Genomic DNA, 57671 nt, shown 5'->3' on the forward strand with positions numbered 1-57671 from the left:
AATCGCTATACTTCTCCCTGACCAACGTCACGGCGAACTCACGCACCGCTGGGTCAATCCAATTGTTGGATTGACGACCACGCGCCTTGTGCCGGATGGCACCAGGACCTCCAGTCTGAAAATCCTTCAGCAACCTATGGACCTGTCGCCGGCTCAATCCCAGCACGTTGGCTGCTGTCACGGCCGTCATCACGCCGCGTGTCACTTGGCTCAGTACTTCAATGCGGTTCAGTTCGCGCTCGCTCATGATCATCAATCCCACGGCCACACTCCAATCCTGCTTGATCAAGAGGGAAGTGTGACACTTCTACTTTGCAGATGTGAGACATTCTAACTTTGCGCGTACATCCGTTGGACGTATAATCAGAGTTATGTAATATAATTTGTCATGATTTTCATACCACGCTCTAAGGTACCGACCAAACCCAGCCTAATCCATGATCTTTTAAAATCCGGAATTGACATATTAGTTCTAGCATACAAGTATCCCAGTAGTGCTAGCCACTTGGCTTGCCTGCAACTGGGGGCGATGTTTTGTTGATAGATATGACCAACGCCGAAGATCAGCCAACTGCAGAGTTGACGATCCTTCAGCTGTTGGCTGGTACTGTCTTAGACGCCAACCAAAACATTACGTTTCAGATCTTTGATATTCTGCGCGATCTGATCGTCTCGGTCAGACTGCGCCCCGGACAACGGCTGTCGGAAAAGGAAATCGCGGCTGCGCTGTGCACTAGCAAAACGCCAGTGCGTGAAGCGATGATCCGGCTGGACGAGATAAAACTGGTGCGGATCGTGCCACAAAGCGGCACCTATGTGACCAAAATCTCGGTGAGCCGCTACAGAACTGCGTGCTTTATTCGACTACAGCTTGAACTTGGCGCAGTGCGCGGCGCGGCTTTGACGCCTGACCCACACCAATCCATAGCGGTTCTTGATGGCATTCTATCCCAGACGGCCAAAGCGATTGCGCAAGAAGACGACGCCGCATTTTGCACCCTTGATGACGCCTTTCACCGCCAATTATTCATCATGGCCGGCTTTAAAGACGCATGGTCGACCGCCCGGCGCACCCAATTTGACGTCAACCGGGTCCGCCACATCCGCCGTATGCAGCGGATCATCACAGGTCCAGCACAGTTAGCTGACCATCAGGCCATCGTAGATGCCATTCGCGCGCAGGATGGTGCCCGCGCCGAGGACGCCTTGCGGGCGCATATCGGCGACCTGGATCGCCAAATCAGCGCACTGGTCAGAGATGACAAGATGCGCGGCTTCATTGCCCTTGAGGACTCAATTTAAAGGCCGCGATTGGATGATCGCAATTCGGGCGGTTTCGCAGGCCTAAAACCAAATTTTGCAATTATTCTTTGGGAGGAGAAACAATGCAATTTAGAACAATGGCAACCGCCGCGCTGGCGACCTCGGCGCTGACAGCGATGGGCCCCGCTTGGGCTCAGGACAGCTTTCGGATCGTGGATGAACCGCTCGACCTGACCATCCACATGCACTGGGACCGCGCGCAAGGCTACCGCGAGGATTATCCGGTCGAGCTGAAAGCGCGCGAGCTGACGGGCATTAACCTGATCGATACCACGTCTGGCAAGAATACGACGGACACTGCCGAAGCGATGAACCTGTTGCTGGCCGAAGGCGACATGCCCGATATCGTCGGCAGCCAGTTGATCAAACAGCCGGTGAACGAATTCGGACCACAAGGGGCATTTGTGCCGCTGAACGATCTGATCGACGAATATGCCCCCAATATCACAGCCTTCTTTGACGCCCGGCCAGAGCTGCGTCAGGCGATTTAGGCCTATGACGGCAATATGTATTACATCCCCTATCTGCCTGACGGCAAATATGGTCGCGCCTATTTCGTGCGGCAGGACTGGCTGGATCAGCTGGGGCTGGACCAACCGGACGACGTGGACGCGCTGCACGACGTGCTGCTTGCGTTTCGCGATCAGGACCCCAATGGCAACGGCCTTAAGGACGAAATCCCGTTCTTTGTGCGCGATTGGGAGGAGGTCATTCGCCTTGTCACCCTGTGGGATGGCCGCTCTTCCGGGTCAGACACGCCACATGATTTTCTTGTCACCGATGCGGGCGAAATCGCGCATCCTTACGCGCAGGACACCTATCGTATCGGCCTATCGCATGTCGCCGACTGGTATGCTGAGGGACTCATCGACAACGAAGTGTTCACGCGCGGCGTCTCTGCGCGGGACTACCTTTTGTCAGAAAACCTTGGCGGGATGACCCACGACTGGTTCGCGTCGACCTCTGGCTACAATGCAGCCTTGATCGATAAAATCGAAGGCTTCGACTTCATCCCCTTTTTGCCGCCCGCGTCTGTCAGTGGCAAACGGATCGAGGAACACAGCCGTATACCGATCAAACCTGATGGCTGGGCCATCAGCCACACGAACCAGCACCCCATTGAGACGATCAAGTACTTCGACTTTTGGTTCACAGAAACCGGCCGCCTGCTGTCGAACTTTGGTGTCGAAGGCGAAACCTGGGACATGATTGATGGCGAGCCCGTCTTTAAGCCAGAGGTCCTGAACAGCGACCGCGCCGTCAACAGCCAACTGTGGGAAGTCGGAGCCCAGATCAAGAAGGGGTATTGGCAGGACTACCGCTATGAATGGCAATGGACGGCAGAGGCCGCCCGCAAAGGGATAGAGCTTTACGATTCTGAGGACCTATTGGTTGACCAATTCCTCGGCGTCGCTTTCAGCAAGGAAGAGCAGGAAGTCTATGATCGCTACTGGCCGTCCATTCAGACGTATATGTTGGAACGGCAGCAAGCTTGGGTGCTTGGGTCCGGCGATATCGATGCGGACTGGGATGATTACATCAGCACCCTGAATAAAATGGGCTATGACGACGTGATCGGCGTGATGAACGCCGCCTACACCCGCCAGTACGACTAATCGCAAAAGCAGTGCGGCTGTCATGGCCGCGCTGCGTCAACGATATCGCTAGAAAGGTAAGACACTTGAAGGTTCTCATTGCAGGAACCGGCTTTGCCGGCCAAGGACACGCCGATGCCTTTAGGGCTGCAGGCGCCGATGTCGTTGGCATCGTCGGACGCACGCCGCACGTCGTGCAGGATGTCGCGGCCAAAATGGGCATCCTCTTTGCTGGTTGCGATTGGCAAGAGGCGCTGGATGCCTGCAAGCCTGACATCGTATCCATCGCAACCCCCGGCGGCGCGCATTACGCGCCAATCAAACAAGCCATCGCCTTTGGCTGCCATGTTTTTTGCGACAAGCCGATGACGGATGACAGCGCCACGGCCATTGAACTGAACGCGCTTGCACAGGCCAAAGGCATCAAAACCGCCTATGCGGCTAGCTTTCGCTATGCGCCCAGCGTGCTGCACGCCAAACGGCTTGTCGCCGCCGGCGCCATTGGCGAGCCGACGGAAGTTGAGTGTATCTCTCACTTTAACCTAGAGCGCGAAATTCCCTTTGGCTGGTCACATCGCAAGAAAGACGGCGGCGGGCGGTTGAACAACAACTTCACCCATACGCTGTCGATTGTGGCCTCTGTGGTCGGCGAAAAGATCCTGAACATCATCGGCGAAGTGCGTGATGATCTGGGGCGCGCGCCCATCGTCGAAGGCGTGCATAACTTTGCCACCCGGCGCGATTTCATCCCAAAGGACCTGAACGATCCTGCGCTGAAATGGGGCATCAGCGATGTGGAATGGTCCTATACCGTGATGGCGCAACTCGAAAGCCCGCTGGCAGAAAAGCCCGTCTCGGTCCTGTTCAAGCACGGCGGTTTGGTGCCGCGCTTTCATGATGACCACATCGTATTCTACGGCACCAAAGGCGCGATCTATGTCAAGGGCCACTATGGCAGTGGCCAGTTGTCCCATTACGGCGACGATAAAACCTGGCGCGACCTGCCCCTGCCCGCTGACATCGCTGCCGCAGTTCCGGACGTCGCTGGCGAGACAGAGCAATGCTGGCACACGCTGGCACGTCTTTTCGTGCGCGATATTCGCGGCGAGGCAACAGAGCCCTACCCCACCTTCGCGGAAGGCAGCCAGTATCAGCAAATCATCGATCTGATCCGCAAGAACGACAATTGGACCGATGTGTCGGGCCTCGCCTGAAGCGCAGCAAAAAAGGTGTAAGCCATGAAAATTACTGATGCAAAAGTCTTCGTCGGCGGCCCCGGCAAGAATTACGTCACCCTGAAAATCATGACCGATCAGGGTGTCTATGGCCTTGGCGACGCGACGTTGAACAACCGCGAAACGCTGCCCGCCGCATATTTGCAGGACTATCTAATCCCGAATCTGATCGGCATGGACCCCCGCAACAGCGAGGATATCTGGCAGTTCTTTTATCGCGGCGCCTATTTCCGCCGCGGCCCCATCGCAATGGCGGCCTTTGGGGCCATCGACATCGCGCTATGGGACATAAAGGGCAAGCTTGCCAATATGCCGCTCTATCAGCTTTTTGGCGGCAAAAGCCGCGAGGGTGCGATGGTCTATGCCCATGCGACGGGCGCTGATCTAGAGGATCTGATGGACTCCATCGCCCATTATGTCTCGCTCGGATACAAGGCTGTGCGGGTGCAATGCGGCATTCCCGGCATGCCCACAGCCAGCTATGCCGTTCCTGAAACGAAGGGGCAAGGCAAACATTACGTCAGTGATTTCAGTGGCATACGGCCGAAGGTTGAAGTCTGGGACAGCGCCCGTTACATGCGCTACATGCCCGGCGCACTGATGGAAATCCGGGACAGGTTCGGCCCTGACCTGCACATCCTGCACGACGTGCACCACCGCCTGACCCCGCGCGAAGCCGCGCAATTTGCCAAAGCAGTAGAGCCAGCAAACCTGTTCTGGCTCGAAGATCCCACCCCCGCCGAGGATCAAAACGCGTTGAAGCTGCTGCGCCAGCATTCCACCGTGCCCATCGCCATAGGCGAGGTGTTCAACTCTGTTTACGATTGCAACCGCCTGATCGAACAAGAGCTGATCGACTATATCCGCATCGCGGTGACCTACGGAGGCGGCATCACACCGGTCAAACGCATCGTTGATCTTGCCGGACTCCATAACGTGCGCACCGGATTTCACGGCGCCCCCAGTCACTCGCCTTTATGCATGGCGGCGCAGGCGCATTTGAACGCCTGGGCCCCAAACTTTGGCATTCAGGAATATCTGGTCCTTGGGACGCCCGCCTGCGATGCCATGTTTCCATCGGACCACAAAATGGAAAACGGTATGGTCTACGTCAGTGACGCCCCCGGACTTGGCGTCGATTTCGACGAAACAGAGGCCGCGCGCTACAGCTACGCCCCCGGCAGCCACCCCATTGTACGGCTCGAAGATGGGACGATGTGGAACTACTGAACCGCAGGTGGCACCATCGGCCCACCTGCGGCGGATACCGCTATGTCAGCGCTGGCAGCTGCGCCCTTAAGTAGTCGAAATGCCGCGCCGCCGTGCCGCGATCCCGCCGAAGGCCAGATCATAGGCCGTGCGCCCGTAAAAGCGCGCCGTTTTGTTGTCGATCGGTACAATCGCCGGGTCCTTTAGGCAGGCCAGCGCCGTTGCATAGGGCGAATGGCAATGCATCACGACCCGCGCCTCTGGCAGGCGGCGGTGGATCGTGCCGTGGATGCACCAAGCCGACGCATCGGGCGCATTTGGCCCTGATGCTGCGGCCGCGAACCTGCCTTAATTGACCCGCGCACGATAGGTCGACCGCATTTCGCCCCGGTCGGTGTAACAGCCGCGCAGATAACGCGATCCGCTACCGGCCGAATAGGCGCTGCGGCCATGCACGATATGGTGGTTGTCAAAGACCATACATTCGCCCTCCTTCATCAGGAAACGCATCATATAGCGATCTTCTTGTGCCATTCGGCCAAAGCGGCAGAACGCGGGGTAGTAGGCGTCCAGCATGGTCTGATCCAGATCGAAAATATCCGCCATGTGCTGGCTGATGGTCAGGCCCGTCACGTCGCCTCGCGCGTCAAGCGCGATCACGTTCTGACGCGACCGCATATCGTAGGTGCCGTGTTCGCAATAGAACGGGATCGCGACCTCTGACAGCAGGCGGAAACCTTCGGGATCGCGCTCGCGAAAGGCATTCGCAACGGCAACGCCGTCGCTATCGATGCTTTGTCCGCCAGCGACGGAATTTGCGCGGCAATACAGAAACTGGACGCCGGGGCGTGCTCTTCGGCGCTGGATGTGACCACCTAGATTGACGCGCTGTCGGCGATCAAAAAGGCCATTCAGGACACCGGCGTCGCCGCGCTTTACATCACCCACGACCTAGCCACCGTCAAAGCCATCGCCGACTAAATCGCCGCCATGCACCGCGGCAAAGTCGTCCGATACGGCCCCAAATCACGGTCCTCGCGCCGCCCTTCGACGACTACACAGACCTCCTCCTCGCCTCTGTGCCCGCGGTGAAAGTCGGATGGCTCGAAAACGTCATCGCATCCCGCAAGATTGAGAGCGCGGGCAGGTAGCGGGGGACCAAAAGCCACCAATGGATACTGCCCCATTGGGCCAAATGCGGTTGCTTTACTGACATTTCGAACTGCCGCACCTTGGGCGCAATAGCGATCAGAGCCTCAGATAAGGATACATACCGGATGAAAATCGGCTTCATTGGTCTTGGTAACGTGGGCGGTAAACTTGCAGGCAGTTTGCTGCGCAACAAATTCGACCTGACCGTGCATGACCTGAACCCCGCCCTTGTCGCGACTTTTGTCGTCCGCGGGGCCCATGCGGCCACAAGCCCGCTGCAGATGATGCAGGACTGTGACGCGGTCATTACCTGCCTGCCTTCCCCCGCCGCCTCTGCCGCCGTGGTCGAGAAAATGTTGCCTGCCATCACCGCCGATAAAATCTGGATGGAGATGTCGACGACGGACGAAAGCGAGGTCAAACGCCTGGCCGCTTTGGTCAAGGCGGCGGGCGGCGCGGCGATGGAATGCCCGGTGTCGGGTGGTTGCCACCGGGCGGATACGGGCAATATTTCAATCTTTGCGGGCTGTGACCGCGCCACGTTTGAACGGATGCTGCCAACGTTGACGACGCTGGGCCGCCGCGTGCTGCACACCGGCGATATCGGCACCGCGTCGATCCTGAAGGTCATGACGAACTATCTAGCGACCGCCAATCTGCTGACCTGCTGCGAGGCGCTGGTCACGATGAAGGCCGCCGGTCTGGATATGAATACGACCTATGAGGCGATGAAGATTTCCTCTGGCACGTCTTTTGTGCACGAGACTGAAAGCCAGTTGATCCTGAACGGGTCGCGCGATGTGTCGTTCACCATGGACCTTGTGAAAAAGGATATAGGCCTGTTCCAGAAGATCGCCGATCAAGCTGGCGTGCCGTTGGAAATCAGCCCGCTCCTGGTCGAAATCTTTAACGACGGCATCGCTCGTTTCGGTGAACGAGAGTTGTCGCCCAACATCATCCGCCGTCTGGAAGAGGCGACCGGTCTCGATATCCGCGCCCCCGGTTTCCCAGCAGAGCTGACCGATGATGAGCCCGAAGAACAAGGCTATGAGGTCATCCCGACCGGCCTGACCGCCCCGGCGGGTGCGGCAAAGCCTGTTCCGGCTGAATAGACCGGACATCTGAAACGGATAAGGGCCGCCAGCATATCGCTGGCGGCCCTTTTCATGCGCTAAGCATAACGTCAGAGCGCGAAGGGCGGGCGCACTTTGATTTCCAGATAATCGTCTAGCCCGAATTTTCCGCCTTCGCGGCCATTGCCGGACTGTTTGAACCCGCCAAACGGGGAGCCATAGCCAGAGGCGCGGCCATTGATGTGGATGCCGCCTGCCCGCAGGCGCCGCGCGACGCGCAGTGCGCGCGCTTCGTTGCCCGTCCACAGGTATGCATCAAGGCCGTACTCTGTGTCATTGGCTAAGGCGATCGCCTCTTCCTCGGTAGCGAAGGGCGCAATAATCAGGACAGGGCCAAAGATTTCCTTGCGCCAAACCGTCATGTCGGGCGTCACGTCACAGAACACGGTTGGCCGTGCGAACCAACCGGTCTGAAGCGCTGGCGGCAGGTTGTCCGGGCGACCAAGGCCGCCTGCCAAAAGGCGCGAGCCTTCATTGATGCCGGTCCCGATCATCTCTTGCACGCGTTCATACTGGATCTGGTCGAACAACGGGCCGATGTGATCGCCCTTTAGCGCCGGATCGCCGACGGCTTGCGCATCTGCGGCCGCACGGGCGATGGACAGCGCCCGATCATAGACGCTGCGTTCAACCAGCATCTTGGTCGGTGCGTTGCAGGACTGGCCGGTGTTATAAAAACATTCCGCCACACCGCCCGCGACGGCAGCCGCGACATCGGCGTCGGCAAAGATCACGTTGGGGGATTTGCCGCCCAGTTCCAGCGTCACGCGCTTGATCGTTGCTGCCGCATCCACCGACACCGCGCTGCCTGCGCGGGTCGATCCGGTAAAGGACATCATCGCCACATCCGGATGCCGCGACAGCGCTGCCCCAACCGAAGGGCCATCGCCGTAAACCAGATTGAACACACCTGCAGGGTAGCCCGCTTCGTGGATCAGTTCGGCATAGATCTGGGCGGACAACGGCGTGTGTTCGGACGGCTTCAGCACACAGGTCGACCCTGTCGCAAGCGCCGGAATGACCTTCAGCGCGATCTGGTTGATGGGCCAGTTCCACGGCGTGATCAGGCCGCAAACGCCGATTGGCTCGCGGCTGACGATATCGCCATTGGGCAGGATTTCTTCTTCGTCATGCGCCTCGAGTGCGGCAATGAAAGCCTCCAGATGGCCAAGGCCCGCATCGGCCTGCGCGTCGCGCGACATGGTGGCAGGGGCACCCATTTCCATCGTGATCGCCGCCGCCAGATCGCCCAGGCGTGCGGGCGTCAGCTCTGCCAGCTTGCGCAGCAGGGCAAGGCGTTCGTCCTTTGTGGTCAGGGAAAACGTCTCGAACGCTGTCTTGGCGGCAGCGACGGCGCGGTCCACGTCAACGGCATTCCCAAGCGATACCGTGCCGACCCGCGCATTGGTGGACGGCGTCAGGATCGGTATGGTTTTGGGCGCGTCGGGGGCAACCCATGCGCCATTGATATAGAATTTATCAAGCGTAATCATTGTATTCCTCCACGAGGGGTCACATGAAACTGATCCATCGTCAGATGCAGTTCGGTATCGGTATAGGGCATGTTTGCAATCGCGGCGTCGTCCAGTTCCAACCCCAGACCCGGCGCTTTGGACGGGATGACATAGCCGTTGTCCCATTCAATCGTGCCTTTGACCGCGCTCATGTAAGGCCCGTCAAAGGTGCCGATGCTTTCGAGGATCAAGAAGTTCGGCGAACAGGTGGCGATCTGGATATTGGCGGCGGCGACGATGGGGCCGCAGTACAGGTGCGGCGCGATCTGGACCTGCCGGGTTTCGGCCATACCAGCGATTTTCTTCGCCTCTAGCAGGCCGCCGACGCGGCCAAGGTTCATTTGCAGGATCGACGCCGCCCCGGTTTCCAGCAGGCGGGCGAATTCGTATTTGGTGCACAATCGCTCGCCCGCCGCCACGGGGATCGAGGTAAAGGCCGCGACACTGGCCATGTCGGCGGGGCTGTCGGGGGGCACGGGTTCTTCGAACCACAGCGGATCGAAAGGTTCCAGCGCACGGGCCATCCGCTTGGCCCCCGACACGGTGAACTGACCATGCGTGCCAAGCAGCAGATCGGCGCGATCGCCAACCGCGGCGCGGATTTCGCGGCAGAACGCGACGCTTAGGCTGATATCCTCCAGCCGGGGTTGGTGGCCGTCAAAAATCGTATAGGGCCCTGCGGGGTCGAATTTCAGGGCAGTAAAGCCCTGATTGACCATATCCAGCGCCACCTGCGCTGCGATATGGGGGTCGTTGTAAGCGTTGGGCAAGGATGGGTCAGGATAGACGTCGCCGCTGGTGGGATAGATATAGGAATAGCTGCGCAGCTTGTCGTGCACGCGCCCGCCCAGCAGTTCATAGACCGGCTTATCCGCCGCCTTGCCGACGATATCCCAGCAGGCCAACTCGAGCCCGCTGAACACGCCCATCACGCTGACATCAGGGCGCTGGGTGAACCCGGCGCTATAGGCCTTGCGAAACAGCAGTTCGATGTGATGGGGATCGGCCCCTTCAAATTGCCGCGCGAACATATCCTGCGCCATCGCGCAGCAAACCTGCGGCCCAAAAGTCGCGTTGTAAATTTCGCCCACGCCAGTGATGCCGCAAGCCGTCGTCAGGCGCAAAAAGATGAAATAGCGCCCGCCATGACGCGGCGGCGGATTTCCAACGATAAACGTCTCTAACTTTTCGAGGCGCATGTGCCCCTCCTTTTGAATGGCAGCAGGTTATCCTGCATCTTGTAAAATCAGATTAGCCGCACGCATGGCGAGCATCATCGTTGGCGCATTGGTATTACCCGACGTGATGTTCGGAAAGGCCGAGGCATCGGCAACCCGCAATCCCGCCACGCCGTGCACCTGCAGGCGCGCATTCAGCACGGAGTCCGCCGCGCTTTGCCCCATCCGGCAGGTACAGGTGGGATGATACACCGTGCCTGCGCGGTTGCGAAATTCGGCCAGCAGCGCGTCGTCGTCCATGGTGTCGAACCCCTCAAGCTTGGACGCGGCCGTCACCGCTTGTAACGCCGGGGTGCGCGACAAGGCGCGAATGATCCGGCTGGCGCGGACGGCGGCGTCGCAGTCTTCGTTCGTGGATAGCGAATTGGCCTGTATTGTTGGCGCATCGCGGTAGTCGGCAGAGTTAATCTGCACCGATCCCCGGCTGGTCGGACGGCATTGCTGCGCCGACAAAAGGTAGCCCGGATCGCGGTCCACAATCACCTTTCCTGCGGGGGTTACCTCGTAAGACGCGGGGTTGCAGAACAGCTGGATGTCAGGCGCGTCAAGGTCCGCGTCCGACCGCACAAAGCCGCCGACTTGATTGACCGGCACCGCAAGCGGTCCGCGCCGCGTCATCACATACCGCGCCCCGGCAGCCATACGCCCAAGGGGGTGGCCAAGGATGTTATTCAGCGTCTTTTGCAAGGCGCGGAACTGGTAGGACACAGCCAGATGGTCCTGCAATCCCTGCCCCACCTGCGGCAGGTCGTGGCGCACTGTGATCCCTTGCGATTGCAGCAGCGCCGCTGGCCCGATGCCGGACAGTTGCAAAAGCTGCGGCGAATTGATGGCGCCCGCGCTTAGGATCACCTCTTTGCGGGCAACCACACGGTGCGTTTGGCCGCCGCGCGTATAACTCAGGCCGTCGACGCGGGTGCCAGAGAATTCCAGCTGCGTGACATGGGCGCGCGAAATAAGCGTCACATTGGGCCGCTTTAGCGCGGGGCGCAGAAACGCATCGGCCGCCGACCAGCGCATCCCGCGTTTCACATTACTGCGGTAGAAACCGACGCCGTCAGCGCCCGGGGCGTTTATGTCATCAATATTGGCAAACCCTGCCTGCTGCGCAGCCGTCAAGAAGTTGCGCGAAAACGGGTTCATCTGATCGCTCAGGTTCTGCACCCAGACTGGTCCACCCTGCCCCGGTGCATCCGACTGCGTTTCCATCCCATCATAGATGCCGCGCACAGCGTCCCAGCCCCAGCCCTGCGCGCCCGCAGCGGCCCAATCGTCGAAATCCCGCGCCTGTCCGCGCACATAGGCCATCGCGTTGATAGAGCTTGATCCGCCAATCACCTTGCCGCGCGGCCAATAGCTTTTGCGCCCGTTCAAGGCCGTGTCGGCGTCGGTGTGATAACCCCAGTTCAGCGCGGGCTTTGCGTAGTTGACGGCATAGCCGACGGGGATCTTGATCCAGAACTGGCGGTCGCTGCCGCCCGCCTCTAGCACCAGCACACGGTGCTTGCCGCTTGCGGACAGCCGGTCCGCCAGCACACAGCCTGCAGAGCCTGCGCCGACGATCACGAAATCGAACTCTTTGGCGGTCACGCCAGCCTGCCTCTTGACGGTTGAATACGTAGCACAAAGCATTCGCGCCCTCTTTGCACAAGCAACGGCTATGACCGCTAAGCCCCCATAAATTTTAGGCTTATCGCGTTGCATGATTGGCGTAAGCTGCCCAAACAGTGCGGGACAGAACATGGACACAATATGCGCAGGTTGCCTCACGTCACATGGCTCCGCTCGTTCGAGGCGGCAGCGCGACACAGCTCTTTCAGCTCTGCCGCAGAAGAGCTGAACCTGACGCCCGCCGCTGTCAGCCAACAGATCCGGCTGCTGGAACAACATCTGGACATCCAGCTATTCCGCCGCCTTGCGAAAGGGGTGGAACTGACGGACCTTGGGCTTGCCTATGCGGTTCCGGTGCGCAAATCCTTTCAGGAAATGCAGGCGGCCACCGATGGTCTGTTTCGCGACCAACAGAAATCCGTCATTCGCCTGCGCTGCTCTATTTCCTTTGCCGCGCTGATCGTCGCCCCCCGACTGCGCGATTTCTGCGCCCTGCATCCGCAGATCGAGGTTGAGCTTTCGACGACAGTTTGGGCTGACCGGATGAACGGCGCACATATCGATCTGGATATCCGCTACGGCGAAGGCGGCTGGACAGAGCGTCACATCCACCCAATGCCCGTCGATAGCGCCGTCATCGTCTGCCATCCGGACTACGCGGCGACCTTGGGCCAGACCCCAATCGAGGCGGTGCTCGCCAAGGCCGCAATTGTGCAGATTGGCGGCTCGGAAACCGACTGGGACCGCCTTTTCCAAATTTGCGGCTTTCATGGCCCGCGGCCCGCGCATTGGATCAGGGCGGATTCATCTTTGATCGCCTTGCAAATCCTGTCGGCGGGCCACGGCTGCGCCATCATCAGCAAAAGCTTTGCCCGCCGGCATTTAGAGGATGGGCGCCTTGTCGCGCCATTTGACCTGGAAATTCCGATGGGGGCGAACTTCAAATTGGTCGAACACGACGACGCGGCCGGACGCGCCGATGTGAAGACGCTTGTCGACTGGTTGCTGCGCCAGACGTTGTAAATCCGTACCTGTGCAAGGCCGCAAAGATGCTACCGGAACGCAGCAGAAAATGCCCGGATGCGCGCCGCATTGACGCCGCGAGCCGAAAGTCCGTGTCGTTCTGGGCCGCCTAAGCCCATCGCCTGCCATCCGCGATATCCGGGTAGGGTTGCGTTTGCTGCGCCGCCGTTTCGCGGCCGCTGTAGAGCAAGCTGTTTTGGGCAACGGGTCGGTCTGTTCGTGCGGTGATGGCCACACTGCCCTGCAAAGACGTCATCGGCAACGGGCCTGACTCTCACATTACTCTGGCACAACGACGCTTACGGTCGATGAAATGGGGATGTCGTCCACAGACCATTCGCTGTGATTATTGGCGTTCAACGTGACTTTGACTTGGCTTTCACCCGGCAAGAGTGCCGAAGCCGGCGGATTAAACCAATCGCTGTAAATCCGGGCGTATTTCACGTCGTTAATATAGATATGCGCATGACCTTCGTTGTCCTGCGGGTCGCGATTGATATTCGCGGGTGTGAACTGGAAATTACGCGTCAAGATTTGAACATTGTACCCACCCATAGGATCAGGAAAGACCAGATAGGTTACGGTTGGCACCGGCGCATCCTGCGACACAGCCAACGGCGGGTGCTGATGCATCGCCGCCATTTCTGCCTGTGACATCGTCATGTCAGCAGATGCTGTGACCGCAGCCGTGTCCTGCATCACCACACCTTCCGGCATGGTGATGTGCACGGTTTGCAAGATGACGGTCAGGACCACGCCAATGGCCCCGCCAATCACAATATATGCGATCTTTTCCAAGACCTAAGTCCCTTACTGACCTGGGCCAGGCATAGCGATGCGCAAAGCGTCACTGTCGATCCCAAGCGATTGGGCAGCAGCGTCAAAATCTGGCGGCATGGTGTCGCCAAGTGCGTCGCGCAGCGCCGCCTCTTCAACGCCAAGCTCTTCTGCGATGGCAGCAAAATCAGGGCCGCCGCCGCCCATGTTGGCGGCCACTTCGACTTCGCCGTGGTAGCAATCGATCATATAAGGCGCTTCATCGGCCGTCAGGTGGTAGTGATAAATACCGTCCGGGAATTCGGGCGTGACATCTACGTGGCCACTGCAGGCGTCCAGATCGTCGTTTGTGATGATAGCGCCCCCTTGCCCGTGGTTTCCGTAGACTGGGAAGCCGTCTTCGAGCACGCCGATCATCACCGAATGCTCATCCGCCTCATCAAGGGTGTCGGTGATACACACCGGAATGCCGTGATAATGATAGTCGGTGCCGCTGACCAAAGTGTGTCCGTTGCATTCATCCAAGAAGGCGACGTGGTCATGAATAACCTGATCGTCTTGGGCCACGACGGTACGTTCAAAGTTCTCGTAATCATTGAAGATTTGCGCGCCGGTAATCGCAACGCCGATGCGGCCAAGGGACGTTTCGGTCACCTCTTCTGTATACGCGGGCAAGGTCGTGATGGTCGTATCAACCGGCGTTTCTTTGAAATAGGTCGCCGACTCTTCAACGTTGAAAAATTCGGTTGGTTTGTCGGCAAAGGGTTGGTCGCTGGGGTCGGTCGGGATCAGATACTTTTCCGCAAAACCATGGCTGGGCATGCCGTTCGATTCAAAGCGAAAGGTGTTTGCATCCGCGTCGATGGTGATCGTGACGTTGTCGCTCCAATGCGCGGCCTGAACTGCTGCGGACGTATCGACAAGGCCAACGGCGGTCGTCGTGTCTTGCGCGTCCGCTGTGTCGGGCATTGTGACATTCAACGCAACGGCGGCTATGATCACGCTAAAGGCTGCGGTGGTATACAGGGTCTTATTTTTCATGTTTCAACCTTTGTTTTGCGGTTCATCGATTGCGGTGCCGCACACACGCCCACCAAAGCCGCGACGGATTGCAGTGGTCAGCTCGGCCAAGATCGCTGCAATCTGTGCACGGATGTGTTTCAAGCGTCAGCCGCTACACCCTTCAGATATCAATTGACCTATTCGCTGATCGTTAAACGGCATAGGAGGGTGTTGTCCTGCTTCAGGTTTTCGCCCCAAACCAGCTTTGCGCTGTCGTCCCACGTGACTTCGTCATAGCCGTCCTTCGGGCCGACGTCGGCGGCGGAATGGACGATTGCGGCGGGCCAATCGCTGTCATCAAAATCCGGTGCGGTCCAGTCTGCGGGAATGTCAGTAGCAACAAATTCGCAGGCCCCTTCTCCAGCAACAGGGTTCGCTTCATCGGCGCAAGACGGCTCTGCCGGCGCGAAGTGCACGACAAGGCACTTCATATCCGCGTCAGTCACGGCAAGCGTTTCGCCCGACACCGCGTCCTTGAACTGGGCAATCATGCCGCCGTCGCCCATTTGCTGGCGATCTGTGCCGATATATTCCAGACCAGTATCGTTTTCCTTAAAGTCCTTTGCCTCAATCGCGATCACTGCTGGCAAATCGACCGAGAAGGTCGCCGTTTCTTTGTTGAAAGACCGCTCTGTCGTGATCGGCACAGAGTCTTCAAGGACCACCTCGCCGTTGGCAGACATAGAGAACCAATTGTCGACCCAGACGTCGGCGGTGATGTCGCGGGTTTCGGCCTGAGCGGCGCAGGCTGTCAGGGCTGCTACTGTCGCGAATATAAAGCGCATAATGTGTCCAATCGTGTCAAAGGTATCGTGATTTAGTTCAGGAAAGTGATGGAGTCGCCGGCAAGGACATGACCCTTCAGCGCGGCCATAACATCAGTCCAACCGGTGCCGATATCGTCTTGTTCCGGCAGATCAGCCAGCGGCGCATCCAGGGCATAGACCCAGATCGTGTATTCATGCGTACCCGCACCAGATGGCGAACAGGGCGGCGTATAGCCGGTCGCGCGCAGGTCCTTATCGCTGCCCTCTACCCCCAACGACTCCGGATTGCCCCGCGCCACGCCGTCGGCACCTGCGGGAATATTCCAGACCAGCCAATAGTGGCTCGGCTCGTTTACACCGGGATAGGCACCATTCGGATAATGCTGCATGACGATGGCATAGGCCTGCGTATCTGCAGGCGCGTTTTCCCATGACAGCGGCGGCGATACACCGTCCCCGCCGCTGCGCGTGCAGCGCAGATCATCAGGCAAGGCCGCGCCGTCCACAAGCGCGGAACTGGATAAGGTGAACCTCGGCCCCTGTGGCGCAGTTGCCTCTGTGCCGGACTTTGGCGGCGGCGTTTGCTGCGCGGCGGCTGGCAATGCGGCCGTGCAGCACAGCAATGCGATGGCGAGTGCGGGAAAGCGGGTCATTCGCGGCACAGTTCCTGCGCGAACAATGCGCCGCCGTTCGTGACGGTGCGGGTCTCAAAATTGTAGCAATTCTCAGTCTCGGACGGCGCGTATTTGATGTAATAGTCGCCGCCCTGATAACTGTAGGTCATGGTCCGGGTGCCGTCGTGGTCCTGCACGAACACCAGATCGTCGACCCCGCCGCGCGGTGGCTGACCCGCCTCTGGCCCACGGCCGCCTTCTGCTGCGCCCAAGGGACGCACACGCGGCAGGGCGTCGATGTCGGGCACTTCGCCCATCAGGCACTGGATGATGTAGGGCGCGCCTTCGGACGTGTGGTAGCGATAGCCAAAGACATCGTCGGCCTGCCCGTTGCACACATCCAGAACACCTGCCGCGATAACGGTGCCGTCGGGATTGGTATCTGCGTAGATCGGAAATCCGTCAAATGCCCAGCCGATGATCGCATCCGGGCCCTTGTTCGCCATCTGGTCAATCATGCAGGTCGGTGCGGCATGATAGTGGTAATCGTCGCCGCGCCCCGCATGACCGCCGCAGGCATCAAGCTGACCCGTCGCGACGGTGTCCAGATTGGCTTGATAAGTCGCCAGATCCGCTTGCGACATCTCTCCTCCAGCCGTGTAGTCATAGATCGGCACGCCGTTCACCGCGACACCAAGGGCGGCATCGCGGGTATGCGGTTCTGTCCCGCTCACGGGCGCCAATGTGATGGGTGAGGCATAATTCACTGCAGGCACTGGCACCTGTTCGTTCGTGCCGATGATACCGGTCATCATCTCGTGGTCGGGATAGGTATCGCCTGCGATCAAAGCTTGATTGTCGGTGCAGGTCACCGTGACCACATCGTCAAAGCCCGCCTCGGCGACCGACTCCGTCACCGCCTCGCAGTGAAAGGAGTCTTCATGCGCTTGCCCTGTGGTGGCGTAAAGGCAGGCAAGCACGGCTAAGCCGGGCGGAAGAAGCAGATGACGCATGGGGATGCCTTTTATAGAATGACTGACGGTATGCGGGGTTATACGCGGCTGCTGAATTCTTCCGTCGGTTATTGAGCTATAAAAAATGACGGGGAGGGGTGCGCTTGACTGTTTTGGGCCGTTTGAGTTCCAAAAAATGCAGCCGGGGTGACCCTTTGCGAGCACCCGAAGGCCACACTTATCGCTCGACGGGAAAACGCCTGATCAAGCCTACCTCAATCAGCAGGTTCCAGACGCGGCAGCGGCGGAATCAAGGTGGAAAATCACCCAAAAAGCGCCCGGAAACGGTTCACAAACCGAACCACCCTTATCCTAGGCACACAGGTGACCCCAGAGCACTAAAACGTAAAGCGAGTGCGGCCCGGCATCGGTTTTGCAATAGGTCCACTGGTTTTAAGTGGAATACCGATTGGGTCCGCTATTTTCAGGACAGTAAACCAAAAAGTTGTTTTATCGCCGACGACACTGTCGAAACCTATCTGGCCACCGGACAGCTCGACAATTTGCTTTGAGATGACCAAGCCCAAACCTGTGCCGCCCCGTGACCGCGTATCCGCCTCTTTCGCCTGTGAGAACGGCGAGAAGATATGATCCCGGAAGGAAAGCGGGACGCCCTCTCCTTGGTTGGTTACACAGACCTTGAGGAACTCACCGTGTTCTTCAGTATGAATTTTCACTTCGGTATTGGGATATGCAAATTTCGCAGCATTGGTGAGCAGGTTTGTCATGACTTGCTGAAACCTTCTGGGATCCATTTTCCCATACAGAGGCCTGTCATTTTCATATGATTTGAACGCAACATTGAAGTTGTCGGCGGTGTTTGTATTTGCCAGCACAGCATCTTCAATCTGCGCCACTACGTCGTGGCACCCGATTGAAAGCTCCATCTGGTTTACCGAGAATTTTTCAAAGTCTAGTATGTCATTGATCAGCACATAAAGTCGGTCACCGTTTTGATGCGCGATCGACAGCAGGCGCCGAACCTTTTCGGACAGGTTTTCGCTCTTCATCGCCATGAGCAACCGAAGAGAGCCAAGCACGGATGTCAGGGGCGTCCTGAGTTCGTGACTGATTGTCGCGACAAACTCGCCTTTCATGGCGGCAAGGCGACGTTGCTCCGTCATGTCCATCACTTGGCAAAGGATATGATTGGGTTTGCCAGCGGCATCGCGGACTAAACTGACAGTCACCTGGGCCCACATCGTAGAGCCATCCCGGCGAATATAGCGCCGATCTTCAACATAATTGTCGATTTCGCCCGCAGATAATCTGGTGAATTGTTCAGAGGCCATCTGGATACTATCCGGGTGCGTAATATTTTCAGCTGGCCGGCTGATAAGCTCGTCTTCGGTATACCCAAGAGACTCGCACAATGCTTTGTTTACACGCCACCAATTGCCGTCGATCCCGAAGATAACATGCCCGATCGGAGAGTTTTCAAATGCGGAACGGAACTGCTCGTTGCTGCTACGCAAAGAGATTTCCATATTTTTGCGCTCAGTCACATCCCTCATAGAGCCAACGATTGACGTAACTCTGCCAGAGCTGTCTTTGCTGATACCCGCGACGTTTACTTGCACCCAAAGCCATCTCGCACCATCTTTTGAAAGCAGCCGATATTCGCTTGATGCCTTTTCCTGCTCTCCATCCACACAAATCCGGATCGCTTCCTCTGCGACAAATAAATCGTCCGGATGGACGCGAGAGCGCCACTCTTCCAAGGTGTCGACAGGAACGCCTTTTGGAAGTTCTAAGATCTTGCGCCACATGCCCGAAACAACAACGCGGTCTTCGATCGGGAAATACTCAAACACGCCAATCCGGGCTGAGTTTATCGCAATGTTTGCTCGCTTAAGATCTGCGCTAGAAGCCTTTTCTGCCCTCAGCACTTCCGTCAGGTTTCGTAGGATCATTGCATGCTGCAATCCGTCTTCATCTGACCAGGACGTCAAATGTATGGACAGGGGTACCTCGTCACCGGACTTCTTTCTTCCCATCATCAACTGAATGTTCGCATCAATCTCGGGCGGATGGATGTAGCTATGAAGCGCAGCAACGGATTGAACATCCAGAACGTCTGAAACCGTCTGACCGATCAAGGTTTCATCGTAGCCAAATAGTTTGTCTGCTGCCGCATTGCTATGTGAAATTCTGCCATCCGCAGCGACTGTCATCACTGGCACCCTGATGTGCCTGAACGCTTTTAGGACTGGCTCGTTGGACATTAAATTTGCTTTCACTTCAAACGCTGCTGCGTCCGCACTTACTCGCTACAGTTTTTGTCAAATAGAAGGCAGCCTAAATTCTGATTGATGTGATCCAACGGCACAACTTTCGATAGGCTATCACATGGCCCCTTCGGTTCGCCGCAAAGAAGGCTAGGTTTCGGTTAAGGCGCAATACTGACGTTGAACGTCACTGACCCACTGGCACCAGGCGGATAAGTTCCACTGCATTCCCAGCGCAAGTCGCCTGCATAGCCGGGGCTGGCTGCACCCGATATCGCGTTGACGCATGTCACCCCGTCGCCGATGTCGATTGGGCTGGGGACAGCCGTCGCAAGTACGGTATACGGCGGTGTCGCATCGTAGACGATGATGTCTGACGAGGGCAAAGTGCCGGTATTTTCCAGATAGATCCGGTATTCCAACACGTCTCCTACCCCGCCCCCGTTGGCGACACCTTCGGGGGTGCCTTGGGTGACATTGCGCACGGTCTTGGACAGCTTCAGCGCGCCTTGCGACGATTCCACCGTCACAAGGTCGGTGTTGCGATCCTCTTCGACGAGGCCAGTGCCGCCGTAGGTCGTATCCGCAACAATATCAACGCTATAGGATGCTCCTGGACCGGCGGCGGCAGAGGCTGAAACCCGCGCAACAAGGCAAAGCGTTGTCCCTGCCGAGATGGCGATCGGACCGATGATGGGCGTATCAGCCGTGCCGTCACAACCGTTATCTATAAACAACCCCGTGGCAAAGGCATCGGGGGTCGCGCTGGTCTGTGCATCAAGCGTAAAGAGCACGCTGCCGGTCGCATCTGCGATATATTCATGGCGAAGCGACACCACTTGACCGGGGCGGATTGCGGCCTGTTGGTCAAGGTTCAGCCGTGCCGCGACGATCAGGCCAAAGTTCAAATCGGCGTAGGACGTGCCTGCCGCGGGCGTGAAGGTGAACGCCCCGTCGCGCGGGTCGGCGTTCACGATAGCGGGCAGGCCGAGTGCGCTTTCCGATACGGTGCGCAGCAAGGCGTCAGGCACCACAGACACCGTGACGGTATTCGTGTAGCCATCAGGCAGGGTCAGGCTCCAGCTGCCGTCTGCCGCCACGGCGGGTGTGCCGATCACGGCGCCTGCGCTGTCTAGCACCTGAACCACGGCGCGGTCCGTGCCGACCTCTGTGCCGCCTTGGACGCCGTCAAAGGCTGTGGCCCCTGCCCCGTTGTCCAAAAACACCAGACCCGAGAGGGTTGCGCCGGTGCCGATGAACGCGACAGTGACGCTTGCCTCGTCATCGTCAGCCAAACCGTCCGATAGATCGTCAACCAAAGCGCCGACCGACGGGTCACTGTCGGGGTCGGACAACGAACTGGCGACGATTTCTGCGGTATTGGTATGCGCGCCGCTGTCCAACATGGTGACGCGAATTGTAAGCACATGGTTACTGCCAGACGGCACATCGCCAAGCGTCCAGATTCCCGTACCCGTATCATAGGTATCCCCCTGCCCCGCCGCATCGTCAGAGACATAGGCGAAACCCTTGGGCAGCAAATCACGCACCCGCACGTCGGCCGCAGTGCCCGGCCCATCATTGGACACGGTCAGGATGAAATCGATCGCCTCGCCCGCTGTCGCTTGGGTGATTGGCACGCCATCTGACGCGCGCAGCGCGCTTTTGGTCAGCGACAGGTCGGCGGCCGTCGGTGCCGTGACAAAGCCAAAGTCTTGATCAGCCGTGTCGGCCCCCGTGGTGACGGATACGCCAGTTAGCGGATTGACCGTTGATAGGGTTAGGGCAGCGGGGATGTCGGGATCTGCGGTATCCACCTCGATCCGGTAGGTCAGCGTCGCGTTGACGGTGCCAAAGACATAGCTGCCGTCAGCAATCGTTTCCGCCGCGGATACCAGCGTATCGTCGGCGGGATCAGACGGCGTCCCATTGTCGTCATATAAGTTGATAGTGATGCCCGCGGGCAGCCCGGTATCGCCAGCGTTAAGCGTGCTGGACCCGTCAGAATCCTGATAAAGTGTGCCAGAGATCGACCCGCTTTGGAAAACCGTCGACACGAACGGCCCCGGTGCGCGGCAGGATGCACCATCGTTGCCCTGATACGTCAGATTGCTGACGGTGCCCTGCACTTCGATGAAGTCGTATGTCGCGGGGCGATTGCCGTCAGACCCGACCTCGATCGCAAAGACTTGGCGGGACTGGTTATCAAAGGCGTACATGAAACCGCTGCCATCGAACCAGACCGAGTCAATATCGATCGAGAAGTATCCGGCAGCCAGCGGGACGTTGGCAATCAGATCAATGGTAATAGGTCCCGGCACGCCATTGTTCGGATCAAAGGCATAAAGATTGCGCGCGGGGTCAAAGAAATAGATCAGGCCGTCACGCGGATTATAGGCCATATCACGGCCATAGGGCGATCCTGCCGCAGCCGTCAAAACGCCCACCGCCACTGGATTTGTCGGATCGCTGATATCCAGCAGTTGATAGCGGCTGACATCGCTACCCGACATATAGATCATGATGCCGTTTGGCAGGATGTCTGAATTGGTGTCCGGCGTTTCAATGGTCAACCCAGACACATCAGCCACTTCTTGCACAGCGCCAGCCGCGTTGATCCGCATCAACGTCCGAGGGCTTTGGCGCACACCGTAGATATAGCCGTCCAGTTCATTATAGCCCCAACCGGTCACGAGGTAGTTGCCGGTATAATTTGGCGGCAAAGCGGTCTGGCTTAGCGTATAAAGGCCGCCGCTTTCGCTGACTGTCAGCTGGCTGAGTGAAGGCAAGTTAAATGCTGTCTCCGTTGCAACCATGAAAAACGTCGATGAACAGGTCAGCGGCGCCCCCGGATTGGACAGGGTCACAAGGTAATCCTCGACCTCGCCGTCTAGGTTTATTCCGGCGAAAGGATCGGCCGCACCGCCGCTGGTAGTAGACCAACGCAAGCGCGCATAGGTGGCACCGTTACCGATATCTGCAGGCACAGGAATATTCAGCACAATCTGATTGTTAAAGGTGCCGTCAGTGTCGCCTGTCCCGCCATCACGGTAATCAATCGCCACATGCTCATCAGCCTCGAACGCGCCGTTCTGATCATAGTCGATCCAAAGCTGCAGGTTCGTGATGCCGGGCACCAGCACTGGCAGCCCCAAATCGAATTGCGCACTCAGGGTCTCGTGGGTTCGCACTGTCAGCGGTACTGTCGTGCCTGCAACAATCTGCGGAAACGTCGTCGCGTCTTCGTCGTCGATGCCGTCGATATCATCGCCATCGGCGTTGGCAGAAAACTTTGTCGAGGTTTCAGTGTCCGGCTCTGCCGTACCAAGATAGATCAGCGGCACGACGACATGACGCGGATCGCCATAGCTGCCGGGCGCGTCGCCACGGTCAACCAAATCCGCAGCCGCGATGATGAAGGAGTAATCCTCAACCTCTCCGTCCAGCGTCGGGTCTGATATGCCTAGCCCAGCCTGCGATGCCCAGCGAAAGCGGCCAAAGGTCCGCGATGTGGTCGCATCATCCGGCACTGTGACGTTTATCTGGATTTGTCCGTCTCCAGCAGTCACATCATCGCCAGTTCCGTCATCGCGCAGGTCCGTCGCAAACCGTTCGACAGCCGTATTTTCAAACAACCCGTTGCCGTTGAAATCTATCCACGCCTGAAGGTATCCGTTGCCAGCGACACCTACGGTCAAGGTGACAATTGAACCTTGCGTTAATAGCGGCAGCGTCACGCCGTCCTCGTCGTCACTGCCCGTCAGGTCGTCGCCAGTGGCCGATAGGTCCGACTGGGTAAAGGCCTCTGCATCGGGTGCCGTTGTTCCCAAATAAACTGTGGGGGCTGCGACGATCGCATGCTTGGGCGCCAAATAGGTGATGGGCGCATCGCCAAAATCAAAACCAAGCGCGTAAAGCAGTGTTAGCGTGTCCGGGTTAGACTGAAGGCGGTTGGGAAACGTCTGACCTATGGGGCCAATGCCTGCAGTGGCCGTCGCCGTTAGCCCGCCATTCAAAATATCAGCAGCCGTCACGGTGTATGCGGCTGTACAGGTAAATGTGCCGCCTGCAGGCACCTCTGTTGTGATTGCGGGACAGGTTACCGTGCCGACTGAGTCGTCCTGGATTACGATATCCTGCCCGACATTGAACGGCAGGGTGCCGTCGTTGGTGACGGTATAGGTGTAGTTGATCGTCGCCCCTAGCGCGACCAAATCGCCCGGGTTCGTCGTTTTGACCAAGGAAATGCTTTGACCGACCGCAAATTCAGTGTCTGCCAAAACACTCAAGCCCCGTGGGGCGGGATCGTAAGGACCCACGTTTCGGACGTTTCCAATGGATTCGTCATAATAAAAGACTGCCCACGACGTGGCGTCAGGAAAAACAGACCGTAACGTGCCCGTGTCATCATTGTTAGAGGTTGGTGAAACGGGGGGACCGTCTAGATAAATACACTGCGCTTGGTTAGCCCCGATGGGGCCCGTTGCCCCAGCGCCCGGTCCGGGCCCGATAATAAACGTCGGGGTCGCAGAAACGGCCGACAGGGCCGGATTACCATTGCTACCGAAAGCGGTGATAAAATCGCAGCGGTCATTGGGGGCATTGTTATCGCTGGCATCAAGGTCCGTGGTATCAATCTTTAGGCCGTCAACCGGAAGGGCCACACTGTTGGACGAAAAGCTAAGTTGGACCGCCGCCCATGAATCGCCGACCCGGCCCGAATTGGGCGGCGCATCAACGAGAAACGTCAGCGCCTCGATCCCGCCGCCGAAAATCGCGACATCATCAGGCGACACGATGCCGCCCCCCGCCACAAAGTTGCCCACGACGTCGATCCTTGTATCGACTTCAAAACCATACTGGTCTTTCAAGGTGAAGCTTAGCGGCGCGGTCGATCCCGCAGGCCAATCGATCTGCGCCCAATCAAGTGTGAAGTCGCCTGCGTAAAGCTTGGGCGTTGCCAGCATCGCGATTGCAACAACACTGCTGAATGATGCACGCATAAACCGGGTTGCGACGGACTTGGGCACTTCATTCACCTATTACTTAGACACGTGGTCAGCCGTTTGGGATGCGGTGGTGACGACCGGACCCAAACACTTCAATGCGCCAGCCCTAAGCGTCCCCCGACAATAAACGATCCCGTCCACTGTCGCAGGCTGCGCCGCGTCAAGCAAAAGCGAAGAGAGGCAGAAACATCGCCGTCTTGGATAGGGTGCTATGCTTTCGAATAGCGCGAGGCTGATCGGTGCATGGCGGATCGCGGCGCAAGCAATGTTTTTCGGCGGTGGCGCTGCCGCGTGAACCGGATGACGAATTGGTGCCAACAAATCAAAACGTCAGGCGATCTGCGTCAGGGAACAGCCTTCACCCGCCGAATACGGCCTTGTCTTCATCGCTCACGAAAGCGGATGCTTAAAAATTAGGCTTAATGCCTAGCATTGGTCAAACGCGCCGGTTTTCAAAGCGACTGCGGCAAAAATGAATTGACTCGGCGTAGGGTCATGATGAACCAATAGGTAATTGGTTCACATTTGCCGCAAGGACGCCTCTTCTGTCTCAGCATCTTCCCCTTTTGTCGCTGCGCGACTTCAGCCTGAAATTCAAAGGGCAGTCGGCCTGCGTTGTCGAAAATGTTGACCTGACCGTCGCAGAAGGAGAGATCCTGTGCATCGTCGGCGAGTCCGGTTGCGGCAAGAGCGTGACCGCGATGGCGCTGATGGGACTGCTGCCGCAAGACGCCGCCAAAATTCCCAGCGGCACTATGGTTTTCAACGGTAAAACGATAGATATGACGTGTGAACGTATTCCCGCGACCATGCGCGGCGGGGACGTGGCGATGATCTTTCAAGAGCCGATGACCTCGCTCAATCCCGCTTTTCGGATCGGCGATCAGATCGCCGAAGCGGTGCAGCAGCACAAGGGGTGCACCCGTGCGCAGGGACGCGCCCGTGCGCTGGAAATGTTGATCCGGGTGGGACTCCCCTCTCCTGAACAGCGGCTGGATCAATATCCGCACCAATTGTCAGGTGGTCAGCGCCAACGCGTTATGATTGCCATGGCCCTTGCCAATGACCCCAAGCTTTTGATCGCAGACGAGCCGACAACCGCGCTTGATGTCACGATCCAAGCGCAAATTTTGGAACTGATCCGCGATTTGCAGCGCGACACGGGCATGGGCACGATCATGATTACCCATGACCTTGGTGTCGTCGCTGAAATCGCCGACACGGTCGCTGTTATGTATGGCGGTCAAGTGGTCGAGCGCGGCCCAATGGCCGAAGTGTTTGAGGATCCCCAGCACCCCTACACCATCGGCCTTATGGACTCGGTCCCGCGGTTATCGGGCCCCCGCGCCCGGCTCACGACGATCGAAGGTACAGTGCCGTCGATTGATACGATGCCGCAAGGTTGCCGGTTCCGGACACGCTGCCCCTTTGCGGCCCCGCTCTGCAATGCGCGTCCCGCGCTTGCAAACGTCAGCGAAACCCACGCGGTGGCATGCCATTTCGCCCCCTTGGAACAGAACCTGAAGGTGGCGCAATGACACCGATCCTAGAAGCACAGAACGTCAAAAAGCATTTCCCGACCGGCGGCGGTTTGTTTCAGAAAAAGGGCCTCGTTAAGGCTGTCGATGGCGTGTCGCTGTCCATCACCCCGGGCGAAACCTTTGCCATTGTTGGCGAATCTGGCTGCGGTAAATCTACGCTTGCCCGTCTTTTGATGCGTCTGCTGGACCCGACCAGCGGCGACGTGGTGTTTGACGGCAAGCAGGTCACAGCGGCCAAGGGCGTTGCACTGTCCGCCCTGCGCCGGGACATGCAGTTCATTTTTCAAGACCCGTTTTCGTCCCTGAACCCGCGCATGACAGTCGGAAAACTGGTGGGCGAACCGCTAGAGGTGCACGCACCAGAACTGTCCAAAATTGACCGCCGCGCCAAGGTTGCAGATCTGTTGGCAAAGGTCGGTTTGCGGCCAGAGCACGCGGACCGCTACGCGCATGAGTTTTCTGGCGGCCAGCGCCAGCGTATCGGGATCGCCCGCGCGCTTGCCTCTGGTCCGCGGCTGATTATCGGCGACGAACCCGTCAGTGCGCTGGATGTGTCGGTGCAGGCGCAGGTGGTGAATCTGCTGGGCGATCTCGGCCGTGATTTGGGGCTGACACTTGTGCTGATCGCGCATGATCTGGCTGTAATCCGGCACATGTCGGACCGCGTGGCCGTCATGTACTTGGGTAAAATCGTTGAACAGGGCACAACGGACGATGTGTTCGAACAGCCGCGCCATCCCTACACCCGCGCTTTGCTGGACGCTATCCCAGACCTAGACGACCAATCTGGCGCCTCGCGCGCCCGGATCGAGGGCGAGATGCCCTCCCCCTCTGCCCCGCCGCCGGGCTGCGCGTTTCATACCCGCTGCCCCCACGCGACGGCACTGTGCCGCGAAGCTGTCCCGCAACCAGTGGAGACCCCCAACGGCCACATGACCGCCTGTCACCATTGGCAGGATATTCCCGCCGCGCCCCGGCAAACGACACCCCGCAGCAAAAGCCCCGCCACCTTGGCGCGGCTCGCGCTTTACCGCCAAGCGACGCGGGGGGGCGCAGATCATCCCCGTCGCATCCCAAACCCCTGACAGAGAGGCCACCACATGAAAAATCTGACCCTCACGACAGCGGCCCTTGCCCTGATGGCAAGCGGCGCAATGGCACAGGATTTGCGCATCGCGTTGCAGTCCGACGCTGACATTCTGGACCCGGACCAGTCGCGGACCTTTGTGGGCCGCATCATCTATACCGCCCTATGCGACAAGCTGGTCGACATTACGCCTGATCTGGAAATCATTCCCCAGCTTGCGACCGCATGGACCGTGGCAGAGGATGGCATGTCCATCGACATGACCGTGCGCGAGGATGTCGTTTTCCACGACGGCACCGCGTTCAACGCGCAGGCTGTCGCTGACAACATCACCCGGTCGCAGACCATGGACGGCAGCATGCGCAAGTCAGAGCTTGCCTCGATCGCATCCGTTGACGTGACAGGCGACTACACGTTGACGCTGAACCTGACCGGGCCCGATGCCACCGTGATCGCCCAACTGGCTGACCGCGCTGGCATGATGGTATCACCGACGGCCGCCGCCGCGATGGGCGACGATTTCGGCCTCGCGCCAGTCTGCTCTGGTCCGTTCGCATTTGAAGAGCGGGTCGCGCAGGACAAGATCGTGCTGAAGAAGTTCGCAGACTATTGGAATGCGGACAAAATCCACTTTGACAGCGTCACATACCTGCCAATCCCCGACACGACAGTGCGACTGGCCAACCTGCAATCTGGTGATATTCACATCCTAGAACGTCTGGCCCCCACCGACTTGGCGCAGGTCAATGCGGATGACAGCATCAACGTTCTGTCCGCCGTATCGATGGGCTATCAGGGCATCACTTTTAACGTGGGCAATGGCGAACAAGCCGACAATCCATTTGGCACCGATCCGCGTCTGCGGCAGGCATTCAGCTATGCTATTGACCGCGACGCCATCAATCAGGTCGTGTTCGAGGGCGCTTTTGCCGCTGGCAACCAGCCGTTCCCGCCAACATCGCCTTGGTATGATGCGGATTATCCCGTTGAAGGCCGCGATGTCGAAAAGGCCAAAGCACTGCTGGCAGAGGCAGGCTATCCCGACGGCATCGACCTTGTCGTGCAGGTGCCGAACACGACCATCCCCCTGCAACTGATGCAGGTAATCCAGTCGATGACCGCCGAAGCGGGCATCAACATCGAGATCGTGTCCAAAGAGTTCGCCACGCTGCTGTCTGACCAGACCGCAGGCGACTATCAGGCAAGCCAGATCGGCTGGTCTGGCCGCGTCGATCCAGATGGCAACATCCACCAGTTCGTCACGACGGATGGCGGCATCAATGATGCGGGCTATTCCAACGCCACCGTCGACGATGCACTGAATGCGGCGCGCACACAGGCCGACGTTGCATCACGCAAGGCGCAGTATGACGCAGCCCGTGACGTGCTGATCAATGATGCGCCGCTGGTGTACCTCTACCACGAAAGCTGGATCACAGCGCTTGACGCCAATATCGAAGGCTACACCGCCTATCCCGACGGCATGATCCGCCTAGAAGGTGTGACCCTGTCCGAATAATCCCGGTCCGCCCCCAGCCCAACCGGGCCGGGGGCGGCCACCCTTAACCGCATTTCACCCATGCAAGGGGCAGCCCATGCTCTCGTTCTTCCTGCGCCGACTTGTCATCGCGATCCCGACGATCATTTTGATCTCGGTCTTCGTCTTTGGCTTGCAGAAAATCCTACCCGGCGATCCGCTGCTTGTCCTTGCAGGCGAGGAACGCGATCCTGCTGTGCTGGAATTCCTGCGCGAAAAATATCGCCTGAATGATCCTATTCCGGTGCAGTATATGACCTGGGCAGGTAACGCGCTTGGCGGCGATCTGGGCACATCTTTTCGCACCAATCAGCCAGTGACGGAACTGATCGGGCAAAAGCTGCCTGTCACGATCCAACTGGCTTTGATGTCGCTGATCTTTGCCGTGTTCATTGGCATTCCCGCAGGCATCATGTCCGCCTATCGCAAGGGAACGGTCACCGATTATATTGCCAACATCGTCGCGCTGTCCGGTCTGTCGATCCCGAACTTCTGGCTGGGGATCATGCTGATCCTTCTGGTGTCCGTGAAATGGCAACTGTTGCCCGCGTCCGGATATGTGCCGCCTAGTGAAGATTTCTGGTTGTCGATCAAGACCATGCTGATGCCTGCCTTCGTGCTGGGCACCGCGCTGGCCGCAACCTTGATGCGGCACACAAGGTCGGCGATGCTGGGCGTGTTGACCTCTGACTATGTGCGCACCGCCCGCGCCAAGGGATTGTCCGAACGCAAGGTCGTGCTGAAGCATGCCTTTCGCAATGCGCTGACGCCGATCGTCACCCTGACCGCGCTGCTGTTCGGTGAATTGATCGCAGGCGCCGTCCTGACAGAGCAGATCTTTACCATCCCCGGCTTTGGCAAGCTGGTCGTCGATGCCGTCTTTAACCGCGATTACGCTGTGGTGCAGGGCATCGTTCTGGTCACTGCCGTTGGGTTCATAGTCATGAACCTGCTCGCCGATATGGCCTATTTTCTTCTTAACCCCCGGCTAAGGAGCAACTGATGGCTGCCGCTGACACAAACGTTGCCAAGACGGCACCGGCAATGGACCTTGCCCCGTCTGAAAACCGCGTCTGGAAGAAATTTCGCAGCCATAAATCAGCGATGCTGGGCGGTTTCCTTGTGCTGTTCTTCATCACCCTTGCGCTGCTGGCCCCCGTACTGCCGATCCCCGATCCAGCGGCGACGGATTGGGGCGCGATCCGCAAAGCGCCATCCGCTGCGCATTGGATGGGCACGGACGATCTGGGCCGGGACGTGCTGTCGCGGATGATCTGGGGGGCGCAGGCATCCTTGCTGGCGGGTGTCATTTCTGTCGCAATTGCGATGGCTGTTGGCGTGCCTTTGGGGATCGTCGCGGGCTACTTCGGCGGTTGGCCCGACGCGATCATTTCGCGCTGCACCGAAGCGCTGCTCGCCGCGCCTTTCCTGATCCTTGCCATCGCGCTGGCCGCCTTCCTTGGGCCGTCACTTAGCAATGCGATGATCGCGATCGGCATCTCGGCCACGCCGCTCTTCATCCGGCTGACGCGCGGCCAAGTGCTGAACGTCAAGGTCGAGGATTACGTCGACTCCGCCCGTGCCATTGGCCTGCCGACGCGGCTGATCTTGTCGCGCTACATTCTGCCTAACGTGCTGCCCCCGATCCTTGTGCAGGCAACGCTGACCATCGCCACTGCGATCATCGCCGAAGCCTCGCTATCTTTCCTTGGTCTTGGCCAGCAACCGCCCGCGCCCTCTTGGGGCTCGATGCTGAACACGGCTAAGAACTTCTTGAACCAAGCGCCTTGGATGGCGCTTTGGCCCGGCATCTCGATCTTTCTTGTGGTGCTTGGCTTTAACCTTTTGGGCGACGGTCTGCGCGACGCCCTTGACCCTCGCGAACACTAAAGGGACGACCCCATGACCTTCACCACCCGCCCGGAAATCCGCGGCACCTTCGGCGTTGCAACTTCGACCCATTGGATCGCCTCTGCCGTTGGCATGTCGATCTTGGAACGCGGCGGCAATGCCTTTGACGCCGCTGTCGCCACCGCCATCACGCTGCAAGTGGTAGAGCCGCATTTGAACGGCCCCGCCGGCGATATGCCTGCGATCTTTCAAAAAGCAGGCGAGGATGTGCAGGTCGTCTGCGCACAAGCCCCTGCCCCCGCAGGTGCCACGTTGGAACACTACCGGGCGCAGAACCTAACGCTTATCCCCGGCTCTGGCTTGCTGGCGACTGTAATCCCCGGCGCCTTTGACGGCTGGATGCTGATGCTGCGCGATCACGGCACCATGAGCCTGCGCGACGTGCTGACACCTGCGATTGACTATGCCCGCGACGGTCATCCCATCTTGCCCCGCGTTGCCAACACCATCGCTGGGCTGGCCGACTATTTTGCTGAACATTGGCCCACCAGCGCCGCGGTCTGGACGCCGAACGGCAAAGCCCCCGCGGCGAACGCCTTGTTCAAAAACCCCGATCTTGCAGACACTTACGACCGCCTTGTGACCGAAGGTGAAGCCGCAGGCGATGACCGTATCGCCCAGATCGATGCCGCCCGCCGCGCGTGGTCGGAAGGTTTTGTCGCCGACGCAATCGACGCCTATATCCAGACCGCCAACGTCATGGATGTCTCAAACGAAAAGCACATGGGTGTGCTGACCAAAGCTGACATGGCAGGCTGGTCTGCCACCTACGAGCCGTCGCTGTCCTATGGCTACCACGGCTGGACCGTCCACAAGACCGGCCCGTGGTCGCAAGGTCCGGTGCTGTTGCAGGCCCTCGCGATCCTCAAGCATTTCGACCTTGCCGCAATGGACCCAATGGGCGCCGAATTCACCCACACGGTGATCGAGGCGATGAAGCTCGCCTATGCCGACCGCGAAGCCTATTATGGCGATCCGCTGCACAGCGAGATCCCGATGGAATACCTGCTGTCGGACACCTACAACGCAGAGCGCGCAAAGATGATCAGCGCACAGGCCAGCACCGAACAACGCCCAGGCCGCGTGCCGGGGTTCGAACATCAGGCCGATGCTTATATCGCCCGTGCCGCGCATGATTTCGGTGCCGCCGACGCCGCCCCGCAAGAGCCAACGATGGCGCATCTGACCGAAAAGCGCGGCGACACCGTGCATCTGGATATCATTGACCGCTGGGGCAATATGGTGGCGGCAACGCCGTCGGGCGGGTGGCTGCAGTCGAACCCCGTCGTGCCCGGCCTTGGCTTTCCGCTGAATTCCCGCGCGCAGATGTTCTGGCTCGAGGACGGCTTGCCCACAACGCTGGCCCCCGGCCGGCGCCCGCGCACAACGCTGACGCCGTCGCTTGCAACACACGAGGACGGCCGCCGCATGGTCTTTGGCACGCCGGGCGGTGACCAGCAGGACCAGTGGCAATTGGTATGGTTCTTGCGCTTTGTGCATTGGGACATGGAACTGCAGGCCTGCATGGACGCGCCATTGTTTCATTCCATGCACTTCCAAGGCAGCTTTTACCCCCGCGAAGCCAAACCCGGAGAGATGATGCTAGAGCCCGCCTTTGGCGAAGACACCATTGCCGATCTGCGGGCCCGTGGTCACATCGTGCACGTGGCAGAACCGTGGTCCGTTGGCCGCCTGACAGCCGCCTTGCGCGACCCGGATGGCATCATGCGCGCCGCCGCCACGCCGCGGTTGATGCAAGCCTATGCGGTGGGGCGCTAAGCCATGACATGGAGCCTGATCGCGCGTGACGGGGATGATATCGGCCTGATTGTCGCGTCAAAGTTCTTTGCCTGCGGCGCCGTTGTTCCCTACGTGGGTGCCCGCACCGCCGTCGCATCGCAGGCCTTTTGCAACCCCATCTGGGGCACAGAAGGACGCACCCGGTTAGAGACGCAAAGCGCTGAAAGTGTGATGGCTGATCTCGTGTCACGCGACGCAGGTCAAGGCATTCGCCAAGCGCATATGATCGACGCGCAGGGTAATTTTGCAGCCCACACGGGCGGCGATTGCACCGATTGGGCGGGGCATCTAATCCGCGACGACCACTCCGTCGCGGGGAATATGTTGGCGGGGCCAGAGGTGATCCACGCCACCTCTGCTGCCTTTGCCGCATCCACCGGCCCCTTTGCGCAGCGCTTGATTTCCGCCATGCAAGCAGGAGAGGCCGCAGGCGGCGACAAACGCGGGCGGCAAGCGGCAGGGCTGACGATTCACAAAGGCGAGGACCATGCTTGGCTGTCGCTGCGCGCTGACGATCACGCCGATCCGCTGGGTGAACTTGACCGTCTGTGGCGGGTTGCGCAGGAACGCTATGTGCCCTTTACCCTTGGCATGCCGACGGCCGTAGCCTTTTCCGGCAACCCCACGCGCGAACATATCGATGCAGCCATTGCGCAAGCCGAGGCGCAGCGCGTAGAATCCGGCCAGCCGAGTTCTTCTTTTGCCGTGGATACATGACCCAGCCACTTAAACAGCGCGTAATGACCCTGATCGAGGCTGAGCTGCCCGCCGATGGGCGCCTGCCCACCGAACGCGCGCTTGCCGAACGCTTTGACACCTCTCGCCGGTTGATCCGGCAGGTGCTGGACGAGTTGGAAATCGAAGGGCTTGTCTGGCGCAAACAAGGCTCTGGCACCTTTGCGGGTCATCCGCAGGATCCGACCGGCGACCTGGCTGCCCGCATCGCAGGCGAGAGCGACCCCATTCAGGTCATGGAAGCGCGGCTTTGCATCGAGCCAGAGCTGGCCGCGCTGTGTGCCACGCGGATGACGGACGCGGAAATTCTGCGATTGCGGACCCTTGCCACGCGGCAAGTCGCCGCCGATGCGCAAACGATAGAGCTGTGGGACGGCGCGCTGCACCGGCTGATTGCGCAATGCGCCCGCAACAGACCCCTGCTGACGGCCTTTTCCCTGCTGGACCGTATCCGGTCCAATCCCGATTGGGTTCAAGTCCGCGCCAAGGCCCGCAGCCGGTCGTCGATTGCTGTGCCGCAAAGCGAACACGAGGTGCTGATCGCCGCCATCGCCGCACGCAACCCCGCTGCCGCCCGCCAAGCGATGCACGATCACCTGTCCGCCCGCTTTGACGCGTTGATGGTTGAATTCACTACGCCCGTCACCGATGTCGCGGAATAGGGCGGGCCGCATTTAAACGTTCAGCAGCGCGATTTCAAAACGCGCACCGCGTCGTCGAACGTGCCCACATTTTCTGCCGCGCGTGCGGTCAAATGGGCCCCTTCCAGCAAGGCAAGCGTAGCGCAAGCTTCTGATCCCGGGTCCGATACATATTTGATGGTGCTGTCCTTTTGCCCTGCAGAAAAAACAGCTGTAAGGCGCGCAAGCATCATGGCGCGGAATGCCTTGATCTGTTCAATCGCAGCATCAGGCAGGCTTGCGCGGCTGCCCGTCAAAGCCACGCAAAGGCACAGCGTCTTGCCGCCCTGCAACGCATCACGGTATAGCGCGATCAATGCCAGCAGGCGTGCGCCTCCGGTCTGATGACGGGCCGTGATCTGGTCGCACGCAGCGCCAAGGTCCGTTCCGTAGCGGTCCATCATCGCGGCGCACAGGTCGGCTTTGGTTGCGAAATGATAATGGACAGAGGCTTTTCGGATCCCGACGCTGTCTGCCAAATCTGCATAGCTGAACCCGTCAAAGCCGCGCGCGCGGGCGGCGTATTCTGCGGCATCCAGCAGGGCCGTTCTTGTATCAACCGTCATGCGCCATCACGCCTTTGCTGCTTTGATCCGGTCAAAGGCCTGCTCTGCCGCCTCGAGCGCACCTTCAAGGTATCCGCCAAACTGAGCGGCGACTTCGGTTCCGCCAAAGATCAAGCGGCCGTCCCAAAGCCCGTCCAATGCGGCGGGCAAGCCATAGGTTGGATGCGCGTAAAGTGGCTTTTGGTCAGCTGCCGCGGCGGTAAAGGGATCAAAGGCCCAATCCTTGATATATCGCTGGGTCGGCTGCCCGGCCTGCGGCCCAAACAGGCGCGTCAATTGCTGCAGCACCGCAGACCACAAGTGATCTTGGTCTTGCCGCGCTTGCGGCGGGATGCCCAGAAAACCAAACAGCGCATAGGGGCCGCCCTGCGCTGGCGATGCATCGTGAACTTCTGCCAGCGGCCCGCGCTGGCTCATCGCGTCGCCCGACAGGCCCGCTTCGCGCCAAAACGGGCGGTCATAGGTCACAACGACCTTGGCCTGTCCAGCCATCCACGTCGCAATCCCATCCATCGCGGTATGGGCGGACGCGGGCAAGTCAGGGGCGTAGGTGATGCTGCCCGCGATGCGCGGCGGCAGGGCCAGCACGACCCGCTTGGCGTCAATTTGCTGGCCCGATTGCGTCGTTGCCGTGATGCCGCCTGCACTTTGCGCCAGCGCCGCGATCTGCGTCGACAGCATCACGCGCGTTGCGGGCAAGCGGGCCAATAGCCCATCTGTCAGGGCCGCCATTCCGCCCTGCACCCGAAACGAGCCTTGCATCGACGCAAACCCCTTGCCGCGTTGCACATGCCCGCTGGCGTCCTCGAAGCTGAGTTCGCCTGCATAATGCTGCTCTGTGTCCTTTAGCCCCAAGGAGGCCATTAGCGCAGCAATGCGCGGCTGGCCGGGCCAGAACCACGTTGGGCCCAGATCGAAAGCGCCAGCCCCGAACTGTTCTGTCAGGATCCGCCCACCCGTGCGGCTACGCGCCTCAACCAGCAGAAAGTCATGGCCGACAGCGTTCAGCCGCGCCGCAAGCGCAAGACCGGACAGGCCCGCACCGATGATCAGCGTTTGCGTTTGCATTACTTCGTTTGCAGCCGTGGCAGCGGACTCCATCGATCAAACCACCGGCGGCTTGGCAAAAGGCAGATGGCCGGTCTTCATCCAAATCTGCGCGCCGTCCGGCCCTGCCACAACCGACAACGGATCGCCCTCTGGCAGGCGCAGCCAATCGTGGCGCTGTAATACGTCGCCGCCAATGCTGAGTGATCCGCCGATCACCAAAGCCTCTATCCCGCCGGGGGCCTGCGACGTCATGTGTGCGCCAGCCTCTAGCTGGCTGTAGGTTACGGCCTCTCGGGTATCCTCGTGCAGCACCGTTGTTGCGACCCCGCCAACCGGTTCCGGCAGCGTATCGGCCATCGTTTTGCGAAACTGGATCCGGTCCTGCGGGTCGAACTGCCACAGCTTGACGAAGATGGTGCAGCCGTCCTGCGATCCCGGCGTGTGCCGGCTGGTCGGCGGATTGCGCACATAGGTGCCCGCCGGATAATCGCCATGTTCATCCTGAAACACGCCATCCAAAACGATAAACTCTTCGCCGCCGGTGTGGGTGTGCGCTGAAAAGCTGCTGCCGGGCGCGTAGCGCACGATACTGGTAGCACGGGCGACTTCGCCGCCAATCCGGTCTAGCATACGCCGATCAACACCCTTCATCGGCGAGGCCTGCCAATCAATATCATCACTGTGCATCAGGACGCGGGCTGAAAAATCAGAGTTGAGGGTCATCGGAGCTCTTCTTTTTTTAGGATATCTACCGCGGCGCCCTGTGGAGGCAACGCTTTGAGGTCTACCTGCCTACCTACCGAAAGGTAGGCAGATTGAAAAGCCCCAAAAAGCCCGTCTCGCCCCGCTCACGCTTTCAAAGGGCGCGAGAGGATGGGCGGCGATCTGCGGCGGTGGCCCGCAGAAAATTTTCGACGGCAGTCAAAAGACATAGCAATAATGAATATTAATTCAGGCCAAAGTTCGACATTACATCAATTTAAAATGCTAAATCCGACCCTAAGGTTCGACGAAAATCAGACGCCAACTGTGATGCTGCGCATTCCTTTACAGCAGTGCGGTTGCAGTGCTTGGGACAAGCGCCACGACGAGCAAAACAAGCAACATGACCCCAATGAAAGGCAACGTCGCGGCGAAGATCTGCTCGACCGTCACGTTGGGATCGTCCAGCGTATTATGCACCGTAAAGACCGAGATCCCAAAAGGCGGCGTCAGCAAACCAATTTCCACCGCAAGGACGGTTATGATGCCAAAGTGGCTTAGGTCGATACCAAGTCCCTGCGCGATAGGGGCCGCAATCGGCACCATAATCAGCAGGATTGAGGTGCTATCAAGGATCATCCCCATAAGCAGGATAATGACGGAATAGAACATCAAAAACCCCAGCGGCGAAAAACCCCCAGCCCGCACCAGATCGGCGATGGCATTGGGCAGGCCCGCGATGGATAGCATCCGCGAATAATAGCTGGCCGCGATCAGCAGCACGAGGATTGCGACCGATATCGCCCCCGTCTGCTTCATCACCTGCCACATCTTGCCGCCCCCCAGACTGCGGCGCCACAGCGCGATGATCAGCGCGCCGAACGCCCCGATCCCGCCCGCTTCTGTCGGGGTAAAGAACCCGGAATAAAGGCCGCCGAGCACCAAGAACACCAACAGGATAATCGGGATCAGCTTGCCCAGCATCGTCGCGGCTGACATCTTGGGGCCGCTACGGTCCAATCGCTTGACGCGGGCCGCTTGGGGATCGGTGTAGACAAAGCCGGGGAAAAGCACGGAAATGCCCATCAACATGGCGACAAATCCGATGGCCAGCAGCATGCCGGGGATCAGGCCCGCGATAAACATGCCGCCAATCGACACCTCGGCCAGCACGCCATAGATGATCAAAAGCAGGCTCGGCGGGATCAACATACCCAGCACCGAACTGCCTGCGACGGTCCCTGCGGCAAAGGCCGGGCGATAGCCGTGGCGCGTCATTTCCGGCACCGCGACGCGGGTGAACACCGCGGCAGAGGCGATGGAGACGCCCGTGACAGCGGCAAAAATCGTGTTGGCGGCGACGGTCGCGACGCCAAGACCGCACAAGACGCGGCGCAATAGCTCTTCTGCCACCTCGAAGGTATCGCGCCCGACGTTGGACACACTGACCAGCAGCCCCATCAGCACAAACAGCGGGATCGTCGCGAACAGGTAATCCGCGATGCCGCTGTAGGCCGTCAGTTCCATCATGCGAAACGCAAGGTCGATATTGCCCCGGATAATCCAGATGCCCAAAAAACCCACGGCAAACAGGGCATAAGCGATCTGAAGTCCAAGCAACACGAGGCCGACCAGGAGTGCGATCAGCACAAATCCGATTGCTAGGGTCGTCATAATGCAGCCTCGGTGTTGCGGCGCAGGGTCATCGTCGCGCGGTAAAGGCAGGCCAGCAGTGCCGCTGTGCAGCCGATCACGGTGATGACGCGAAACGGAAAGGTCGGGATGGTAAACACACCTTGCACGCCAAAGAACTCGGCGGTGGTCCATGCCTTGATCATGTTTGGCCATGACGCCCACAGGATCAGGGCAAATACCAATGCGCCCATAAGGGCAAACAGCGCATTCAAGAGCTGCGCGCTGGCAGGGCTGGCGCGCTCTATCCTGCGGATCAGGAAATCGGCGCGGGTCAGACGGCCCTGCATCACGGCGGCAGAGATTTGCAAAAAGACGATGGCAACGACCGACCGACCCGCAATTTCAGCCACCCCGGTAATGGGAGCGTTCAGGAAATTGCGCCCGATCACATCCAGCACGATCATCACCATCATGAGGCCGATCCAGACCGTGCCGATAGCCGACAACAGGTTCGCGGTACTGCCTAGAACGGCACCCACGGGGGCAGTCGCAAAGGCAGGAACGGCCCCCGTGTCTGCTGTCATCTCGATATCATCCGCCATGGCTGCCCCGCTGTGTGTGATTGGGCCGCCCGATTGCGCGGGGGCGACCCATATTTGCTTTGGCTCGTTTTGTGCTGGCGCCAGTCTTAGCGGCCAGCGTCCCAGTCGCGGCCGGGTGTCACGCCGTTTTCGCGCAGCGCGTCGAAATAGGCGGACAGAACGGTTTTTCCGTCCTCGCCGGTCTGTTCCAACCACGGTGCGACGATGTCAGGCAGACCTTCGGTCCACTTGGCTTTTTCCTCGGCCGACAGCTCGTGCACGGTCAGGCCAGCGGCCTGCATTTCCGTCATCGCCTTTTCGGCCAGCATGCTGACGTAGTCGCCATGCGCGGTCGACGTGACGGACGCAGCGGCGGTAAATGCCTCTTGGACCGGGGCAGGCAAACCGTCAAAGAAGTCCTTATTCGCTGCAATTGCGCCAAAATACATAGACCCGATGCCGACGCGGGTTAGCTCTGGCGCGACCTCGTAAACACGCGTGGGCAGGATGCCGGATGCGAAGGACAATGTCCCCTCGGTCACGCCGGTTTGGATGTTGGTGTAATAGGTCGTCAGCGCGCCATCGACGGGCGTGGCCCCGGTGCCTTGCAGCCAGTTGGCCGAGGTGCCCGGCGCGTTCAGCTTGCGGTTTTGCAGGTCTTCCATCGTGTTGACCGGAAAGTTGGCATAGATGTCATAGCTGTCGGTGATCAGCGACGATAGCGGCACCATGTTCTGTGCGGTCCAGCTATCATGCAACGCTGGCAGATTGGCAGACAGATCGTCAAAAATCTTGATCAGCAGCTTGTGGTCTTCTGTCGCGAAGGGCGTGAAATAGGTCACGTTCTGCAGCGGCATCGCCGCGCCTTCCCAGACTGTGCCGACCATGCCCACGTCCACGATGCCGTCACTGACTGCGGCGCGGGTGTCGGTGAATTTATACAGCGTGCCGCCATAGGCCTCGTTCCAATCGACCTTGTATTCGCCCTTTTCTGCAAGGATGCGGTCAACCTCTGGCTGGAATGCGTTCTTCATCGCATAGACCCAGATGTTCGCCTCTGGATGGCTGGACCCGATGTTGACGGTGACGCTTTCCTGCGCAAAGGCCGTTCCGGCCAGCAGCGTCAGCGCCGTGGTGGTGAAGAGTGTCCTGATCGTCATGGTATTCCTCCCTTGTGGGCCGATTGGCCCGGTTTAGTCCTGTAGCTTTCCAAGTCCCCGCAGCACCCGTTCCGGTGTGAACGGCATCGCCGTCACCTCCCCCCCGAACGGCCGCAACGCGTCGTTGATCGCGTTCATAACAGCCGCCGCTGCGCCAGCTGTGCCGGCCTCTCCTGCGCCTTTTGCACCCAGCTCGCTTTCAAGCGTGGGCGTTTCGACGTGGGCGATGATCATGTCGGGCATCTCGCCCGCCATGGGGACAAGGTAATCCGCCATAGAGCCGTTCAGCAGCTGGCCTTCGGCGTCGTAATGCAATTCCTCGAACAGGGCAGCGCCCAACCCCTGCACGATGCCGCCGCGAATTTGTTCATCAACCAGCTGTGGGTTGATGACACGGCCGCAATCCTCGACGCACCAATGCTTGAGCAGTTTGACGTGGCCCGTGTCGGTGTCCACCTCGACATAAGACGCCTGCACGCCGTTGGTGAAGGCAAAAGGATAGTCAGCGGGCGTATAATGCCGGGTCTGAACCAGCTCTCTTGGCAGTCCCTTGGGCAACGTGTCGCCGCGGAAATAGACGATACGGCCCAGTTCAGACAGCGGCATGCGGTCTGCGCCGTCCGACATATTCACTACCGCGCCATCACGAATATCCAGCGTATCGGGCGGGCATTGCAGCATCGCGCCTGCGACCTCTAGGATCGCATTTCGCAGCGCCTTGGCTGCTTGCAAAGCCGCCTCTCCGCCGATGCCCGCGCCGCGTGACGCCCATGTGCCACCGCCGTAAGGTGTGGATTGCGTGTCACCCGTGACAATACGGACCTGCGTTGGCAGCACGCCGACGCCTTCGGCGACGATCTGGGACAGCATCGCCTCGGTCCCCTGCCCTTGTTCGGTGACGGACGATGCTGCGACGATGCTGCCGTCGGGATCCATGCGCACAGTGCAGCCGTCCTGCGCCGAAATGCGGGCGCCGCCAATGCCGTACATCATGGGCGAGGGGTTGGTGAGTTCGATAAAGCTGGCGATGCCGATGCCGCGCACGACCCCGCGCGCCTTTGCCGCGGCCTGATCGGCGCGCAGGGCGTCGTAGTCCATCAGGTCCACCAGTTTGGTCAGGCTGGCATGATGCGACAACCCTTCGAACCGCATCTTTGCAGGTGACGTCGCTGGATAGGCGTCATCAGCAAATAGGTTGCGGTGCCGGATCGCAACCGGGTCCATGTCAAGGGCGGCGGCGGCCATATCGACCAGACCTTCGGTCACGGTGACCGCGATAGGATGGCCTACCGCGCGGTACTGGCTAGTGGGCGTTTTATTCTGGAACACCACGGTCGTCTTGGCGCGGTAGTTCTTGAAATCATATGGCCCGCCGCACAGGTTCACGACCTGATTACCCTCAATCGCCGAGGTGCGCGGATAAACCGAATAGGCGCCAATCGCCGTCCAGTCGTCGATGTCAAAGGCAAGGATCTCGCCGTCCTCTGCCACCGCAATCCGGCCCCAGATTTCATGATCGCGGGCGTGGATATCGGTGGTGAAACTCTCAAGCCGATCAGCGATAAACTTGACCGGACGCGCCATGATTTTGGCGATCGCCGCTGTCGCGACCTCGTCTGGATAGATGTGAACTTTGATCCCGTACGACCCGCCAACATCGCCGCAAATCACCCGCACGCGGGATTCCGGCATGCCAAGGTGTTCTGCCAACACGACCTGAACCATATGCGGGGCCTGCGTCGCGTGCCACGCAGTCATATGACCTTCGCCCGGATTCCAATCCACAAGGATAGAACGCGGTTCTAGCGTAACGCCAGTATGGCGACCTGTCTTGAAATGCGCCTCAATCACCTTGTGCGCGCTGGCAAAGGCGGCATCGATGTCGCCCTCGACGTGAGTGCGTTCAAACGCCAGATTGTCGCCCATGTCGGGGTGCAAAACGGGTGTGGCATCGTCCAGCGCGGTCATCATATCGGTGACCTCTGGCAGCGGGTCATAGTCGACATCGACCAGCGCGGCGGCTTCTTCTGCGGCTAGGCGCGTGCTTGCGACGACGGCCGCGACGGGCTCTCCGACCCATGCGGCGCGGTCCACGGCGATGGCATATTCGGGGGGCGATTTCAGCCCCTTCAGGTGCGCCAAAACGCCAACCCATGGCGTGCAAACCGTTGCGATGTCAGCGCCGGTAAAGACCCGTAGCACCCCTTTGACCGCAAGCGCCTCGGACGCGTCGATACCCTTGATTTTCGCATGGGCGTAGGGACTGCGGACAAAGACGACATGCACCATGCGCGGCAGCACGATGTCATCAACATATCGGCCCCGTCCCTGCACCAGACGCCCCGCATTCGGGCGCGGCACGGTCTTACCGATATAGCTGTTGGGCCGGTCAGGATTGCCGAAACGCATGGTCATGCCACCCCCCGATCCGCACGCGCCTGTGCGGTGCTTTCGATTGCATCAACGATGGCCTCGTAACCGGTGCAGCGGCAGTAGTTACCGGACAAATGTTCGCGAATGGCGTGGCGGCTGGGAATACCGGGCTGCGCCAGCAGTTCCTGTGCTGCGACCAACATCCCCGGCGTGCAGAAACCGCACTGCAGCGCGTTGCGCGCAACAAAAGCCGCTTGCAGGTCGGACAGGTCGCCAGTGTCGCTCAGGCCTTCGACGGTCCAGACGTCGGCACCATCGGCCTGCGCGGCAAGCATCAAGCAACCCCGGATCGCTTGGCCGTCCACCTTGACCGTGCAGGCCCCGCAAACACCGTGTTCGCAGCTAGCGTGTGCCCCGGTTAGGCCCAGATCAAGGCGTAGAAAATCAACCAAATGGCGCCCGGCTGGCACGCGGGCCTCGACCTCTTCGCCATTGACGCGCAGGGCGATATCGATGCGATCGGAAAAGACGGCGGTCATTGGGGCTCTCCATTCAGGTCAGCGGCGGCGCGCTGCAACAAGACGCCAATGAGGTGGCGGCGATAAGCGGCGCTGGCCTGCGTGTCGGACGGCGGATCGATCGCCGCGCGCAGGGCGACAACGGCGCCGTCGATATCGCCTGCATCCATCCGCGCCATGGCATCCGGCACCAATTCGGGGTGCGATCCGACCGAGATGCAGACGATCCGATGCCCGGCCTTGCGCCGAACAACACAAAGCCCCGCCAGCGCATAATCGCCAGAGCGGCGCGCAAGTTCGTGGATCACTTGCCATTCGCCGTCTTCGGCAATTGGAAGGCTGATGGCCGTCAGAATTTCGCCGTCTTGGATCGTGGTTTCAAACAGGCCTTCAAAGAAATCCGCAGCGGGAATATCGCGCGGCCCGTCCGGCCCGTCGACATGAATGGTGGCATCAAGGGCCAGCGCGCAGGCGGGAAATTCAGCCGCCGGATCGGCGTGGGCAATCGCCCCGCCGATGGTGCCGCGATTGCGAATGGCCGCGTGGGCAATCAGGTCTGTGGCGCGGCGCAGCAGGGGGGCGTGCCGTGCGATCAGCGGGTCTGTTGCGACCTCTGCATGGCGGGTCAGTGCGCCAATCCGCAGACGGTCGCCGTCAAGCGTGACACCTTTGAGCGCTGCGATCTGGTTGATATCGACCAGCAGATCGCCGGTGCTCAGCCGCATATTCATTGCGGCGATCAGGCTTTGCCCGCCCGCTAGAACGCGCCCCATCCCGTCACTTTGCGCCAGCAGATCAAGCGCATGACGGAGATCCGTAGCGCGGGCATACCCGCCAACTGATGCTTTCACGGCATCTCTCCTCCCATTTCATCGCGCCCTCCAGCACGATTGTTGATCAATCGATCAACCTTATTGATCATACGATCATTAGTTGGCACACTATTGCAAGTGGTATTTTCAGACCACCTCGTATTAAGAAGCACGCTATGGACACCCAGCCCGCCCCAGACCGCCGCCGCCTGCCGCCCGACGAACGTCGCCGCCAGATCGTTGAAGGCGCCGTCGCGTTCTTTGCCGATGTCGGGCTAGAGGGAAACACGCGCGATCTGGCCAAGCGTTTGGGCGTCACGCAGTCGCTGCTGTTCAACTATTTCGCGGCAAAGTCCGACCTGCTGGAAGCCGTCTACGAGCATGTGTATCTGAACCGCCTATCCGATGATTGGCCGACGCTATTGACGGATCGGAACCGGTCCATTCGCGACCGCGTGCTGCATTTCTACGACGACTACAGCAAGTTGATTTTTCAATACGAATGGATGCGCATCTTTATGTTTTCGGGTCTCGCGGGGGCTGAATTGAACCGTCGCTACCTAGACCATTTAGGCCGCGTGATCTTTGGCCCGCTCCTTGCGGAAATGCAGGCAGCTGCACCTGATCCACAAAGTATCGAGATCGAGGATCTATGGAATTTGCACGGCGGCATTGTCTACATCGGCATCCGCCAGCACATCTATCAGGTGCCCTGCCCAGATGATCCGACCAAAGCCATCACCCGCGCGGTTGACCGCTTTCTGGCGGCCTTCGATATCACTTGAGCCTTTGTCATAAAGCCTAACGCGGCGGCAAAACTTCGCAAGTGGCAAGCTGGCCCCAAGGTGTTGGGTGTCGTTCTGCACGGGGCCAACTTAGTTAGAGGATTCTATCGCGCGCATGCGACCCTGAATGCTTGTTTTAAACATTAGCATTGCGTCTGAAAGCAGAAGGCCATGCAGCCTTCTGCTTATTGTGCACCTAACCGATGACGTTGAATTCCGGCCCGAAGGGGAAGCCGGTAATATTTTCGGTGCCGTCCTCGGTTATGATCAAGATATCATGCTCTCGGTAACCGCCCGCACCGGGCGTCCCCTCTGGCACTGTCAGCATCGGCTCCATCGAAATGACCATGCCCGGCTCTAGGACAGTGTCGATATCTTCGCGCAGCTCCAGCCCCGCTTCGCGGCCATAATAGTGCGACAGCACGCCGAACGAATGGCCGTAGCCAAAGGTGCGGTATTGCAGCAGGCCGCGATCCGCGAGGAATGCATTGATCTGCGCGGTCACGTCGGAACAGCGCGCACCCGGTTTTAGCAAGCTCATACCAAAGGTATGCGCTGCGACATTGGCCTCCCAAATCTTCAGACTTGCCGGGTCAACCGTTTCGACAAAAAGCGTCCGTTCCAGCGCCGTATAATAGGCGCTGATCATCGGAAAAGTATTGAGGCTAAGAATATCGCCCCGTTCCAGCCTGCGGCTTGTCACCGGATTATGCGCGCCATCTGTATTGATGCCCGATTGAAACCAGACCCAAGTATCGCGGTATTCCGCGTCCGGGAAACGCGTTGCGATCTCAAGCTCCATCGCGTCCCGGCCTGCCATCGCCACATCAATTTCGCGGATGCCCGCCTTGATCGCGTCCCTGACAGCATAGCCCCCGACATCAGCCACTTGTGCACAGGACCGGATCAGGTCGATTTCCGCTGCTGATTTATGCATGCGCTGCAACATGGTGATGGGTGCCATATCCACGACATCCTTTGGGGCCAAAAATCGGTCCAGCAAGGCACGTTGGGTGATGGTCAGGTGATCGAATTCGCAGCCGATCACCTTGTTTGGTCCGGTGACCGAAAGCACGGCGCGCCAATAATTATCCTGCTGCCAATCCGTATAGGTGATGTTGTCGCCATGACTGCGCCGCCACGGCTGGGCCGCATCAATGCCAGCGCTGATCGTCACATCCGCGCTTTGCGTTACGACCAGCGCATAGGGGCGACCAAAGGCGCAATACAGAAACCCCGAATAATACGCGACATTGTGCATAGAGGTGTAAACGCAAGCCTCCACACCATTCGCCTGCATGTCGCGGCGCAAATGCGCAAGGCGCGCTTGGTATTCCGCAGGCGCAAAGGGCAGCGTTTTTTCACCTTGATGAAAACGATAGAACTCTGGACGATCCATATGACTGGCTCCTTCATCAACTTGCCGCAGCGCGCGTGAAAGAGTGACCTTTCTACCCGCAAAGCAGCAAAGAAAAATCCCGGCGTTCAGGAATTAGGGTTCCGGGCGCGCATATAAATGCTGGCGACGCCATCGCCGACCCGTGTATCAAACTGGTCCAAAATCGCAGACGAAAGCAAGCTTATTTGGCAGCCCACCCGGCGCCCCTGACAAATTGCGCTACACATCTGCCGCCGCGGCGCCCCATAAGTGTGCCCATGACCGGGCGTGCATCCGCAGCCCGATAGGGGGCACCATGCAGATAGGCCAAGATACCGATACCGGATTCTGGATCGACAACACCGCACACCGCGCGTTTTTGCGCCACGACGCGCAGCGTCAACTCGATGTGTTTCGCCAGATGCTCCGCGCTGATGGTGGTTTTAACCTGCCCAGCTGGGACGGCACGCCATTGCCAGATGCCCCGCAAGAGCTGCATACAACGACGCGTATGGTTCATTCCTTTGCGCTGGCGAAATGTTTCGGTTTTGCCGATTGCGACGCGGTCATCGATGCGGGCATGGCCTATCTCTGGCAAGCGCACCGCGACACCCAGCACGGCGGCTATCTGTGGTCCGTCGCCCGCGATGGCAGCGCCGCGGATGCCAGCAAACTGGCCTACGGGCACATGTTTGTCCTGCTAGCGGCATCCACAGCAAAAGAGGCGGGGCACCCCGACGCAGACCGCTTGCTGGCCGATGTGACCCAAGTGCTGGACATCCACTTTTGGGAAGAGGCCTACGGCCTTTACGCTGACGAGTTCAACCGCGACTGGACGCCGTTTTCCACCTACCGCGGTATGAACGCGAATATGCACGGGGTAGAGGCCCACCTCGCTGCGTTCGAGGCGACGGGAGAGGCGCGCTATCTGGACCGCGCCGGCCGGATCATTGATTTTTTCGTCCACCAAATGGCCCCTGCAAATGGCTGGCGGTTGCCAGAACACTACACCCAAGACTGGTCCGTTGATCCGGCTTACGCGGGCAATCCCATGTTCCGCCCCGCTGGTACGACCCCCGGTCATAGCATGGAACTGGGCCGCCTGACGTTGCAACATTGGGATTTGGCCGGGCGCAAAGGCGACACCGCCCCCAAGGCCGCCCGCCATCTGATCCTGCAGGCCATCACCGACGCTCGGCGCCCCGACGGCGGCTTTGCTTATACGCTCAAAGACGGCCAGATTGACCGCCCCGACCGTTATTGGTGGCCCGTGACAGAGGCGATCGGTGCCCTTGCCGCGCTTATCAAACTCGACCGTAATCCTCAGGACGAAGCGCTTTATCGCTCGTTCTGGCAATTTGCCCAGTCGCACCTCATTGACCCAGATCATGGCGGCTGGTTTCCCGAACTGGACGACGCCGGCAAACCTGCACAGCACCAATTCATCGGAAAACCCGACATCTACCACGCGTTGCAAGCGGATCTGCTGCCCCTTATCCCGCATTTGTCTCGCGCGGCCGCATCAGTCTAACCAACCCTTCTTCTGGTCAAAAATATCTTGGGGGGTGCGGGGGGCAAAGCCCCCCGCGGATCGGCGCGGCAAAGCCGCGTCGATCCCTACCGCCGTCCTCCGGCCAAGGCCGCAGCCTCTGGCAGACGCCGCAGCCACATCATCGCAAAAGCACCGATCGCTGGACCGGGGACAAGCACGGCAAAGGCCCACTGCCAACCGCCCAACCACTCTGCCACGATCGGCATGATCGAGATGGCAACCACGGTGAGCGCAAAGCCAAAGCCAAGCTGCAAGGTCACAGCCGTGCCGACAAAGCGTTGATCAGCCAGCTCGGTCACCGCAGCTGAAAACTGCGCGCTATCACCGATGACGGAAATGCCCCAGATAATCGCGACAAGCGCCAGCAACCACCCCGGCCCGTCAAAGGTGAACCCGATCAGCAGCGCACAGACCGCCGACACGGCCATCATCCCCGCCGTCGTCAGGCAGCGTCCGATCCGGTCCGACAGCACGCCGCCCAAGATGCATCCGATCACACCCGACCCGACGACGACAAAACTCAGCATCGACGCAGAGCCGAACGGGAACGGTGTCATGCCGCCCTGCGCCGCAGCCGCCCCAAAGGCCAGAAACCACGCCCACATGGCATAAAGCTCCCACATGTGGCCAAAATAGCCGAGGTTTACCAACATTAACGGCTTTTGCGTAAACACTCGCAGGCACTGGCGCGGATCGAATGTCGCGCGGCCAAAACCGTGCGGTCCTTCACGCAATGCCGTCGCAAATAGGAACGCAGCCGCCAGCGTCGCCAGCGATGTGGCGATCACAACCGCCTGCCAAGCGATGCCCGCGGTCAAGGCACGGAACAAATGCGGCATGGACGATCCAAGGGTCAGCGCCCCGATCAAGAACCCCAGCGCCAGCCCGCGCCCCCGCAAAAACCACGTCGCCATCAGCTTTAACGCGGGGGGATAAACGCCCGCCAGCGCGATCCCGGTGACGAACCGCGCCGCAATCGCGCCGCCCGGCGACGGGTCCAGCAAAAGCGCCGCGTTCGCCGCGCAAGCGATCAAGGCGCTGACGGCCATCAGCGTTTGCATGCGCACCATATCGGGCAGGTTCACGATACTTGACGCCATGGCCCCGGCCACGAACCCCAGCTGCACCGCATTGGTCAGCCATGCCGCTTGCGATGTGCTTAGACCCCAATCCAATACCAGTTCTGGAATGATCGCTGTTGCGGAAAACCACGTTGTCATGACGCCCACGACCCCAAGACAGATCAAAGCAAGCGCGCGCCAGCGGCCCGTCGCGGGCGCGTCAATCGGATTGGTCATTGTTGGGATCCTGTGCCGCTTCGTTACGGATTGAATTACGCGGGTTTCAACCCCGGCGGCAACCGCGTTGCACGCGGGTCACGCAGCGATGTTCACGCCAATAAGGTCGATTCAGGTAAAGCGGCAGCCTTGCGGTCGAACGTGTAGCAGGTCGCGGCCCCCGCATCGCGCCCGGCCAGCGCGATCATCTGATCCGCAAACCCCGGCCCGCCATGGCGATATCGCGACAGCGCAAGACCGACACGGTCAGGGTTTTCGACCAAAAGCTCCTCTGCCTCTAGCACGGCATCAAGCGCCTGCGCGATGGTCATGCGGTCAAAGCGATAGGCGCGTTCCAGCACCCAAACGGTTTCAATCATAACTTCGCGGCTGATAAAGGCAGGGGCCTGCGGCGTGAGCGTGTCAATCAACCCTACAGCAAGCGCAGCTTGTGCGGCATCGTCCAGCGTCAGAAACCGCACCAGCACATTTGTGTCGATCGCAATCACCTGCCGTCACTGCCCCTGGCGGCAATTGCCTCTTCCATCGCCTCTAGACTGACAGGTGCCGCGCCATCGCGCCGCAGCATCCCGGCAAGCGAAGCCGCAGGCCGGCTGCGCATCAAACGCACTTCTCCGCCATCAAGGATCAGATACCGCACCCGGTCACCCGCCTGCAACGAGAGCGCCTGCCGCACATCGCGGGGCAAGGTGGTCTGGCCTTTTGTGGTCAATGTTGATTCTTGCATCACGATCCTCCTGCGCCTTGAATATAACCCCTTCGCCTTACTAAATCAATATTCGCATTACGAATGGCAATTCTGCCGCCCGGGCTGGCCGAGCGGCAGTCGCAGTAATTAAACGTCCGGCAGCCCTGGCAGGATCTTGTCCATCGTCGCGGGCAAATCGCGCACACGCACGCCTGTTGCGTCATAGATGGCGTTGATGATCGCCGCACCAGCGCCGCAAATCCCCAGCTCACCGATGCCCTTGGCCTGCATCGGGTTGGCGTAGGGGTCACGCTCTGCGATGAAGTTCACGCTAAGCTGCGGCACGTCGGCGTTTACCGGAATGTGGTATTCCGCCAGATCGTGGTTCACCAGATGACCGTCGCGAGTGTCTTGGATCAGCTCTTCGGTCAGGGCCATGCCGATCCCAAACGTCATCCCGCCAAGGCACTGCGACCGCGCGGTTTTCGCGTTCAGGATGCGGCCAGCGGCAAAGCTTCCGTGCATCCGGCGCAGGCGCACTTCGCCAGTCACGCTATTTACACCGACCTCGCAAAAGAATGACCCGAACGTGGCCTGACGAAAGTCCTTCTGCGTCTTCCCCGGCTCAATCGCGCCTTCGACGACCATCGGCGCATCGCCAACCAGGTCGGTCAATGGAGTCTGTTTATTCGCAAACGTCGCAGTGCCATCCTTCAGCGTCAAATCGCCCTCGTCGCAGTTCAGCTTGGCCGCAATGGTCTGGCGCAACTTTTCGCAAGCCATATAGACCGAAGAGCCAGCCGAGGACGCACCCCACGACCCGCCAGAGCCTGCGGATTTTGGCAGTTTGCTATCGCCAAGCCGCGTCTCGATCCGGTCCTGCGGCACACCCAGCATTTCGCCGGCAATCTGCGTTAGGATCGCATAGGTGCCGGTGCCGATATCCGTCATATCGGTTTCGATCAACAGCGTACCATCAGGGTTCAGGGTCACACGCGCATGGCTTTCACCAATCATGTTCACCCGCGCCGCGGATGACATCCCGTATCCAATCAGCCATTCGCCGTCGGTTGCGCCCTTCTTGCGGTCCGCCCAGCCAAAGATGGCCGCACCATCGTCCAGCGCCTCGGCCAATTTATGTGACGAGAACGGCTTGTCCTCGCCCGGGGAACGGTCCGGGATATTGCGCTTGCGCAATTCCACGGGGTCGATGCCGGTCGCGACGGCCAGTTCGTCCATCGCGATTTCCAGCGCGGTCAGGCCGACGGCCTCTCCTGGTGCGCGGACAGACCCGGCGCAGGTCTGGTTCACACGCACGATTTCCATATGCGTTTCGCGGTTTTCACCCTTGTAAAGAAAAGGGGTGGCCTGCGTGACAGGTTCTGCGAAGGATTCGTCCGGCAGCTGCGACACGCGGGCCGTGTGACCGATCCCCCTCAGAACGCCGTCTTTGTCGGCAGCGAGTTGGAAGTCCTGCGCCGTTTCGGACCGGCGCATCACGTTTTCGAACACCTGCTGGCGCGTCAGCATCACGGACACCGGCACGCCCAGCTCTTTTGCAGCTAACGCCGCCGCGACGGCATCAGGGGAAATCCCCAGCTTCGATCCGAACCCGCCGCCGACATAAGGCGCGAGCAGGTGAACGTTTTCGGGATCGATCCCAAGGGAGTCCGCGACCTCGTTCACGTTGTATTTCAGCATCTGGTTCGACGCATGCAGCGTCAGCTGATCGCCGTCCCACCATGCAATCGCGCTATGCGGCTCCATCGGGGCAGAGTTGTGGCCCGGCGTCGTGTAGCGCTGATCGACGGTAAAGGCGGCATCCTGCATCGCAGCCTTCAGATCACCCATAGAGGATTGCTTCTTTTCTGGCCGCTCGACCGCGACACCGTCCGCTTTGGCATCTGGGACCGCCGTGCCTGCCGTCATCCGCAATTCCAGCGACTGCGCGCCATGGCGTGCGGCCTCAAAGCTATCGGCGACGACCAAGGCGACGGGCTGGCCGATATAGTAAATCTCGGAACTGCCCTGCACGGGGGCCTTATTCGCCGTACCCTGCGCCGGGTTGCGCAGGAACTTGTCGCCCCACATCACCTTGCGCACGCCGGGCATCTTTTCAACGGCTGCCGCCTCTACCCCGTCCAACGTGCCCCGGGCGATCGTTGCGCGGACAAGCACGCCGTGCAGCATGCCGGGCTGGTGCGCCTCGTGGGCATAGGTCGCGGTGCCTGTTACTTTTAGCGGCCCTTCTGGCCGGTCCATCGCCGTGCCAAGCAAGCCTTGCGCCATATCGTCCAGCCGGTTGCGGTCGTCCGGCTTGTCCATTTTCAGATGAGCGTTCATGCCGCGTCCTTTCCGCAAAGTTCCTTCAAAGTGGCAATCAGGGTGCGGCGCGTCAGCGGCACCTTGAAGGCGTTGTCCTTTTGCGGCTTGGCATCCGCGAGCAGGATGTCAGCCGCCTTGGCGAACAGCTCCGGACTGGGTTTTTGCCCGATCAGCGCCTTTTCAACCGCCGGGTTACGCCAAGGTTGCGACCCGATGCCGCCAAAGGCCAAGGCCGCATCGGTGATCGTGCCTTCGTCCATCTGCACACGCGCCGCAACCGACACCATGGCAAAGGCATAGGACGCCCGGTCGCGCACCTTGCGATAGGTCTGCGCACCCTTGGCGGGCGCTGGTAGCGTCACAGCAATGATCAGGTCAGAGGGTTCAAGCACGGTTTCGATATGGGGCGTCTGCCCCGGCAGGCGGTAGAACTCCGACAGCGGCACAGAGCGGACCGCGCCGCCCGCGCTTTCAATTTCAACCACGGCATCCAGCAGGCGCATAGCGACGGCCATGTCGCTGGGATGGCTGGCAATACAGGCGTCAGAGGTGCCAAGGATTGCGTGCAGACGCGTCGCGCCTTCCATCGCCTGACAACCTGTGCCCGGCTCGCGCTTATTGCAGGGCATGGCTGTGTCGTAGAAATAATAGCACCGTGTGCGTTGCAGCAGATTGCCACCCGTCGTGGCCTTGTTGCGCAGCTGGCCAGAAGCACCGGCAAGCAGCGCCTCGCTGAGCACGGGATACTGTTTGCGCACCGTCATGTCGGCGGCCAGATCAGAGTTGGAGACAAGCGCGCCAATGCGCAGCCCGCCGTCGACTTCGGTAATCTGGTGCAGGTCCAGCCGGTTGATATCGACCAGCTTGTGCGGGGCCATCACCTCCAGCTTCATCAAGTCCAGCAGATTGGTGCCGCCTGCGATGAAATTTGCCCCCTGCCCCGCGGCGCGGGTGGCGTGGGTCGTGCTATCGGCGCGGATATAATCGAAAGGTTTCATTTGCGCCCCTCCGCGGTCTCGCGGATTGCGTCGACAATGTTGGGATAGGCAGCGCAGCGGCACAGGTTGCCTGACATCCGCTCTGAAATTTCGGCGTTGGTCAGGTCCACATCGCCGGTCAGGTCGGCGCTAACATGGCTCGGCCAGCCGTCCTTGACCTCTTGCAGCATCGCAGTCGCCGAACAAATCTGGCCGGGGGTGCAATAGCCGCATTGGAAACCGTCGTGTTTCACAAATGCGTCTTGCAGGTCAGACAGGTTGCCGGGCTGACCAAGCCCCTCGATCGTCGTAATCTCGTCCCCGTCGTGCATGCAGGCCAGCGACAAACAAGAGTTGATGCGCCGCCCGTTCACGATCAAGGTGCAGGCCCCGCATTGGCCATGATCACAGCCCTTTTTCGTGCCGGTCAGGTCAAGGTGGTTGCGCAGCGCGTCCAGCAATGTGGTGCGGCTGTCGGCGTCAAGCTGATGCTCTGTGCCATTGATCGTTAGGCTCGTTTTCATCGGGCCGTCCTTTGTTGGGAATGTCGGGCAATGCAGTATTCTGCTGTGCCCGATCAACCCACGCATCGGCCGTCTGGTTCCGCGAAAAGTGTAAAACGCGTCAGTCGTTCGCCTGATATTCCTGAAGTTGAACATTAGGCCCAGCAAAGCGTTCAACCATTGTAACTGTGCCTGCCTGCATCGCAAAATATGTCAGCGTTGCCACAGCGATAGCTGCGAAGGCACCAGTAATAAAAGCGGTCATTCCGCAGGCCCTCCGTTGCGTCCTTCAAGCTCGTTTAGCCAGATTTCATGGTGTTCCTTGGCCCAATTCCGGTCCACCCGGCCGCCCCACATCGCCCAAAAGGCACCCTGCATCCCGACCGTCCCGATATAGATGTGGCCGATAAAAATCGCGATCAGCATGAGGCCGATGATGGCATGCACCAGCATGGCCCAAGACATCGTACCAAGGCTCGCCCAGTAGTAGGGAAACATCAGCGTCACACCGGACACGACCATCAGTGCGCCGCCCAAAACCGCCGACCAAAAGATCAGCTTTTGCCCCGCGTTGAACTTTTTCGCAGGCGGGTTTGGGCCGCCGTCAGTCGCCATGCCCCCCATGACGCTGAGCCATTTCAGGTCGCGCCATTCGGGAATGTTGCGGCCCATCCACATCACCGCCATCAGCAGGATACCTACAGCAAAGGACGGGAAAAACATCATGTGCCCCCAGGTCGAAATCCATCCGGCCCAGCCCAAAACCGTCTCTCCGAATGGCATCAACAGCGTTTTGCCATAGGCAATCGTCAGGCCCGTCAGCGCAAGGGCAATGAAGCTGATCGAGGTCATCCAGTGCACCGTGCGTTCAAACAAATTGAACCGTTTCACAGTGCGGTTGCTGCGCCCATGGGCAATTGGCACCCGGCCACGCACCGCCAAAATCAGCGCAAGCAAAAACCCCATACCAAGGATCGTCATCGCCCCCAGATGCACCGCCAGATCGGCCACACCAAGGCGCCAGTCGCGGGCAAAGGGACGCTCGAATAAGGCAGCGTTGGCATAGGGCAGCGACGAAATCCCCTCGGTCCGCTGCGCGGGTCGCAGCAAGGCGCCGGTGTCATCGCCATAGATCGACCAGCTTTGCGTCAGCTTTTCGCCGTCCGCCATCGGGTTGGTCGTCATCATCGTATCCGGCACGACGTTATAATCGGGCCGCTGTTGGTCAGGCGAAGGCCCAGTCGCGTAACGTTCGGCCTGAAACGTCGTGCGATCAGCCAATGCCTGTCCGGTCAGCAAAGCGCTTGGTGCGTCCTGCGGGCCCATCTGAGTGCCGTTATATTCCGTCATGCCCCACCGGATTTCAGGCACAGTGCGGGCGTCGCCGTCAAAAATCTCGTACACCTGCCAGACCAAGGCAATCGCCAGTAAAAACGCCACGATGGCACCCCCGATGCGATAGCGGACGAAGTCGCGCCCGTGGACAATTACCTCGTCGCTCATGCGCCATCCTCCGGGTAATAGGCGGTTTTCCAGCCCCAAGCGCCAGAGCCGAAGCCCCGTGCCACGACGCGTTCGCGGTAGATGTCGGCGATGACTTCGCCGTCGCCAGCCAGTAGGGCGCGGGTCGAACAGACCTCGGCGCAGATTGGCAATTTGCCTTCGGCAATACGGTTGCGGCCATATTTGGCAAACTCAGCGTCAGAGCCGTTCTCTTCTGGTCCGCCCGCACAATAGGTGCATTTGTCCATCGTGCCGCGCGTGCCGAACAGGGTGGCGCGCGGGAACTGCGGTGCGCCAAAGGGGCAAGCGTAAAAGCAGTAGCCGCAGCCGATACAGGTATCTTTGTTATGTAGCACGACGCCGATATCGGTCTGGTAAAGCGTGCTGACAGGGCAGACCGCAACGCAGGGCGCATCGGTGCAATGCATGCAGGAAATTGCGACGGATTTCTCGCCAGGTTGGCCATCGTCAATTGTTACAACGCGGCGGCGCACCATGCCCCAAGGCACCTCGTGTTCGTTCTTACAGACTGTCGCGCAGGCATTGCATTCGATGCAGCGGTCCGTGTCGCACAGGAATTTCAAACGTGCCATTAGACAGCCTCGATCCGGCAAAGCGTAGCCTTGGTTTCTTGCATTTGCGTCACGATATCATAGCCATAGGTCTGGATCGTGTTCGTCGCCTCGCCAAAGACATAGGGTTCTGTGCCTTCGGGATATTTCGACGTCAGGTCCTCGCCCATCCAGAAACCGGCAAAGTGGAACGGCAGGAACACGGTCCCCTCGCCCACCCGTTTGGTCACGAGCGCCTTCACTTTGATCCGCCCATTTGGTGACGCGACCCAGCAGTCGTTGCCATCGGTCACGCCAGCGCGGCCCGCATCGGCTGGATTAATCTCGACGAACATATGCTGCTGAAATTCGGCCAGCCACTTGTTTGACCGTGTCTCGTCGCCGCCGCCTTCAAATTCCACAAGTCGGCCAGAGGTCAGCTGGATCGGGAAATCTTTTGAGTAATCAACCTTCTGGATGCTTTCATACAGCACCGGCACACGCCATTTGCGCTGGTCTTCATAGGTAGCATATTCAGGCAGCAAATCGCGGCGGTTGGTCAGCAGCGGCTCTCGGTGCTTGGGGATCGGATCGGGGAAGGTCCAGACCACGCAGCGCGCCTTGCCGTTGCCATAGGGCGCAAGACCATGGGCAATCATCACGCGCTGGATGCCGCCGGACAGGTCCGTTTTCCAGTTCACCCGCTGGATTTTATCGCGCAGAGTTGCGTCGTCGGGGGCCTTTTCCTGCGGGTTATCCGCCAGATACGCCTTGATCGCTGTCAGCGCGTTGGCCGGATAGCTGCTGAAGTGTTCCGCAACCATCTGCTGGTCGCTGTTTAACGTATCGCCATCAGCGCCGCCCCAGCTTTCGTTGATATTGTCCGACCCGCCGGACTGCTGCTGCAAGGCCGCCAGCGTCAACTGATCCATCGCGATCTGCGCTTCATCTTCGGTCATGTTGAACATGTCATGTTTAAAGCGGTCAGCGCCGATGCTGATGATCATCAGCCGTTCTTTGGCGGTCAGCTCGTCAGACCAGCCAAGCGCATCCAGCATGCCAAGCGTGCCTTCGGGGTAGCCATCCTTGATCTCTGAATCGGCAGGAAAGCTGCCCTCAGCCAGCAGGTTCTCTCCGTCATGTTCAACACCCCAGCGCGCGCGGAACGGCAAGCCACCCTTGGCCACCGGCATCGTGGTGTCATACAGGATCGGCGTGCCGGGATGCTTGTCCTCAGGGTTGCCCCATGTTGGCCATGGCAGGCAGTAATAGTCGCCCAAAACAGGTTCAGACATGCCCTTGAGCGTGATGGAGTCAAACTTGTCCTGGTGCTGCATATGCAGCTTGAGCCGCTCTGGGCTTTGGCCAGTATAGCCGATCGACCAAGTGCCTTTGTTGATCTCGCGTAGCATATCCTCTGCGACGGGCTCTTTGTTCTGCACTTCGATATGCTTGAACATTTCGTCTGCAAACCCAAAGGCTTCGGCCAGCAGATAGGTGATCTCGTAGTCCGACTTCGCCTCGAACAGCGGATCGAACACCTTGTCACGCCATTGCAGCGACCTGCTAGAGTTCGTCACTGTTCCGTGGATTTCAGCGGTCGAGGATGCGGGCAGCAGGTACACGTTGTCCTGCTTGTTCGACATAATCGCGACCTGCGTCGGATGCGGGTCAATCACGCAAAGCACATCGACTTTATCCAGCGCCTCGCGCTGCTCTGGCCCGCGTGTGATAGAGTTTGCGGCATGGCCCCAGAACATCATCGCTTTGACCGGATTGGGTTGATCTAGGTTCTCTTTTGCCTCTAAAATCGCGTCCATATAACGCGACAACGGCATGCCTTCGGCCTGCATCAAATCCTTGGATGCGAAGCGGCTGACCATCCAATCATAATCCACATCCCAAACGCGGCACCAATGCTTCCAAGCGCCCTCGTCCAGCCCGTAATAGGCAGGCAGGCTATCACAAGACACGCCCATATCGGTCGCGCCCTGCACGTTGTCATGACCGCGAAAGATGTTGGCACCGCCACCCGATTTACCGATATTGCCCAGCACCAGTTGCAGGATCGACGCCGCGCGTGTCTTGGACGACCCTACCGTCGACTGCGTCAAACCCATGCACCAGATCAACGTGCCGGGGCGGTTTTCTGCCAACATCCGGGCCACGCGGGCCGTCTGTTCGGCGGGAATGCCCGAGACACGCTCGACCTCTTCCAGCGTCCATTTCTGAACTTCGTCACGGATCTGGTCCATGCCCCAGACACGGGCGTTGATGTAGTCTTTATCTTCCCAGCCTTGGGCGAAAATCTCGCGCACAAGACCCAGCATAAAGCCGATATCGGCGCCGGGGCGGATGCGGACATATTCGTCGGCGTGGGCCGCGGTGCGGGTAAAGCGCGGATCGACGACGATCATTTTGCCGCCATTTTCCTTGCCTGCCAGCACATGCAGCATCGACACCGGGTGCGCCTCGGCGGGGTTGCCGCCGATGATCAGGATGGATTTGGCGTTGCGGATGTCATTGAAGGTATTCGTCATCGCCCCGTAGCCATAGGTGTTCGCCACCCCGGCCACAGTCGTGGAATGGCAAATGCGCGCTTGGTGATCGACGTTGTTGGTGCCCCAAAAGGCAGCGAACTTGCGGAAAATATAGCTTTGCTCGTTCGAGTATTTTGCCGAACCTAGCCAATAGACGCTGTCAGGCCCGAACTCTTCGCGAATTCCCAGCAGCTTCTCGCCCAGCTCTGAAATCGCCTGATCCCAGCTGATGCGGGTCCATTCGCCAGCGACCTTTTTCATCGGGTATTTCAGGCGGCGATCACCGATTGCGATCTCTCGCATGGCCGCACCTTTGGCGCAGTGGGTGCCTTGATTGATGGGGCTTTCAAACGCGGGCTCTTGCCCGGTCCAGACGCCAT

At 59.5% G+C, this 57671-nt stretch carries 49 protein-coding genes and 2 pseudogenes (1 of these 51 running past the window's edge); 18 read left to right on the forward strand and 33 right to left on the reverse strand.

Going from position 1 to position 57671, the window contains the following annotated elements:
- A partial coding sequence (locus tag BM131_RS09490) for a helix-turn-helix domain-containing protein (RefSeq protein ID WP_139222610.1) occupies positions 1–247 on the reverse strand: 247 nt, incomplete at its 3' end.
- A gap of 299 nt (positions 248–546) precedes the next feature.
- Between BM131_RS09490 and BM131_RS09495 the strand changes: the two genes are divergently transcribed.
- The 5 genes from BM131_RS09495 (at position 547) to manD (ending at position 5383) form a co-directional block, all read left to right on the forward strand.
- Positions 547–1302, forward strand: coding sequence for a GntR family transcriptional regulator (locus BM131_RS09495; RefSeq protein WP_090188851.1), 756 nt, complete (start codon positions 547–549; stop codon positions 1300–1302).
- An 83-nt stretch (positions 1303–1385) separates the two neighbouring features.
- Positions 1386–1814, forward strand: coding sequence for a type 2 periplasmic-binding domain-containing protein (locus BM131_RS20410; protein ID WP_217646849.1), 429 nt, complete (start codon positions 1386–1388; stop codon positions 1812–1814).
- A 15-nt stretch (positions 1815–1829) separates the two neighbouring features.
- Positions 1830–2939, forward strand: a complete 1110-nt coding sequence (locus tag BM131_RS09500; protein ID WP_217646850.1) for a type 2 periplasmic-binding domain-containing protein — start codon at positions 1830–1832, stop codon at positions 2937–2939.
- A 65-nt stretch (positions 2940–3004) separates the two neighbouring features.
- Positions 3005–4132: a Gfo/Idh/MocA family protein gene (locus tag BM131_RS09505; RefSeq protein WP_217646851.1), complete on the forward strand. Its 1128-nt coding sequence runs from the start codon at positions 3005–3007 to the stop codon at positions 4130–4132.
- Between the two features lie 24 nt (positions 4133–4156).
- Positions 4157–5383, forward strand: coding sequence for a D-mannonate dehydratase ManD (gene manD, locus BM131_RS09510; RefSeq protein ID WP_090188854.1), 1227 nt, complete (start codon positions 4157–4159; stop codon positions 5381–5383).
- A gap of 66 nt (positions 5384–5449) precedes the next feature.
- On the opposite strand, the pseudogene BM131_RS09515 reads toward manD, so the two are convergent.
- Both BM131_RS09515 and BM131_RS09520 read right to left on the reverse strand, forming a co-directional pair.
- Positions 5450–5668, reverse strand: a pseudogene (locus tag BM131_RS09515) (class II aldolase/adducin family protein); the annotation flags it as partial.
- A 42-nt stretch (positions 5669–5710) separates the two neighbouring features.
- Positions 5711–6310 carry a TauD/TfdA family dioxygenase gene (locus tag BM131_RS09520; RefSeq protein ID WP_090188858.1) on the reverse strand — a complete coding sequence of 200 codons (600 nt, stop codon included), beginning with the start codon at positions 6308–6310 and terminating at the stop codon, positions 5711–5713.
- On the opposite strand from BM131_RS09520, the pseudogene BM131_RS20720 reads away from it, so the two are divergent.
- Both BM131_RS20720 and BM131_RS09530 read left to right on the forward strand, forming a co-directional pair.
- Positions 6287–6513: pseudogene (locus BM131_RS20720) on the forward strand (ABC transporter); the annotation flags it as partial. The gene BM131_RS09520 and the pseudogene BM131_RS20720 overlap by 24 nt on opposite strands.
- A gap of 126 nt (positions 6514–6639) precedes the next feature.
- On the forward strand, positions 6640–7626 hold the full coding sequence (locus BM131_RS09530; protein ID WP_090188861.1) for an NAD(P)-dependent oxidoreductase: 987 nt from the start codon (positions 6640–6642) through the stop codon (positions 7624–7626).
- A gap of 71 nt (positions 7627–7697) precedes the next feature.
- Here BM131_RS09530 and BM131_RS09535 read toward each other — a convergent pair whose 3' ends face one another.
- Genes BM131_RS09535 through BM131_RS09545 form a run of 3 tightly spaced genes read right to left on the reverse strand, consistent with a single transcriptional unit; the run spans position 7698 to position 11989 of the window.
- Complete coding sequence (locus BM131_RS09535) at positions 7698–9140, reverse strand: aldehyde dehydrogenase family protein (protein ID WP_090188864.1); 1443 nt, start codon at positions 9138–9140, stop codon at positions 7698–7700.
- Entirely contained in the window at positions 9137–10360 is a 1224-nt protein-coding gene (locus BM131_RS09540) for a mandelate racemase/muconate lactonizing enzyme family protein (RefSeq protein ID WP_090188867.1), read from the reverse strand. Before BM131_RS09540 ends, BM131_RS09535 begins: the two co-directional genes overlap by 4 nt.
- A 27-nt stretch (positions 10361–10387) precedes the next feature.
- Complete coding sequence (locus tag BM131_RS09545) at positions 10388–11989, reverse strand: GMC family oxidoreductase (RefSeq protein WP_245754197.1); 1602 nt, start codon at positions 11987–11989, stop codon at positions 10388–10390.
- Positions 11990–12151: 162 nt separating this feature from the next.
- Here BM131_RS09545 and BM131_RS09550 point away from each other — a divergent pair, with 162 nt between their 5' ends.
- Positions 12152–13033 (forward strand): LysR substrate-binding domain-containing protein, encoded by an 882-nt coding sequence (locus BM131_RS09550; RefSeq protein ID WP_090188873.1) that lies wholly within the window; start codon positions 12152–12154, stop codon positions 13031–13033.
- 279 nt (positions 13034–13312) lie between these two features.
- Here BM131_RS09550 and BM131_RS09555 read toward each other — a convergent pair whose 3' ends face one another.
- The 7 genes from BM131_RS09555 to BM131_RS09585 form a co-directional block, all read right to left on the reverse strand.
- Positions 13313–13831 carry a BTB/POZ domain-containing protein gene (locus tag BM131_RS09555; protein WP_090188876.1) on the reverse strand — a complete coding sequence of 173 codons (519 nt, stop codon included), beginning with the start codon at positions 13829–13831 and terminating at the stop codon, positions 13313–13315.
- Between the two features lie 12 nt (positions 13832–13843).
- Positions 13844–14851 (reverse strand): YHYH protein, encoded by a 1008-nt coding sequence (locus BM131_RS09560; RefSeq protein WP_090188878.1) that lies wholly within the window; start codon positions 14849–14851, stop codon positions 13844–13846.
- Between the two features lie 158 nt (positions 14852–15009).
- A complete protein-coding gene (locus BM131_RS09565) occupies positions 15010–15657 on the reverse strand; it encodes a PEBP family protein (protein WP_217646852.1) in 648 nt (215 codons plus the stop codon).
- Between the two features lie 32 nt (positions 15658–15689).
- A complete protein-coding gene (locus BM131_RS09570; protein WP_090188881.1) occupies positions 15690–16292 on the reverse strand; it encodes a YbhB/YbcL family Raf kinase inhibitor-like protein in 603 nt (200 codons plus the stop codon).
- On the reverse strand, positions 16289–17266 hold the full coding sequence (locus BM131_RS09575) for a YHYH protein (RefSeq protein WP_090188883.1): 978 nt from the start codon (positions 17264–17266) through the stop codon (positions 16289–16291). Before BM131_RS09575 ends, BM131_RS09570 begins: the two co-directional genes overlap by 4 nt.
- 338 nt (positions 17267–17604) lie before the next feature.
- Complete coding sequence (locus BM131_RS09580; protein WP_090188886.1) at positions 17605–19491, reverse strand: sensor histidine kinase; 1887 nt, start codon at positions 19489–19491, stop codon at positions 17605–17607.
- A 164-nt stretch (positions 19492–19655) separates the two neighbouring features.
- Entirely contained in the window at positions 19656–24524 is a 4869-nt protein-coding gene (locus BM131_RS09585; protein ID WP_245754198.1) for a DUF11 domain-containing protein, read from the reverse strand.
- Between the two features lie 545 nt (positions 24525–25069).
- On the opposite strand from BM131_RS09585, the gene BM131_RS09590 reads away from it, so the two are divergent.
- The 8 genes from BM131_RS09590 (at position 25070) to BM131_RS09625 (ending at position 33776) form a co-directional block, all read left to right on the forward strand.
- A complete protein-coding gene (locus BM131_RS09590; protein ID WP_245754199.1) occupies positions 25070–26041 on the forward strand; it encodes an ABC transporter ATP-binding protein in 972 nt (323 codons plus the stop codon).
- Positions 26038–27129, forward strand: a complete 1092-nt coding sequence (locus BM131_RS09595) for an ABC transporter ATP-binding protein (RefSeq protein ID WP_090188894.1) — start codon at positions 26038–26040, stop codon at positions 27127–27129. Before BM131_RS09590 ends, BM131_RS09595 begins: the two co-directional genes overlap by 4 nt.
- Before the next feature lie 15 nt (positions 27130–27144).
- The gene (locus BM131_RS09600) at positions 27145–28650 is read left to right on the forward strand and encodes an ABC transporter substrate-binding protein (RefSeq protein WP_090188896.1); all 1506 of its coding nucleotides are present in this window, start codon (positions 27145–27147) and stop codon (positions 28648–28650) included.
- Between the two features lie 76 nt (positions 28651–28726).
- Complete coding sequence (locus tag BM131_RS09605; protein ID WP_090188899.1) at positions 28727–29671, forward strand: ABC transporter permease; 945 nt, start codon at positions 28727–28729, stop codon at positions 29669–29671.
- Positions 29671–30558: an ABC transporter permease gene (locus tag BM131_RS09610; RefSeq protein WP_090188902.1), complete on the forward strand. Its 888-nt coding sequence runs from the start codon at positions 29671–29673 to the stop codon at positions 30556–30558. The genes BM131_RS09605 and BM131_RS09610 overlap by 1 nt, the downstream gene beginning before the upstream one ends.
- 12 nt (positions 30559–30570) lie before the next feature.
- Positions 30571–32358: a gamma-glutamyltransferase family protein gene (locus BM131_RS09615; protein WP_090188904.1), complete on the forward strand. Its 1788-nt coding sequence runs from the start codon at positions 30571–30573 to the stop codon at positions 32356–32358.
- Between the two features lie 3 nt (positions 32359–32361).
- Positions 32362–33096 (forward strand): DUF1028 domain-containing protein, encoded by a 735-nt coding sequence (locus BM131_RS09620; RefSeq protein ID WP_090188907.1) that lies wholly within the window; start codon positions 32362–32364, stop codon positions 33094–33096.
- Positions 33093–33776 (forward strand): FadR/GntR family transcriptional regulator, encoded by a 684-nt coding sequence (locus BM131_RS09625; protein ID WP_090188910.1) that lies wholly within the window; start codon positions 33093–33095, stop codon positions 33774–33776. Before BM131_RS09620 ends, BM131_RS09625 begins: the two co-directional genes overlap by 4 nt.
- Positions 33777–33796: 20 nt before the next feature.
- Here the strand turns inward: BM131_RS09625 and BM131_RS09630 are convergent, their stop codons facing one another.
- From BM131_RS09630 to BM131_RS09670, 9 genes are all read right to left on the reverse strand, one after another.
- Complete coding sequence (locus tag BM131_RS09630) at positions 33797–34360, reverse strand: TetR/AcrR family transcriptional regulator (protein WP_090188912.1); 564 nt, start codon at positions 34358–34360, stop codon at positions 33797–33799.
- Between the two features lie 6 nt (positions 34361–34366).
- A complete protein-coding gene (locus tag BM131_RS09635) occupies positions 34367–35461 on the reverse strand; it encodes a flavin monoamine oxidase family protein (protein ID WP_342713961.1) in 1095 nt (364 codons plus the stop codon).
- Between the two features lie 3 nt (positions 35462–35464).
- The gene (locus tag BM131_RS09640) at positions 35465–36133 is read right to left on the reverse strand and encodes a cupin domain-containing protein (RefSeq protein WP_090188914.1); all 669 of its coding nucleotides are present in this window, start codon (positions 36131–36133) and stop codon (positions 35465–35467) included.
- 324 nt (positions 36134–36457) lie between these two features.
- A complete protein-coding gene (locus BM131_RS09645; RefSeq protein WP_090188915.1) occupies positions 36458–37786 on the reverse strand; it encodes a TRAP transporter large permease in 1329 nt (442 codons plus the stop codon).
- On the reverse strand, positions 37783–38349 hold the full coding sequence (locus BM131_RS09650; RefSeq protein WP_090188917.1) for a TRAP transporter small permease subunit: 567 nt from the start codon (positions 38347–38349) through the stop codon (positions 37783–37785). Before BM131_RS09650 ends, BM131_RS09645 begins: the two co-directional genes overlap by 4 nt.
- Before the next feature lie 86 nt (positions 38350–38435).
- Positions 38436–39488 (reverse strand): C4-dicarboxylate TRAP transporter substrate-binding protein, encoded by a 1053-nt coding sequence (locus BM131_RS09655; protein WP_090188919.1) that lies wholly within the window; start codon positions 39486–39488, stop codon positions 38436–38438.
- 33 nt (positions 39489–39521) lie between these two features.
- Positions 39522–41903 carry a xanthine dehydrogenase family protein molybdopterin-binding subunit gene (locus BM131_RS09660; protein ID WP_090188920.1) on the reverse strand — a complete coding sequence of 794 codons (2382 nt, stop codon included), beginning with the start codon at positions 41901–41903 and terminating at the stop codon, positions 39522–39524.
- The gene (locus tag BM131_RS09665) at positions 41900–42400 is read right to left on the reverse strand and encodes a (2Fe-2S)-binding protein (protein ID WP_090188922.1); all 501 of its coding nucleotides are present in this window, start codon (positions 42398–42400) and stop codon (positions 41900–41902) included. Before BM131_RS09665 ends, BM131_RS09660 begins: the two co-directional genes overlap by 4 nt.
- Positions 42397–43230 (reverse strand): FAD binding domain-containing protein, encoded by an 834-nt coding sequence (locus BM131_RS09670; protein ID WP_090188923.1) that lies wholly within the window; start codon positions 43228–43230, stop codon positions 42397–42399. Before BM131_RS09670 ends, BM131_RS09665 begins: the two co-directional genes overlap by 4 nt.
- A 137-nt stretch (positions 43231–43367) precedes the next feature.
- Between BM131_RS09670 and BM131_RS09675 the strand changes: the two genes are divergently transcribed.
- Positions 43368–43976: a TetR/AcrR family transcriptional regulator gene (locus tag BM131_RS09675; RefSeq protein WP_090188925.1), complete on the forward strand. Its 609-nt coding sequence runs from the start codon at positions 43368–43370 to the stop codon at positions 43974–43976.
- A gap of 196 nt (positions 43977–44172) precedes the next feature.
- On the opposite strand, the gene BM131_RS09680 is transcribed toward BM131_RS09675, so the two are convergent.
- Positions 44173–45375 (reverse strand): M24 family metallopeptidase, encoded by a 1203-nt coding sequence (locus BM131_RS09680; protein WP_090188926.1) that lies wholly within the window; start codon positions 45373–45375, stop codon positions 44173–44175.
- Between the two features lie 295 nt (positions 45376–45670).
- On the opposite strand from BM131_RS09680, the gene BM131_RS09685 reads away from it, so the two are divergent.
- A complete protein-coding gene (locus BM131_RS09685; protein WP_090188928.1) occupies positions 45671–46885 on the forward strand; it encodes an AGE family epimerase/isomerase in 1215 nt (404 codons plus the stop codon).
- Between the two features lie 86 nt (positions 46886–46971).
- Here BM131_RS09685 and BM131_RS09690 read toward each other — a convergent pair whose 3' ends face one another.
- The 10 genes from BM131_RS09690 to BM131_RS09730 all read right to left on the reverse strand — a co-directional run.
- Positions 46972–48204, reverse strand: coding sequence for an MFS transporter (locus tag BM131_RS09690; protein WP_090188930.1), 1233 nt, complete (start codon positions 48202–48204; stop codon positions 46972–46974).
- Between the two features lie 92 nt (positions 48205–48296).
- Positions 48297–48692: a type II toxin-antitoxin system VapC family toxin gene (locus BM131_RS09695; RefSeq protein WP_090188931.1), complete on the reverse strand. Its 396-nt coding sequence runs from the start codon at positions 48690–48692 to the stop codon at positions 48297–48299.
- Positions 48689–48931 (reverse strand): AbrB/MazE/SpoVT family DNA-binding domain-containing protein, encoded by a 243-nt coding sequence (locus tag BM131_RS09700; protein WP_090188933.1) that lies wholly within the window; start codon positions 48929–48931, stop codon positions 48689–48691. Before BM131_RS09700 ends, BM131_RS09695 begins: the two co-directional genes overlap by 4 nt.
- Before the next feature lie 108 nt (positions 48932–49039).
- Entirely contained in the window at positions 49040–51235 is a 2196-nt protein-coding gene (locus tag BM131_RS09705; protein WP_090188935.1) for a xanthine dehydrogenase family protein molybdopterin-binding subunit, read from the reverse strand.
- The gene (locus BM131_RS09710; RefSeq protein ID WP_090188936.1) at positions 51232–52215 is read right to left on the reverse strand and encodes an FAD binding domain-containing protein; all 984 of its coding nucleotides are present in this window, start codon (positions 52213–52215) and stop codon (positions 51232–51234) included. The genes BM131_RS09705 and BM131_RS09710 overlap by 4 nt, the downstream gene beginning before the upstream one ends.
- Positions 52212–52718 (reverse strand): 2Fe-2S iron-sulfur cluster-binding protein, encoded by a 507-nt coding sequence (locus BM131_RS09715; RefSeq protein ID WP_090188938.1) that lies wholly within the window; start codon positions 52716–52718, stop codon positions 52212–52214. Before BM131_RS09715 ends, BM131_RS09710 begins: the two co-directional genes overlap by 4 nt.
- Before the next feature lie 100 nt (positions 52719–52818).
- Positions 52819–52962: a hypothetical protein gene (locus BM131_RS20250; protein ID WP_175499260.1), complete on the reverse strand. Its 144-nt coding sequence runs from the start codon at positions 52960–52962 to the stop codon at positions 52819–52821.
- Complete coding sequence (locus BM131_RS09720) at positions 52959–54200, reverse strand: formate dehydrogenase subunit gamma (protein WP_090188940.1); 1242 nt, start codon at positions 54198–54200, stop codon at positions 52959–52961. Before BM131_RS09720 ends, BM131_RS20250 begins: the two co-directional genes overlap by 4 nt.
- The gene (gene fdh3B, locus BM131_RS09725; RefSeq protein ID WP_090188942.1) at positions 54197–54793 is read right to left on the reverse strand and encodes a formate dehydrogenase FDH3 subunit beta; all 597 of its coding nucleotides are present in this window, start codon (positions 54791–54793) and stop codon (positions 54197–54199) included. The genes BM131_RS09720 and fdh3B overlap by 4 nt, the downstream gene beginning before the upstream one ends.
- Positions 54793–57671: the 3' portion of a formate dehydrogenase subunit alpha gene (locus tag BM131_RS09730; RefSeq protein ID WP_245754200.1), read on the reverse strand. The gene runs 238 nt beyond the window's last position; 2879 of the gene's 3117 nt are visible here — the last part of the coding sequence; its start codon lies off the right edge, out of view; the stop codon is at positions 54793–54795. The genes fdh3B and BM131_RS09730 overlap by 1 nt, the downstream gene beginning before the upstream one ends.

Source organism: Loktanella salsilacus (assembly GCF_900114485.1).
Taxonomy (GTDB): Bacteria; Pseudomonadota; Alphaproteobacteria; order Rhodobacterales; family Rhodobacteraceae; genus Loktanella; species Loktanella salsilacus.

Bases quoted from the DNA above. Each gene is read 5' to 3' on its own strand.
- BM131_RS09570 (WP_090188881.1), bottom strand. From the start codon at position 16,292: ATGACCCGCTTTCCCGCACTCGCCATCGCATTGCTGTGCTGCACGGCC.
- BM131_RS09500 (WP_217646850.1), top strand. From the start codon at position 1,830: ATGTATTACATCCCCTATCTGCCTGACGGCAAATATGGTCGCGCCTAT.
- BM131_RS09540 (WP_090188867.1), bottom strand. From the start codon at position 10,360: ATGCGCCTCGAAAAGTTAGAGACGTTTATCGTTGGAAATCCGCCGCCG.
- BM131_RS09565 (WP_217646852.1), bottom strand. From the start codon at position 15,657: ATGCGCTTTATATTCGCGACAGTAGCAGCCCTGACAGCCTGCGCCGCT.
- BM131_RS09595 (WP_090188894.1), top strand. From the start codon at position 26,038: ATGACACCGATCCTAGAAGCACAGAACGTCAAAAAGCATTTCCCGACC.
- BM131_RS09610 (WP_090188902.1), top strand. From the start codon at position 29,671: ATGGCTGCCGCTGACACAAACGTTGCCAAGACGGCACCGGCAATGGAC.
- BM131_RS09635 (WP_342713961.1), bottom strand. From the start codon at position 35,461: ATGGAGTCCGCTGCCACGGCTGCAAACGAAGTAATGCAAACGCAAACG.
- BM131_RS09705 (WP_090188935.1), bottom strand. From the start codon at position 51,235: ATGAACGCTCATCTGAAAATGGACAAGCCGGACGACCGCAACCGGCTG.
- BM131_RS09685 (WP_090188928.1), top strand. From the start codon at position 45,671: ATGCAGATAGGCCAAGATACCGATACCGGATTCTGGATCGACAACACC.
- BM131_RS09535 (WP_090188864.1), bottom strand. From the start codon at position 9,140: ATGATTACGCTTGATAAATTCTATATCAATGGCGCATGGGTTGCCCCC.
- BM131_RS09630 (WP_090188912.1), bottom strand. From the start codon at position 34,360: ATGACGGTTGATACAAGAACGGCCCTGCTGGATGCCGCAGAATACGCC.
- BM131_RS09710 (WP_090188936.1), bottom strand. From the start codon at position 52,215: ATGAAACCTTTCGATTATATCCGCGCCGATAGCACGACCCACGCCACC.
- BM131_RS09550 (WP_090188873.1), top strand. From the start codon at position 12,152: ATGCGCAGGTTGCCTCACGTCACATGGCTCCGCTCGTTCGAGGCGGCA.
- BM131_RS09715 (WP_090188938.1), bottom strand. From the start codon at position 52,718: ATGAAAACGAGCCTAACGATCAATGGCACAGAGCATCAGCTTGACGCC.
- BM131_RS09675 (WP_090188925.1), top strand. From the start codon at position 43,368: ATGGACACCCAGCCCGCCCCAGACCGCCGCCGCCTGCCGCCCGACGAA.
- BM131_RS09530 (WP_090188861.1), top strand. From the start codon at position 6,640: ATGAAAATCGGCTTCATTGGTCTTGGTAACGTGGGCGGTAAACTTGCA.
- BM131_RS09620 (WP_090188907.1), top strand. From the start codon at position 32,362: ATGACATGGAGCCTGATCGCGCGTGACGGGGATGATATCGGCCTGATT.
- BM131_RS09665 (WP_090188922.1), bottom strand. From the start codon at position 42,400: ATGACCGCCGTCTTTTCCGATCGCATCGATATCGCCCTGCGCGTCAAT.
- BM131_RS09660 (WP_090188920.1), bottom strand. From the start codon at position 41,903: ATGACCATGCGTTTCGGCAATCCTGACCGGCCCAACAGCTATATCGGT.
- BM131_RS09640 (WP_090188914.1), bottom strand. From the start codon at position 36,133: ATGACCCTCAACTCTGATTTTTCAGCCCGCGTCCTGATGCACAGTGAT.
- manD (WP_090188854.1), top strand. From the start codon at position 4,157: ATGAAAATTACTGATGCAAAAGTCTTCGTCGGCGGCCCCGGCAAGAAT.
- BM131_RS09560 (WP_090188878.1), bottom strand. From the start codon at position 14,851: ATGAAAAATAAGACCCTGTATACCACCGCAGCCTTTAGCGTGATCATA.
- BM131_RS09495 (WP_090188851.1), top strand. From the start codon at position 547: ATGACCAACGCCGAAGATCAGCCAACTGCAGAGTTGACGATCCTTCAG.
- BM131_RS09720 (WP_090188940.1), bottom strand. From the start codon at position 54,200: ATGAGCGACGAGGTAATTGTCCACGGGCGCGACTTCGTCCGCTATCGC.
- fdh3B (WP_090188942.1), bottom strand. From the start codon at position 54,793: ATGGCACGTTTGAAATTCCTGTGCGACACGGACCGCTGCATCGAATGC.
- BM131_RS09600 (WP_090188896.1), top strand. From the start codon at position 27,145: ATGAAAAATCTGACCCTCACGACAGCGGCCCTTGCCCTGATGGCAAGC.
- BM131_RS09645 (WP_090188915.1), bottom strand. From the start codon at position 37,786: ATGACGACCCTAGCAATCGGATTTGTGCTGATCGCACTCCTGGTCGGC.
- BM131_RS09580 (WP_090188886.1), bottom strand. From the start codon at position 19,491: ATGTCCAACGAGCCAGTCCTAAAAGCGTTCAGGCACATCAGGGTGCCA.
- BM131_RS09605 (WP_090188899.1), top strand. From the start codon at position 28,727: ATGCTCTCGTTCTTCCTGCGCCGACTTGTCATCGCGATCCCGACGATC.
- BM131_RS09650 (WP_090188917.1), bottom strand. From the start codon at position 38,349: ATGGCGGATGATATCGAGATGACAGCAGACACGGGGGCCGTTCCTGCC.
- BM131_RS09575 (WP_090188883.1), bottom strand. From the start codon at position 17,266: ATGCGTCATCTGCTTCTTCCGCCCGGCTTAGCCGTGCTTGCCTGCCTT.
- BM131_RS09680 (WP_090188926.1), bottom strand. From the start codon at position 45,375: ATGGATCGTCCAGAGTTCTATCGTTTTCATCAAGGTGAAAAAACGCTG.
- BM131_RS20250 (WP_175499260.1), bottom strand. From the start codon at position 52,962: ATGACCGCTTTTATTACTGGTGCCTTCGCAGCTATCGCTGTGGCAACG.
- BM131_RS20410 (WP_217646849.1), top strand. From the start codon at position 1,386: ATGCAATTTAGAACAATGGCAACCGCCGCGCTGGCGACCTCGGCGCTG.
- BM131_RS09655 (WP_090188919.1), bottom strand. From the start codon at position 39,488: ATGACGATCAGGACACTCTTCACCACCACGGCGCTGACGCTGCTGGCC.
- BM131_RS09615 (WP_090188904.1), top strand. From the start codon at position 30,571: ATGACCTTCACCACCCGCCCGGAAATCCGCGGCACCTTCGGCGTTGCA.
- BM131_RS09625 (WP_090188910.1), top strand. From the start codon at position 33,093: ATGACCCAGCCACTTAAACAGCGCGTAATGACCCTGATCGAGGCTGAG.
- BM131_RS09700 (WP_090188933.1), bottom strand. From the start codon at position 48,931: ATGCAAGAATCAACATTGACCACAAAAGGCCAGACCACCTTGCCCCGC.
- BM131_RS09690 (WP_090188930.1), bottom strand. From the start codon at position 48,204: ATGACCAATCCGATTGACGCGCCCGCGACGGGCCGCTGGCGCGCGCTT.